The organism is Streptomyces sp. LHD-70, assembly GCF_031157275.1.
Taxonomy (GTDB): Bacteria; Actinomycetota; Actinomycetes; order Streptomycetales; family Streptomycetaceae; genus Streptomyces.
In genome coordinates, this window is record NZ_JAVIFW010000012.1 from 169,820 (window position 1) to 226,750 (window position 56,931).

At 71.3% G+C, this 56,931-nt stretch carries 50 protein-coding genes, 1 pseudogene and 2 riboswitches (2 of these 53 only partly in view); of the genes and pseudogenes, 23 read left to right on the plus strand and 28 right to left on the minus strand.

All coding sequences use genetic code 11. The features are described from left to right. From hydA to cycA, 3 genes are all read left to right on the plus strand, one after another. On the plus strand, positions 1-481 hold the 3' portion of the coding sequence (gene hydA / locus RCO28_RS24280; RefSeq protein WP_308943367.1) for a dihydropyrimidinase. It extends 926 nt beyond the left edge of the window; only the last 481 of its 1,407 coding nucleotides appear in the window; its start codon lies off the left edge, out of view; it ends in the stop codon at positions 479-481. Between the two features lie 10 nt (positions 482-491). Beyond that, entirely contained in the window at positions 492-1,514 is a 1,023-nt protein-coding gene (locus RCO28_RS24285) for a TIGR03842 family LLM class F420-dependent oxidoreductase (protein ID WP_308943368.1), read from the plus strand. 97 nt (positions 1,515-1,611) lie between these two features. Further along, a riboswitch (glycine riboswitch) is annotated at positions 1,612-1,709 on the plus strand. Continuing rightward, positions 1,710-1,799, plus strand: a riboswitch (glycine riboswitch). 274 nt (positions 1,800-2,073) lie between these two features. Beyond that, a complete protein-coding gene (gene cycA / locus RCO28_RS24290; protein WP_308943369.1) occupies positions 2,074-3,573 on the plus strand; it encodes a D-serine/D-alanine/glycine transporter in 1,500 nt (499 codons plus the stop codon). Between the two features lie 231 nt (positions 3,574-3,804). Here the strand turns inward: cycA and RCO28_RS24295 are convergent, their stop codons facing one another. The 6 genes from RCO28_RS24295 to RCO28_RS24320 all read right to left on the minus strand — a co-directional run bounded on the left by RCO28_RS24295 (position 3,805) and on the right by RCO28_RS24320 (position 12,162). Next, on the minus strand, positions 3,805-5,607 hold the full coding sequence (locus RCO28_RS24295; RefSeq protein WP_308943370.1) for a hypothetical protein: 1,803 nt from the start codon (positions 5,605-5,607) through the stop codon (positions 3,805-3,807). After that, positions 5,604-6,665 (minus strand): MoxR family ATPase, encoded by a 1,062-nt coding sequence (locus RCO28_RS24300; RefSeq protein WP_308943371.1) that lies wholly within the window; start codon positions 6,663-6,665, stop codon positions 5,604-5,606. The genes RCO28_RS24295 and RCO28_RS24300 overlap by 4 nt, the downstream gene beginning before the upstream one ends. A 342-nt stretch (positions 6,666-7,007) precedes the next feature. Continuing rightward, a complete protein-coding gene (locus tag RCO28_RS24305; protein WP_308943372.1) occupies positions 7,008-8,561 on the minus strand; it encodes an NCS1 family nucleobase:cation symporter-1 in 1,554 nt (517 codons plus the stop codon). A gap of 196 nt (positions 8,562-8,757) precedes the next feature. Beyond that, entirely contained in the window at positions 8,758-9,390 is a 633-nt protein-coding gene (locus RCO28_RS24310; RefSeq protein ID WP_308943373.1) for a hypothetical protein, read from the minus strand. 240 nt (positions 9,391-9,630) lie between these two features. Continuing rightward, entirely contained in the window at positions 9,631-10,686 is a 1,056-nt protein-coding gene (locus RCO28_RS24315) for a lipoate--protein ligase family protein (RefSeq protein WP_308943374.1), read from the minus strand. 189 nt (positions 10,687-10,875) lie between these two features. Then, complete coding sequence (locus RCO28_RS24320; protein ID WP_308943375.1) at positions 10,876-12,162, minus strand: TIGR02569 family protein; 1,287 nt, start codon at positions 12,160-12,162, stop codon at positions 10,876-10,878. Between the two features lie 232 nt (positions 12,163-12,394). On the opposite strand from RCO28_RS24320, the gene RCO28_RS24325 reads away from it, so the two are divergent. Continuing rightward, the gene (locus RCO28_RS24325; RefSeq protein WP_308943376.1) at positions 12,395-14,197 is read left to right on the plus strand and encodes a gamma-glutamyltransferase; all 1,803 of its coding nucleotides are present in this window, start codon (positions 12,395-12,397) and stop codon (positions 14,195-14,197) included. Positions 14,198-14,315: 118 nt separating this feature from the next. Further along, positions 14,316-15,152, plus strand: a complete 837-nt coding sequence (locus RCO28_RS24330) for an inositol monophosphatase family protein (protein ID WP_308943377.1) — start codon at positions 14,316-14,318, stop codon at positions 15,150-15,152. Here RCO28_RS24330 and RCO28_RS24335 read toward each other — a convergent pair. Continuing rightward, positions 15,088-15,777 (minus strand): hypothetical protein, encoded by a 690-nt coding sequence (locus tag RCO28_RS24335; RefSeq protein WP_308943378.1) that lies wholly within the window; start codon positions 15,775-15,777, stop codon positions 15,088-15,090. The genes RCO28_RS24330 and RCO28_RS24335 overlap by 65 nt on opposite strands. A 132-nt stretch (positions 15,778-15,909) precedes the next feature. Between RCO28_RS24335 and RCO28_RS24340 the strand changes: the two genes are divergently transcribed. Further along, positions 15,910-17,334 (plus strand): NAD(P)/FAD-dependent oxidoreductase, encoded by a 1,425-nt coding sequence (locus RCO28_RS24340; RefSeq protein ID WP_308943379.1) that lies wholly within the window; start codon positions 15,910-15,912, stop codon positions 17,332-17,334. Between the two features lie 37 nt (positions 17,335-17,371). Then, the gene (locus tag RCO28_RS24345) at positions 17,372-17,884 is read left to right on the plus strand and encodes an O-acetyl-ADP-ribose deacetylase (RefSeq protein WP_308943380.1); all 513 of its coding nucleotides are present in this window, start codon (positions 17,372-17,374) and stop codon (positions 17,882-17,884) included. Positions 17,885-17,952: 68 nt separating this feature from the next. On the opposite strand, the gene RCO28_RS24350 is transcribed toward RCO28_RS24345, so the two are convergent. Then, positions 17,953-18,627 (minus strand): helix-turn-helix transcriptional regulator, encoded by a 675-nt coding sequence (locus RCO28_RS24350; RefSeq protein ID WP_308943381.1) that lies wholly within the window; start codon positions 18,625-18,627, stop codon positions 17,953-17,955. A gap of 322 nt (positions 18,628-18,949) precedes the next feature. On the opposite strand from RCO28_RS24350, the gene RCO28_RS24355 reads away from it, so the two are divergent. The 4 genes from RCO28_RS24355 (at position 18,950) to RCO28_RS24370 (ending at position 23,260) form a co-directional block, all read left to right on the plus strand. Further along, positions 18,950-20,389 carry an NCS2 family permease gene (locus RCO28_RS24355; RefSeq protein ID WP_308943382.1) on the plus strand — a complete coding sequence of 480 codons (1,440 nt, stop codon included), beginning with the start codon at positions 18,950-18,952 and terminating at the stop codon, positions 20,387-20,389. Positions 20,390-20,502: 113 nt separating this feature from the next. Continuing rightward, complete coding sequence (locus RCO28_RS24360; RefSeq protein WP_308943383.1) at positions 20,503-21,981, plus strand: AlkA N-terminal domain-containing protein; 1,479 nt, start codon at positions 20,503-20,505, stop codon at positions 21,979-21,981. A 10-nt stretch (positions 21,982-21,991) separates the two neighbouring features. Further along, positions 21,992-22,495: a methylated-DNA--[protein]-cysteine S-methyltransferase gene (locus tag RCO28_RS24365; protein ID WP_308943384.1), complete on the plus strand. Its 504-nt coding sequence runs from the start codon at positions 21,992-21,994 to the stop codon at positions 22,493-22,495. 45 nt (positions 22,496-22,540) lie between these two features. Beyond that, the gene (locus RCO28_RS24370; RefSeq protein ID WP_308943385.1) at positions 22,541-23,260 is read left to right on the plus strand and encodes a hypothetical protein; all 720 of its coding nucleotides are present in this window, start codon (positions 22,541-22,543) and stop codon (positions 23,258-23,260) included. A 31-nt stretch (positions 23,261-23,291) separates the two neighbouring features. Here the strand turns inward: RCO28_RS24370 and RCO28_RS24375 are convergent, their stop codons facing one another. The 7 genes from RCO28_RS24375 to RCO28_RS24405 form a co-directional block, all read right to left on the minus strand. Next, positions 23,292-24,032, minus strand: a complete 741-nt coding sequence (locus RCO28_RS24375) for a Sir2 family NAD-dependent protein deacetylase (RefSeq protein WP_308943386.1) — start codon at positions 24,030-24,032, stop codon at positions 23,292-23,294. Positions 24,033-24,087: 55 nt separating this feature from the next. Beyond that, positions 24,088-24,516 (minus strand): NUDIX hydrolase, encoded by a 429-nt coding sequence (locus RCO28_RS24380; RefSeq protein WP_308943454.1) that lies wholly within the window; start codon positions 24,514-24,516, stop codon positions 24,088-24,090. A 211-nt stretch (positions 24,517-24,727) separates the two neighbouring features. Further along, positions 24,728-25,810, minus strand: coding sequence for an ADP-ribosylglycohydrolase family protein (locus RCO28_RS24385; protein ID WP_308943387.1), 1,083 nt, complete (start codon positions 25,808-25,810; stop codon positions 24,728-24,730). 197 nt (positions 25,811-26,007) lie between these two features. Beyond that, on the minus strand, positions 26,008-26,631 hold the full coding sequence (locus RCO28_RS24390; protein ID WP_308943388.1) for a hypothetical protein: 624 nt from the start codon (positions 26,629-26,631) through the stop codon (positions 26,008-26,010). A 189-nt stretch (positions 26,632-26,820) separates the two neighbouring features. Beyond that, a complete protein-coding gene (locus tag RCO28_RS24395; protein WP_374991235.1) occupies positions 26,821-27,645 on the minus strand; it encodes a rod shape-determining protein in 825 nt (274 codons plus the stop codon). Beyond that, a complete protein-coding gene (locus RCO28_RS24400) occupies positions 27,642-28,022 on the minus strand; it encodes a TraR/DksA C4-type zinc finger protein (protein WP_308943389.1) in 381 nt (126 codons plus the stop codon). Before RCO28_RS24400 ends, RCO28_RS24395 begins: the two co-directional genes overlap by 4 nt. Positions 28,023-28,074: 52 nt before the next feature. Beyond that, entirely contained in the window at positions 28,075-28,407 is a 333-nt protein-coding gene (locus RCO28_RS24405; RefSeq protein ID WP_308943390.1) for a TraR/DksA C4-type zinc finger protein, read from the minus strand. A gap of 335 nt (positions 28,408-28,742) precedes the next feature. Here RCO28_RS24405 and RCO28_RS24410 point away from each other — a divergent pair, with 335 nt between their 5' ends. Further along, positions 28,743-29,702, plus strand: coding sequence for a HAMP domain-containing sensor histidine kinase (locus RCO28_RS24410; RefSeq protein WP_308943391.1), 960 nt, complete (start codon positions 28,743-28,745; stop codon positions 29,700-29,702). Then, positions 29,699-30,352, plus strand: a complete 654-nt coding sequence (locus RCO28_RS24415) for a response regulator transcription factor (RefSeq protein WP_308943392.1) — start codon at positions 29,699-29,701, stop codon at positions 30,350-30,352. The genes RCO28_RS24410 and RCO28_RS24415 overlap by 4 nt, the downstream gene beginning before the upstream one ends. Before the next feature lie 11 nt (positions 30,353-30,363). On the opposite strand, the gene RCO28_RS24420 is transcribed toward RCO28_RS24415, so the two are convergent. Continuing rightward, the gene (locus RCO28_RS24420) at positions 30,364-30,519 is read right to left on the minus strand and encodes a hypothetical protein (RefSeq protein WP_308943459.1); all 156 of its coding nucleotides are present in this window, start codon (positions 30,517-30,519) and stop codon (positions 30,364-30,366) included. A gap of 74 nt (positions 30,520-30,593) precedes the next feature. Between RCO28_RS24420 and RCO28_RS39405 the strand changes: the two are divergent. After that, positions 30,594-31,206, plus strand: a pseudogene (locus RCO28_RS39405) (helix-turn-helix transcriptional regulator). 132 nt (positions 31,207-31,338) lie between these two features. Further along, positions 31,339-32,604, plus strand: coding sequence for a glycerate kinase (locus RCO28_RS24435; RefSeq protein ID WP_308943393.1), 1,266 nt, complete (start codon positions 31,339-31,341; stop codon positions 32,602-32,604). Between the two features lie 97 nt (positions 32,605-32,701). Here RCO28_RS24435 and pssA read toward each other — a convergent pair whose 3' ends face one another. The 9 genes from pssA to RCO28_RS24480 form a co-directional block, all read right to left on the minus strand. Then, positions 32,702-33,526: a CDP-diacylglycerol--serine O-phosphatidyltransferase gene (pssA, locus tag RCO28_RS24440; RefSeq protein WP_308943456.1), complete on the minus strand. Its 825-nt coding sequence runs from the start codon at positions 33,524-33,526 to the stop codon at positions 32,702-32,704. A 22-nt stretch (positions 33,527-33,548) separates the two neighbouring features. After that, a complete protein-coding gene (locus RCO28_RS24445) occupies positions 33,549-34,205 on the minus strand; it encodes a phosphatidylserine decarboxylase (RefSeq protein ID WP_282544925.1) in 657 nt (218 codons plus the stop codon). A gap of 172 nt (positions 34,206-34,377) precedes the next feature. After that, a complete protein-coding gene (locus tag RCO28_RS24450) occupies positions 34,378-35,583 on the minus strand; it encodes an acyl-CoA dehydrogenase family protein (RefSeq protein WP_308943394.1) in 1,206 nt (401 codons plus the stop codon). 3 nt (positions 35,584-35,586) lie between these two features. Further along, the gene (locus RCO28_RS24455) at positions 35,587-36,099 is read right to left on the minus strand and encodes a MaoC family dehydratase (protein ID WP_308943395.1); all 513 of its coding nucleotides are present in this window, start codon (positions 36,097-36,099) and stop codon (positions 35,587-35,589) included. Between the two features lie 5 nt (positions 36,100-36,104). After that, positions 36,105-37,070: a CoA ester lyase gene (locus RCO28_RS24460; RefSeq protein ID WP_308943396.1), complete on the minus strand. Its 966-nt coding sequence runs from the start codon at positions 37,068-37,070 to the stop codon at positions 36,105-36,107. Next, positions 37,067-39,115, minus strand: coding sequence for a methylmalonyl-CoA mutase family protein (locus RCO28_RS24465; RefSeq protein ID WP_308943397.1), 2,049 nt, complete (start codon positions 39,113-39,115; stop codon positions 37,067-37,069). The genes RCO28_RS24460 and RCO28_RS24465 overlap by 4 nt, the downstream gene beginning before the upstream one ends. A 34-nt stretch (positions 39,116-39,149) precedes the next feature. Continuing rightward, positions 39,150-40,487, minus strand: a complete 1,338-nt coding sequence (gene ccrA / locus RCO28_RS24470) for a crotonyl-CoA carboxylase/reductase (protein WP_308943398.1) — start codon at positions 40,485-40,487, stop codon at positions 39,150-39,152. A 439-nt stretch (positions 40,488-40,926) separates the two neighbouring features. Next, positions 40,927-41,772, minus strand: coding sequence for a TetR family transcriptional regulator (locus RCO28_RS24475; RefSeq protein WP_308943399.1), 846 nt, complete (start codon positions 41,770-41,772; stop codon positions 40,927-40,929). Between the two features lie 73 nt (positions 41,773-41,845). Then, entirely contained in the window at positions 41,846-43,630 is a 1,785-nt protein-coding gene (locus RCO28_RS24480; RefSeq protein ID WP_308943400.1) for a 3-hydroxyacyl-CoA dehydrogenase family protein, read from the minus strand. A 430-nt stretch (positions 43,631-44,060) separates the two neighbouring features. Here RCO28_RS24480 and RCO28_RS24485 point away from each other — a divergent pair, with 430 nt between their 5' ends. Beyond that, on the plus strand, positions 44,061-44,663 hold the full coding sequence (locus RCO28_RS24485; RefSeq protein ID WP_308943401.1) for an adenylosuccinate lyase: 603 nt from the start codon (positions 44,061-44,063) through the stop codon (positions 44,661-44,663). 115 nt (positions 44,664-44,778) lie between these two features. On the opposite strand, the gene RCO28_RS24490 is transcribed toward RCO28_RS24485, so the two are convergent. The 3 genes from RCO28_RS24490 to RCO28_RS24500 form a co-directional block, all read right to left on the minus strand. After that, entirely contained in the window at positions 44,779-45,363 is a 585-nt protein-coding gene (locus RCO28_RS24490) for a GNAT family N-acetyltransferase (protein WP_308943402.1), read from the minus strand. 14 nt (positions 45,364-45,377) lie between these two features. Next, positions 45,378-46,973 (minus strand): alpha/beta hydrolase, encoded by a 1,596-nt coding sequence (locus RCO28_RS24495; RefSeq protein ID WP_308943403.1) that lies wholly within the window; start codon positions 46,971-46,973, stop codon positions 45,378-45,380. Positions 46,974-47,114: 141 nt separating this feature from the next. Next, the gene (locus RCO28_RS24500) at positions 47,115-48,158 is read right to left on the minus strand and encodes an Rv2578c family radical SAM protein (protein ID WP_308943404.1); all 1,044 of its coding nucleotides are present in this window, start codon (positions 48,156-48,158) and stop codon (positions 47,115-47,117) included. A gap of 186 nt (positions 48,159-48,344) precedes the next feature. Here RCO28_RS24500 and RCO28_RS24505 point away from each other — a divergent pair, with 186 nt between their 5' ends. From RCO28_RS24505 to RCO28_RS24535, 7 genes are all read left to right on the plus strand, one after another. Continuing rightward, positions 48,345-48,944: a TetR/AcrR family transcriptional regulator gene (locus RCO28_RS24505; protein ID WP_308943405.1), complete on the plus strand. Its 600-nt coding sequence runs from the start codon at positions 48,345-48,347 to the stop codon at positions 48,942-48,944. Beyond that, positions 48,941-50,116, plus strand: a complete 1,176-nt coding sequence (locus RCO28_RS24510; RefSeq protein WP_308943406.1) for a GDSL-type esterase/lipase family protein — start codon at positions 48,941-48,943, stop codon at positions 50,114-50,116. Before RCO28_RS24505 ends, RCO28_RS24510 begins: the two co-directional genes overlap by 4 nt. Positions 50,117-50,273: 157 nt before the next feature. After that, the gene (locus RCO28_RS24515; protein ID WP_308943407.1) at positions 50,274-50,717 is read left to right on the plus strand and encodes an SRPBCC family protein; all 444 of its coding nucleotides are present in this window, start codon (positions 50,274-50,276) and stop codon (positions 50,715-50,717) included. A gap of 367 nt (positions 50,718-51,084) precedes the next feature. Next, entirely contained in the window at positions 51,085-53,502 is a 2,418-nt protein-coding gene (locus RCO28_RS24520; protein ID WP_308943408.1) for an MFS transporter, read from the plus strand. Positions 53,503-53,756: 254 nt separating this feature from the next. After that, positions 53,757-56,213: a SpoIIE family protein phosphatase gene (locus RCO28_RS24525; RefSeq protein WP_308943409.1), complete on the plus strand. Its 2,457-nt coding sequence runs from the start codon at positions 53,757-53,759 to the stop codon at positions 56,211-56,213. A 139-nt stretch (positions 56,214-56,352) separates the two neighbouring features. Further along, positions 56,353-56,871 carry a hypothetical protein gene (locus RCO28_RS24530; RefSeq protein ID WP_308943410.1) on the plus strand — a complete coding sequence of 173 codons (519 nt, stop codon included), beginning with the start codon at positions 56,353-56,355 and terminating at the stop codon, positions 56,869-56,871. Then, positions 56,871-56,931, plus strand: the 5' end (the start) of a protein-coding gene (locus tag RCO28_RS24535) for a hypothetical protein (protein WP_308943411.1). The gene runs 1,337 nt beyond the window's last position; 61 of the gene's 1,398 nt are visible here — the first part of the coding sequence; the start codon lies at positions 56,871-56,873; its stop codon lies beyond the right edge, outside the window. The genes RCO28_RS24530 and RCO28_RS24535 overlap by 1 nt, the downstream gene beginning before the upstream one ends.

Genomic DNA, 56,931 nt, shown 5'->3' on the forward strand with positions numbered 1-56,931 from the left:
GCTGCGCACCGACGACTTGCAGGTGGTGTCCACGGACCACTGCCCGTTCTGCTTCGTCGGCCAGAAGGAGCTGGGCCGCGGCGACTTCTCGAAGATCCCCAACGGCCTTCCCGGGGTGGAGAACCGCATGGACCTCCTCCACCAGGCCGTCGTCGACGGCCACATCACCCGCCGCCGCTGGATCGACATCGCCTGCGCGGCCCCGGCCCGGATGTTCGGCCTGTACGGCAAGAAGGGCACGCTCGCCCCGGGCGCCGACGCGGACGTGGTCGTCTACGACCCGCACGCCGAGCAGACCCTGTCCGCCGAGACGCACCACATGAACGTCGACTACTCCGCGTACGAGGGCAAGCGCGTCCGAGGCCAGGTGGAGACCGTCCTCTCGCGCGGCGAAGTGGTCGTCGACCAGCGGAAGTTCACAGGCCGAGCGGGGCACGGCGTCTACACGCCCCGCGGTACCTGCCAGTATCTGAACGACTAGGAGCCCGTGCATGGACTTTGGACTCGTCCTGCAGACCGACCCGCCGGCCGCGCAGGTCATCAGCCTCATGAAGCGCGCCGAGCGCAACGGCTTCCGCTACGGCTGGACGTTCGACTCCGCCGTGCTCTGGCAGGAGCCCTTCGTGATCTACAGCCAGATCCTGGCCAACACCCGGCGCCTGATCGTCGGCCCGATGGTCACCAACCCGGGCACCCGCACTTGGGAGGTGACCGCGTCCACCTTCGCCACGCTCAACGACATGTACGGCAACCGCACGGTCTGCGGGATCGGGCGCGGCGACAGCGCCATGCGGGTCGCAGGCCGGCCGCCGAACACCCTGGCCCGGGTCAGCGCCGCGATGAAGGTGATCCGCGCCCTCGCCTCGGGCCAGGAGGCGGACCTGGGCGACGGCACCACGGTCCGCTTCCCCTGGACCGGGGCGGACGCGCGGCTGCCCGTGTGGATGGCGGCGTACGGGCCCAAGGCGCTCAGGATGGCGGGGGAGGAGGCCGACGGGTTCATCCTGCAGCTCGCCGACCCGTATCTGACGGAGACCATGGTGAAGGCCGTGCGGGAGGCGGCGGCGGGCGCGGGGAGGGACCCCCGCGAGGTCAGCATCTGCGTCGCCGCCCCCGCCTACCTCACGGAGGACGACTCACCGGACGCCCTCGCGCACGCCCGCGAGCAGTGCCGCTGGTTCGGCGGCATGGTCGGCAACCACGTGGCCGACCTGGTCGCCAAGTACGGCGCCCACTCGGACCTGGTGCCCGAGGCGCTCACCGACTACATCAAGGCCCGCGAGGGGTACGACTACTCCCACCACGGGCGCGCCGACAACCCCGACACCGCCTTCGTACCGGACGAGATCGTGGACCGCTTCTGCGTGATCGGGACGGTGGAGCAGCAGGTCGCGAGGATGCGGGAGCTGCAGGCGCTCGGGGTCGACCAGTTCGCCGTCTACGCCATGCACGACGCCCGGGAGCGGGTCATCGACGGGTACGGCAGCGCGGTGATTCCCGCGCTGCGGGGCTGAGACCTGCAAGTATGCCCTCTACAGGTATTTCTCCGAACTCCCATGGACCCCTTGATTTCCGGGGTGGACTCAGCCTAGCCTCGCCGCAACTTGCCGTTTACCCCGCAGCGGGAGAGCACCGGGGCAGCCAGCCCCGGGCGCCGAAGGAGCAACACCTCCCCGGAAACTCTCAGGCATCCCTACCGCGCGGTCAGGCAACTCTGGAAAGCAGGCGCTGCGGCGTCTCGCCCACGGTGCAAGCGGTGTCGGAACCGCGAAGCTCTCAGGCCATATGACAGAGGGGGAGGCTCACTTCGCAGCACGGGTATCCGGCCCGTGCTCGACCTGCGAGGAGCCCTCTGATGGCTGTTCCCATGCCCGAGCCGTGGCCACCGCCTGCCCGCCCGGCGGCGGGCTGATCTCCTGCTTTCTCCCGGCCCCCTGACGGGCCTCGGCCCCCGTGCGGGGCTCGGCCCCCGTGTGGGTCTCAAGGCCTGCCCTGAGCGGGCCGAACTCCCCCTTGAAGCGAGTGTGTACGGTGCGCGCGCCCGCACGCGTGCGAGATCAGTGAGGTTCGTCCATGCACGACAGCAGCGAATCCGGCTCCACCGCCATGACGGCGGTGTCCGGCGGCAGTCCCGGAGCTCCCGGTACGAAGGGCGCCCCGCCGTCCTCCGGCGAAGGGCCGCAGCTCGACCGGCAGTTGTCCAACCGGCACATCCAGCTCATCGCGATCGGCGGTGCGATCGGTACCGGCCTGTTCATGGGCTCCGGCAAGACGATCGCGCTCGCCGGCCCCTCGGTGATCTTCGTCTACATGATCATCGGCGCGATGCTGTTCTTCGTCATGCGCGCCATGGGCGAACTGCTCCTGTCCGACCTGCGCTACAAGTCCTTCGCCGACTTCGCCTCCGACCTCCTCGGTCCCTGCGCGGGCTTCTTCACCGGCTGGACGTACTGGTTCTGCTGGATCGTCACCGGTATCGCCGACGTCGTCGCCATTTCCGGATATGTCGCGTTCTGGTGGGACGACGCCCCGCTGTGGATCCCCGCGCTCGCCGCGGTCGTGGTGCTCATCGGGCTCAACCTGCCCACGGTGAAGGCGTTCGGTGAGACCGAGTTCTGGTTCGCGCTGATCAAGATCGTCGCGATCGTCGCGCTGATCGTCGTCGGCCTCGTCATGGTGTTCAAGGGCTTCGAGTCCACCAGCGGCGCCACCGCGAGCTTCGCCAACCTCTGGAACGACGGCGGCTTCTTCCCGACCGGTCCCATGGGATTCGTGGCCGGCTTCCAGATCGCCACGTTCGCCTTCGTCGGCATCGAGCTCGTCGGCACCACCGCCGCCGAGACCAAGGACCCGGAGAAGAACCTCCCCAAGGCCATCAACTCGATCCCCGTGCGTGTGATGCTCTTCTACGTCGTCGCGCTCGTCGTGATCATCTCGGTCACGCCCTGGCGGCAGATCAGCGCCGACAAGAGCCCGTTCGTCGTGATGTTCACGCTCGCCGGGCTCGCCGTCGCCGCCTCGGTGATCAACTTCGTCGTCCTCACCTCCGCCACCTCGTCGGCCAACTCCGGCATCTACTCCACGTCCCGGATGGTCTACGGACTGGCCCGCGAGGGCGACGCACCCGCCTCGTTCGGCAGGCTGAGCTCAAGCCGGGTCCCGGTCAACGCGCTGCTGCTCTCCGGGGTGTTCCTGCTCGGCGGTGTCGTCATGGTCGCGATCGGCGGCTCGATCATCGAGGCGTTCACGCTGGTCACGACCATCTCGTCGGTGTGCTTCATGTTCATCTGGACGATGATCCTGATCAGCTACATCGTGTACCGCAAGCGCCGCCCGCACCTGCATGAGGCGTCGAAGTTCAAGATGCCCGGCGGCGTCGCGATGTGCTACGTCGTGTTCGCGTTCTTCGCGTTCCTGATCTGGGCGTTCACCCAGAAGTCGGACACTCTGCAGGCGCTGCTCGTGACCCCGGTCTGGTTCCTCGTCCTCGCCGTCGCGTGGCTGGCGATGGGCCGCAGCCGGGCACGGCGGGCCGCGGCCGAGTCGGCGGCTGCCGAGGTCGAGCAGGGCTGACGCAACACCGGTACGCGACAGTGCCGGTACGCGGAGACAGCGGCGGTCATCGGGCCGCCGCTGTCTGCCGCAGCGCCGGGATCAGGCCGTCTGCGGGGAAGACCGCCCCTGCGTGGCGTTCAACGCGCTGCGCATCGTCACCACGGGGGGGACGCCGAGACGTCCCGCACGGTCATCAACGCCCCACCCATACAAGGGAAATGCCCTCACCACGGCGTTCCGCAACACCCTTCAGTACATCTCGAAGACCGGTCCCCGCGGAGTGAACGGCAGACGAGCCCCGCGCGGCAGCAGGAAGGCGTGCTCACGTCGCACCCGCAGAACATCGCACGCCCCGTCGGTGATCAGCAGCACCGGAGCGCCCGGCGGGAAGTCCTCGGCGGCGAGCAACAGCTCCACTCCTGGTTGCAGCACGGTCCCGCCACGGCCCCGCACCCGCACCCGGTTCGCGATCTCGGTGGCCGGAAGGTAGCCCGCGTCGAAGGGCGCCGCGTCACAGAAGACCACCCGGGCCGCCGGCACGTCACGTGACTCGGCGTACGAGGCGATCGCGCCCAGTGCCTTGCCGAGAAGCCGCCGATCCATGGAGCCGGAGGTGTCCAGTACCACCCCGAAGGTGCAGCGCTCCTGCTCGTCGGGCGGGAAGTACCGTCCTGCACGCGGGATCTCGGGGGTGGACGCCTGTCGGCGGGCGGGGCGGGCGAAGCTGCGCAGCGGCTCCGGACGGGGCACGTACTCGTCGAACCAGCGGGCAAGCCGCACGTCCCAGGGCAGCGGAGGATGGGCCAGCGCCTGGATCTCCTCCACGAGTCCGGCCGGTAGCGTCCCGCGCCTGCGGTCGTGCAGGTCGAAGCCCTGGAGCAGACCGCGACGGTAGAACTCGTCCAGGTCGACGTAATCCGTCGGCGCGCCGGAGTGCGGCAGTGGCGCGCTCAGGATGTCACCCCGGCCCTTGCCACGCAGGGTGGCGAGCCTGCGCTTGCGGCGTGCGTCGGTGGTGATCCGGTCGTACACCTCCTCGGCGGACAGACCGGCCAGCTCGGGGTCGTAGAGCACACCCTCCGGCATCTCGCCGACGCTCATCTCCACCAACCAGCTGTTGATGACGTAGTCGCAGGCGACGTTGAAGAGGTACGGGTCGCGTGCGCCGCGACGGTCGGCGTGACGCAGGGCGGCGTGCAGCATCTCGTGCGCCAGGATGAACCGCCACTCCTCCTCGGTGTGCGTGCGCTGGGGGTTGATGTAGATCTCGCCGACGGCGGCGTTCACCGCGGCCACCGAGATCTGGTGGGTGCGGGCCAGGTCCGCGTCCGCGATCACAGTCATCCCCGAGGCGATGCCGCCCAGGAGCGGATACGAGGAGATGAACCAGTCGAGTGCCCGGTTCCATGGGCCCTTGGGGGAGTCGTCCGGTCCGCGGCCGGCGGAGTTCATCGCGGTCGAGATCCTGCGCGTCAGCGAACGGGCGAAGACCTCTTGCCAGTCCTCGGGGTCCCGGGTGTACGGCCAGGGCTCAAGGCGTTGGTCAGGCTCGGGCCCGCCTGCCCCGCAGTGCGCGTAACGCTCCGGGATGCCGTCCCGGCGGAAACGCTCAGCGAGCTGCTCCTCGTCCCCGCCCGGGAACGACTCCGGAAGCTCGAACGGCGGGCGGCCCACCGGGAACGACTGCTGGAAACGGTTCACCACCACGCAGCGGGCCGCCAGCTCGTAACGGTCCGGCTGCACCCGGGTGCCCCGGGCCGCCGGCACATGGCCGAAGCCCAGGTGCAGCAGACAGTGTGCAAGGACCCAGGCCCACTCGTTGGGTTCGGCCAGCCGCTTCGGATTCACGTGGACGCAGCCGTCCGACTCCACCAGAGCCCAGCCGTCCTTCGGGGCGACGCGGCAGAAGCTGCGGCAGAACTGCGCGCCCAGCGAGTTGAGGGCTGCGTCACGGCGGACGATGTCCAGGCCGCGCTGGTAGTTGGCCTCAATGAGGGGGTTGGGACGCGGCGGCTGCTGTCGTGGGCTCCTGCCGCGCGCGGGCCCGCTCACCGGCGGGCCTCCACCAGCCGGGGCATGTCCCGGGCGGCCTCAACCAGGAACCAGGCGGGCAGTACCGGGTTGCCGTCTGCGTCGTCCGCGATCACTGTCTGGGCGACCTCGACCGATATCTCGGCGAGCTGCACGAGCAGGGCTTGCGCCCGGTACGCGGTCTGCCGTACGGAAGGCGAGGCGTGCTCCTTGTTTGCCGGAAGCTCCTTGAGCAGCCGGCCACGGAAGGACTCGGCGAGGTAGTAGAGCAGGTCGCGGTCCTGCACTCGGTTCGGCCATCGGACGTCGCCCTTGATGATCGCGTCGACGCCGAACTCACTGCGCACGATCTTGACGTAACCGCAGAACGCCGAGGCATGGGAAGGGGTGAGCGTGCCATGGGCCAGCACCTTGAGCGTGTCCTCGTCCAACGCCGGGCCGAAGGACTGGATCGCGTCCGAGAGCATGTGCCAGGAGCGCGGGGTGGAGAACGGCTCCTCCGTCTTCGGCGGCTTGGACCACAGATGGTGCGGACGGTCGGTCAGGTAGTCCGTCACCCACGGGTGGATGCCGGCCCCGGCCGCCCAGCTCAGCCAGTCCTTGGGCGACGCCTGGAGATGGACGTGGGTGAGCCGGTTGACCAGAGCGGAGGCCAGTGGGCGGGCGAGGGCGTTGTCGGTGGAGCGGTTGCCGGCGCCGATGACGATGCTGCCCTTGGGGAGTTCGTAGTTCCCGATACGACGGTCCAGGATCAGCGAGTAGAACGCCTTCTGCACATCGGGCGTCGCCGCGTTCAGCTCGTCCAGGAACAGACAGTACGGCTCATCGCGGGCGATCACCTCGGGCGGACAGAACACCGAGCGGCCGTCCCGGATCTGCGGTACGCCGATGAGGTCCTCAGGGGCCAACTGGGTGCCGAGGAGGCTCACGCACTCCAGGCCGAGCGAATCGGCGAACTGCCGTACCAGCGAGGACTTCCCGATGCCGGGTGCGCCCCAGAGGAACACGGGGCGGACGGTGGCCAGGCCGAGCAACAGCTCTGGCACCTGGGCCGGGTTCACGGCGACGGCAGCCTGCACGGGCGGATCAGCTCCTGGAAGGGGTTGGGCGACGGTGGCCAAGAACAGCTCCAACTCGGGGAGCTGCGGGCGCTGTTCATGATCTACGACTGGAGTGGACGCCGCATCCGACTTTCGCGGTTCCGGGGGGCGGGGCTTGGGCCAGTACGGTTCCGTGGCGCGACAACCGAGCAGGCGGACCGTACTCCGAGAGTGACTCCCTCGGTCACGAAGATTCGCAGACCTCGCCTCGCGGTCTCGCACCCCGGAGCTGCGGGTGACGGTCAGTTCGGCGTGTGTCATGTGGGAGGCGAGGGGCATGCCGTGAGTTGTTGGCGGCCTACGAGGAGACGGCGGAGGTCATCACGACCGTCGCCGTCTGCCGTGCCTGGCCGGCCGTCGGCTGGTGGCGGCGTACAGCACGAGTGCCGTCACCAGGCCGACCGCCCACCCGTAGTCGGCCAGCGGCCGCAGCACCGGAATCAGGCCGTCCGCGGGGAACGGGCCCTTGCCGGGGGCGGAGTGCGAACCGCCCACGGCGAGGAGCCCGCCCACACCGAAGGCGAACAGCGCCCGCCAGTTCCAGCCGCCCGTGTACCAGTACGGGCCGTGCCGGTCGTAGAGCCCGGCCAGATCGAGGGCCGTACGGCGGACGATCCAGTAGTCCGCGATCATCACGCCCGCCACCGTGCCGAGCAGCCCGCCGACCACGCCGAGCCACGTGAAGATGTACAACTCGGGCGTCTCGGTCAGCTTCCACGGCATCACGAGGACCCCGACGACGCCCGTGACGACCGCCCCCGTACGGAAGTTCACGACCTTCGGCAGCAGATTCGACAGGTCGTACGCGGGTGACACCACGTTCGCCGCGATGTTCACGGAGATCGTCGCGATCAGGACCGTCACCAGGGCGAAGAGCAGCCCGAAGACGTTGTCGGTCTTCGCCGCGAGCTGCACCGGGTCCCAGACCGGCGCCCCGTACACGACCTGCGAGCCGGACGTGACGAGGACGGAGAGCAGCGCGAACGCCGTCATCGTCGTCGGCAGGCCGAGCGACTGGCCCCAGACCTGCGCCCGTTGGCCCTTGCCGAAGCGGGTGAAGTCGGGGATGTTCAGGGACAGCGTCGACCAGAAGCCGATCATCCCCATCAGAGCGGGAAAGAACACCGGCCAGAAGTCCGCGCCCCAGCCCAGCTTCGACGGCTGGTCGAGCAGCGGCCCGAAGCCGCCGGCCTTCACCGTGATCCACACGAGCAGCACCACGGCGCCGACCAGGACGAACGGCGCCGCCCAGTTCTCGAACCGCCGCAGGGTCTGCATCCCCCGGTAGATGATGGCCAGTTCGAGCACCCAGAAGATCACGAAGCAGAGCCACAGCGTCCACGGATGGCCGCCGATCTCCGTGGCCGTGGTCCAGCCGCCGAACACCTTGCCGAGCAGCAGGAAGATGCCCTGCCCGCCGATCCACGTCTGGATGCCGAACCAGCAGCAGGCCACGGCGGCGCGAAGCAGCGCGGGCAGATTGGCGCCCCGCAGCCCGAACGAGGCGCGCACGACGACCGGGAACGGAATGCCATACTTCGGTCCCGCGTGCCCGGTGAGCAGCATCGGCAGCAGCACGATCACGTTGGCGAGCGCGATGACGAGGACCGCCTGCTTCCAGTCCATGCCGAGCGCGACGAGCCCGGAGGCGAGCGTCCAGGACGGGATGTTGTGGGCCATGCCGATCCACAGCGCCGTGTAGTTGTAGACGCCCCAGGTGCGGCGCTCCATCGGCACCGGCAGCAGGTCGCTGTTGGCGAACCGCGGATCGTCCAGGGTCACCCCCTCGACGAGCGACACCCGCCCGTCGGGGTGCGTGCGTTGAGTGACCGGCGCCGCGCCCTGCCCCGGCGCGGAAGGAACCGTCGATGCCATCGTGCCCTCGCTCTGCTGAGTCCGTCGGGGAGGGGCGAAGCGGGTGCGTCGGTGCGGGTGCCGTCGGTGCGGTGGGGGAGGACTCTACAGATCCCGGGTGGCTTGCGGGAGAGGTCGGGAGAGGTTCGGCGTGCGAGGGGAATTCGGCGTACGAGGGGGATTCGGCGTACGAGGGGAACTAGCGGGTCCGGGCGTACTAGCGAGGGTCCGGGAGTGCGGCGAGGGCCGCGCGGGCCGCCTGTACCGCCCCGTCGCGGAGCGTGTCCGCCTTGGGTGCGGACTCCGATTGGAAATCCATGCCGTTGTACGTGACCGTCACGACGGCGTTTCCGGAGCGCGCGACCAGCTTGGCCTCGCGGCTCTGCTGGCCGTCCTTCTCGCTCAGCTTCATGACGACGGCGGCCTGTTCGCCCAGGCCGTCCACGGACTCGGCGGAGCCGCCGGTGCGCGCCGCGTACGCCGAGCGTGCTGCGGCCGTCGAGTCCCGCAGGTCGTAGCCGACGTCCAGCCAGCGGTAGTCGTACCCCTCCAGCGCGCTCCACGAGCAGGTTCGGCGGCGCTCCGGATCGGTCAGGCGCAGCTCCTTGCCGTCGCGGTCCGCGCCCGGCACGAGCTCCTCGACCGCCTGGGACTTCAGCACCCCGCAGGGCGAGGGCGGCTTGTCGTACGCGGCCTCCGCCTCGGTCACCGCGGCCGCCTTGGGCTCGGCGGCGACCGCCGGCCGGTCCTCCGCCGGTGCGTACGGGCCGCTGGTCCAGGCCCAGCCCGCCGTGGCCAGGGCGGCGACGGGCAGCATCCGTGCGGCGAGCAGCAGCGACAGGGAACGCACAGTCGGTCCTCCTCGTACGGCGGGACGCGGTCGGTCGGCGAGCCGTGGCCGTGGTCGGTCGGTGAGGTGTGAGGGACGAGAGTGCCATACGGGACGCGGTACGGGATAGGGGCGTCAGCCGGAACCTACGGACGGGTACGGGCCGCTCACCGGGGGTGCGGGACACCTGCCGGGCGGCACCACTCGGACTGTTCTCCGGGCCCCTCGGGGGAGGGGCCAGGGGAGGGGCCAGGGGAGGGGCTAAGGGACGCGGCCCGTCCACTCCGGGGTCGAGAACTTCGTCCGCGCGAGGTGCTGGGCCGTGGCCAGTTCGTCCTCCGTGACCTGGCCCGCCGTGAGGCCGTGCCGGGTGCGGAACGAGTCGATCATGCGCTCGATGACGGCCTCGCGCGGCAGTCCGGTCTGCCGGCGGAGCGGGTCGACGCGCTTCCTGGCGCTCTTCGTGCCCTTGTCGGAGAGCTTCTCGCGGCCGATCCGCAGCACGTCGACCATCTTGTCGGCGTCGATGTCGTACGCCATGGTCACGTGGTGCAGGACCGCGCCGTCCCCGCCGGTCACCCGCTTCTGGGCGGCGCCCGCGATCTTCCCGGCGTCCGTGGCGATGTCGTTCAGCGGCTGGTACCAGGCCTTGATGCCCATGTCGCCGAGCGCGCCGAGCACCCAGTCGTCGAGGTACGCGTAGCTGTCGGCGAAGGACAGGCCCTGCACGAGGGCCTCCGGCACGGACAGCGAGTACGTGATGGTGTTGCCCGGCTCGCAGAACATCGCGCCGCCGCCGCTGATCCGCCGCACCACCTCGACACCGTGGCGGCGCGCGCCCTCCGCGTCGACCTCGTTGCGCAGCGACTGGAAGCTGCCGATCACCACGGCGGGCGTCGCCCACTCCCAGACGCGCAGGGTCGGGGGCCGCAGACCGGCGGCCACCTCGGCGGTGATCACCTCGTCGAGCGCCATGTGCAGGGCGGGGGACTGCGGGCCCTCGTGGATCAACTGCCAGTCGTAGTCCGTCCAGTCCGTGGCGTGCGCGAGCGCCCGTCGTACGGCGACGCCGACGCCCTCCGCGGTCAGCCCGTACATCACCGTGCCCTCCGGCAGGGCCGCCTCGATCCGGGCGGCCAGGCCCGCCGCGTCCGTGTCGGAGGGCACGCCTTCGAGGGACTGGCTCAACGTGAGGAAGGCGTCGTCGGGTTCGAGGAAGAAGTCACCGGCGACCCGTACATGCCGCAGCGCGCCGTCCTCCACTTCGAGGTCCACGACGACGAGTTTGCCGCCCGGGATCTTGTACTCACCGTGCACTGCGCCATCCTCCAGCCGACTGGTCGTACGTGATACCTGGGGTGAACAGGTGCAAATCGTACTCCTCGTCGGGGAGGGGCGCGTCCCTGCTCGGGGCGGCGCAACGGCGCGCGAAAACCGGCTCTGTTGGGCCAAAACACGCCGCACGCGCGTGCCTGGGTCGAGGCCGGGCGCGCGCGTGCGGGTCCTTCATGACGGTGAGGAGTCCAGCGGGCCGGTGCGCTGCTCGGTGGACGGTTCGGCGGACGCTTCGGCGTGCGGTCCGGTGGACGGCTCGGCGTGCGGTCCGGTGGACGGCTCGGGGGCGGGCTCCTGCTGCTCCTCGGGGAGGGGAGCGCAGACGTCGAGCATCTCCTGCTGAGGCTCGGCCCGTTGGGGCTGGGGCTGGGGCTGGGGCTGGGTCGGGGTTTGGGGCTGGACCTCGGGCTCGCGCAGGGGCTCGGGCTCGGCGTGCGTCCGTTCCGGTTCCGGTTCCGGTTCCGGCGCCCGGACCGCGCGCAGTCCCGTCGGCTCGGGCCGCCGCTCGCCGCGGGGCTCGGCGCGCGGCGAGCGGCGCTGTGCGGTCCGGGACTCGGTGGCCTGCGGCCAGTGGCCGTCGAGCACCAGGTCGGCCACCGGCCGGTACGCCGCCGCCAGATCCGGGTCCAGACGCTCGTGCGTGGCGATGCGGAACAGCACGGCGCGGACAAGGAGTTGGCGCCAGCGCGGGACGTGCGCCCAGCGGTCGAGTACGCCGGGATCGGCCCCGTGCCAGCACAGCGCGTCCACGGCCGCTACAGCGGAGGCCCAGCCCGGCGGGCGCCAGTACGCGGGCCAGTCGATGATCGCGGGCGGCAGCCCGTCGGCGTCGGCGAACAGCACATTGCCGAGCAGATCGCCGTGGACGACCTGCGAGGCGCCCTCGGGCAGCGGGGTGCGGGCGGCGAGCAGCGGGGCGACGAGGTCGAACTCCCGGGCCGGTACGGCCTCTTCGGCGGCCCGTGCCTCGGCGGAGCCCGCCGCGTACCCCCAGGAGAACCGGTCGGCCCGCGACCACGGGTCGTCCCGCTCGTCCAGGAAGGCGGGGCGGGGGAGTTCGGCGAGGGCGGCGTGGAAGGCCCGGCCCACGCGCAGGACGTCGTCCACGCGCCGCTCGTCCGCGGTGCCCGGCACGAGCCGCCAGGCCTCCCAGCCGCCCGCCGTCCAGGTGCCGTCCATCGACCGCACCGGCGGCGCCACCCGGAACTCGTCGGTCTCCGGCAGGGCGTTGAGTGTGTGGGCGCGCCACGCGGTCTCGGTGCGCAGGCCGGTCCGCTTCAGGACGATGCCGTCCGCGCACCAGGTGCCTCCCTGACCGCCGGGCAGCGGCCGGGCCTCACCCTCGGTGACGCCGAACGCGGCGAGCACGGGCAGGCCGGGCGGCTCCTGCCGGGGCAGGGTCGAGATCGAGGTCACGTTATTGGCGGAATTGGGCTTATTTGGTCGGATCGCGAACATGGCGCGGAGCGTAGCGGCGATCATGGCCCGCCGCTTCCCGTTCCGCTTCGGCGTGGCGCAGGGCCCGCGCGCGGACGGCCGCCGTCCGGGTCCGCGCGGGAGCCGGTTAGCCTGCGGGAATGGTCGGTTCCGCAGTCGACGCACCGCGCGTGCGAGGGGAGTTGGAGCCGCCATGACCGCCCCGGGCAAACCGCACTCACGACCGTCGTACGAGCCGAAGGAGCCGAGCCGTATGTTCACCACCCGTCCCACCTTGCAGGGCACCTTCGGCATGGTGTCCTCCACCCACTGGCTCGCCTCGCAGAGCGCGATGGCCGTCCTTGAGGACGGCGGCAACGCCTATGACGCCGCCGTGGCCGCCGGGTTCGTGCTGCACATTGTCGAACCGCACCTCAACGGGCCTGCCGGAGAAGTGCCGATCATCCTCGCCCCGGCCGGCGGCGACGTGCGCGTGCTGTGCGGGCAGGGTCCCGCGCCGACCGGGGCGAGCGTCGACCACTACCGCTCCCTCGGCCTCGAACTCGTCCCCGGAACCGGCCCGTTGGCGGCCGCCGTGCCGGGCGCCTTCGACGCCTGGATGCTGCTGCTTCGCGACCACGGCACCAAGTCGCTGTCCGAGGTGCTGCGGTACGCGATCGGGTACGCCGAGGACGGGCACGCGCCCGTGGAGCGGATCGGCGCGACCGTCGACACCGTGCGGGCGCTCTTCGAGAACGAACCCGAATGGGCCTCGTCGGCCGAGGTGTACCTGCCCGGCGGCCGTTCCCCGCGCCCCGGCGAGCTGTTCCGCAACCCTGCGCTCGCCGCGACCTGGCGGCGCCTGCTCGCCGAGGCCGCGCACGACGACCGCGAGACCGAGATCGAGAACGCCCGCGAGATCTGGCGCACCGGCTTCATCGCCGAGGCCCTCCTGCGCCAGTCCGCCCGCCCCACCCTCGACACCAGCGGCGACCGCCACACCGGCACCCTCACCGCCGCGGACCTCGCCGCGTACAGCGCGTCCTACGAGGCGCCCACCACGTACGACTGGAACGGCTGGACCCTGTGCAAGGCGGGCGGCTGGAGTCAGGGGCCCGCGTTCCTGCAGCAGCTCGCCCTGCTGCCCGACGACCCGGACGAGCTGCCCGAGCCCGGCACCGCCGCCTACGTCCACCGCCTTGTGGAGGGCTGCAAGCTGGCGATGGCGGACCGGGAGGCCTGGTACGGGGACGCCGCCGAGGTGCCCCTCGAAGCGCTGCTCTCCGCCGCGTACAGCGCCGAGCGGCGGGCGCTCATAGGGGAGCGGGCCTCGTACGAACTCCGCCCCGGCAGCCCGGAGGGGCGCGCTCCGCGGCTTGCGGCGGCCGCCGAGACCGTGCTCGACGGGGAGTACGCGATGGGCACACCCGTCGCCGGGGCCGGTGAGCCGACCGTCGCGCGCAGCGGCGAGACGCGCGGCGACACCTGCCACCTCGACGTCGTCGACCGCTGGGGCAACATGGTCGCGGCCACGCCGAGCGGCGGCTGGCTGCAGTCCAACCCGGTCGTGCCCGAGCTCGGCTTCCCGCTCGGCACCCGGCTCCAGATGGCCTGGCTCGAACCCGGACTCCCCAACTCCCTCACCCCGGGCCGCCGTCCGCGCACCACGCTGACGCCGTCCCTCGCCCTGCGGGACGGCGAACCCGTGCTCGCCTTCGGGACGCCGGGCGGTGACCAGCAGGACCAGTGGCAGCTGCACTTCTTCCTCGCCGTCGCCCTGCGTGACCGGGTCCGCGGCGGCCTCGACCTGCAAGGCGCGATCGACGCCCCGAACTGGCACACCGACGCCTTCCCCGGCTCGTTCTTCCCGCGCGGCATGCGGCCCGGCAGCCTGACCGTCGAGTCGCGGCTCGGCGCCGACGTGATCGCCGAGCTGCGCGAGCGCGGCCATGACGTCACCGTGGGTGAGCCCTGGTCGGAGGGCCGCCTGTGCGCGGTCGCGCGCGACCCCAGGACCGGTGTGCTCTCGGCGGCCGCCAATGCGCGTGGGATGCAGGGGTACGCGGTGGGCCGGTGACCCTGAGCATGCCTCGGTGACCGTACGAAATGAGCCGAACCCCAGCGTTCACCGGGATTCGGGCCGTCGTCCATCTGCCGGGTGGGGGTTGTCAGTGGGGCGTGATGTGATGGGACACATGATCGAAGACCTCGAAGGCTTTCTCGACACCGGCCTGGCCGAAATCGAGGAGGCTGTCCGCAAGGCCGCCGCAGTTGAGGTGATGCCGCGCTTCCGCCAGCTCGCCGAGCACGAGATCGTCGAGAAGCAGGGCCCGCACGACCTCGTGACGGTCGCCGACCGCCGCGCCGAGGAACACCTCACGGCGTCGCTCACGGCCCTGCTTCCCGGCTCGGTCGTGGTCGGCGAGGAGGGCGTGCACGCCGACCCGTCGAAGCTGGACGCGCTGCACGGCGACGCGCCCGTGTGGATCGTCGACCCGGTCGACGGCACCCGGCAGTTCGTCCACGGCGACCCCGGTTTCTGCACGCTCGTCGCGCTCGCCCACCGCGGCGAGGTCCTCGCGTCGTGGACGTACGCACCGGCGCTCGAGGAGCTCGCCGTCGCCGTCCGCGGCCGGGGCGCGCGCCTCGGTGACCGGGTGCTGCGGCCGGGCGCGCCCGAGGCAGGGCATGTCCTCGAAGTGGCCATGTCCCACCCGGACTTCACGACCGACGAGCAGAAGCACGCACTCCTCGGGCTTGACGTGGACGGGGTGCACGGACGCCCCTGCGGCTCGGCCGGCCTGGAGTACCTGGCGATAGCCAAGGGCGAGGTGGACGCGGTCGCGTTCTCCTGGGAGAACTCCTGGGACCACGCGGCCGGGCTGCTCCTCGTCGCGGAGGCGGGCGGCACCAACCGCACGCTCGCGGGCGAGCCGTTCCGCATCGAGGGCGGCAACGCCCTGCCGTTCACGGCCGGCCGGGACGCGGGGACGGTGGAGCGGGTCCTGGAGCTGCTGCGGGCCGGGGCCTGAGCCTCACCTGCGGCTGACTCCGGCTCTCCGCCGAGCAGTTGAGCCGTACGCCGACCACCTCGAACTCGCCCACCGTGCCCACGGAGGGCCAGAGTTCGGGCTCGCCCGGCAGCTGGCCCATGTCCACGAACCCGAGCATGGGCAGGCCGAGTCCGACGAACAGGCCGGTGAAGCCCGCGCCCCACGGGATCAGCTCGACCGTTCCGCTCAGGCACAGACCGACCGGCAGCGGACCCGTGGTGATCGTGGTGAAGTCACGGTCCCGACGGGCCCGTCGCCAGGCGCGCTCGAACTCCGCAGCGGTGACGGGGCGGCCGTCGGGGGCGAGCGCTTCCGCGGGAATCCCGTACGTCGCCTCGTACACCTCGACGCAGAGCGGGCCGAACTCCTCGCGGAGCCAGGCCAGTTCGGAGCGGTCGGCGGCGGTGACGGCTGCGCCGTCCGAACCGGCGAAGGGCTCTTCGCGGGGAGTGTGTTCGGCCAGATACGGGGGCGGTTCGGTGCGTGCCGGGCCCGTCGCGAACGACGCGTGCCGCAGCACCGCACCCGAGTCGTCGCACTCGTACCAGTGGTGCGTGGCGGTGCCCGCGTCCCCGTGCTGAGTCCGCTGTGTCCAGTTCGGCATCGGGCGCAGGCTACCCCCGGCGGTGTTGTCAGTGCACCGGCATATCCTGGGCGGGACCGGCCACACGGGCCCCGGAGTCGACCGAGCCGGGGGAGCAGTGGTCCGACCACCGGCTGACAAAGGAGTCCGAAGGTGCCGTCGATGCTCGATGCCGTCGTCGTGGGTGCGGGGCCCAACGGCCTGACCGCCGCCGTCGAGCTGGCCCGCCGCGGCTTCTCGGTGGCCGTGTTCGAGGCCGAGGGAAAGGTCGGCGGGGGCGCCCGCACGGAAGAGCTCACCCTCCCCGGCTTCCGGCACGACCCGTGCTCCGCCGTGCACCCCCTGGGCATCGGCTCCCCCGCCTTCTCCCGCATGCCCTTGGAGCGGTACGGCCTTGAGTGGCTGCACCCCCCGCTGCCGATGGCGCACCCGTTCCTCGACGGTTCGGCGGCCGTCCTGTCCCGCTCCGTCGCCGAGACGGCCCTGTCGTTCGGCCCACGCGACGCGGGTGCGTACCGCCGCCTCGTCCAGCCCTTCATCGGCAAATGGGACACGCTCGTACGGGACTTCATGTCGCTGCCGTCCACCGCGCTGCCCCGTGACCCGGTCACCCTCGCGCGCTTCGGCCTCGCCGGACTCATGCCGTCGACCTGGCTCATGGCCCAGCGGTTCCGGGACGAGCGGGCGAAGGCCCTGTTCGCCGGGCTCGTCGCGCACGTCATCGCCCCGCTCGGCGGCCCCGCCACCGCGGCCGTCGGCCTGGTCTTCGCGCTCGCCGCCCACGAGCGCGGCTGGCCCATGGCGAAGGGCGGCTCGCAGTCCGTCTCCGACGCGCTCGCCGCGTATCTGCGCGATCTCGGCGGGGCGGTGCACACGGACTTCGAGGTCAAGCGCCTGGACGACCTGCCGCCTGCCCGTGCCTACGTCTTCGACACCGCCCCCACGGCCCTCGCGAGAATCGCGGGCCTGGGCCGGGTGTACGACGGATACCGGTACGGCGCAAGCGCGTTCAAGATCGACTACGCCCTGGACGGCCCGGTGCCCTGGACCGCCGAGGAGGCGCGCAGCGCGGGCACCGTGCAGGTCGGCGCGAGCAAGGCGGAGATCGGCGCCGCGCTCGACGCCGCGTCCCGTCAGCGGCGCGCCCCGGACCGGCCGTTCCTCATCACCGCGCAGCCCAGCCTCGCCGACCCGAGCCGCGCCCCCGAGGGCAAGCACGCGTTCTGGGCGTACGGACATGTGCCCAACGGCTGGGAGGGGGACCTCACCGACGCCGTGGAGCGGCAGTTGGAGCGGTTCGCGCCCGGCTTCCGCGACCGGGTCCTCGCCCGTGCCACGGCCGGCCCGCCCCAACTCGCCGCGCGCAACGCCAACTACATCGGCGGGGACATCGCCTGCGGCGCGGCCTCCGGACTCCAGCTGGTACTGCGCCCCAAGCTGTCGCTGTTCCCGTACAACACACCGCACCCGGCGGTGTTCCTCTGCTCCCAGGCGAGCCCGCCGGGGCCGGGGGTGCATGGGATGTCGGGGCACAATGCGGCGAAGGCGGTGTGGAGGCGGTTGCGGCAGGTGCGTTGAGGGGCGGTGCCCCTAAAAAAGGGGGCACCCTAGGTGCATGAACACCCGCCTCACCCTCGTCCAGGGCGACATCACCCAGCAGTCCGTCGACGCCATCGTCAACGCCGCCAACTCCTCGCTGCTCGGCGGGGGCGGGGTCGACGGGGCCATCCACCGGCGCGGTGGTCCCGAGATCCTCGACGCCTGCCGGGACCTGCGCGCCGCGCACTACGGCAAGGGCCTGCCGACCGGACAGGCCGTGGCCACGACCGCCGGGCGGCTCGACGCCCACTGGGTGATCCACACGGTGGGCCCGCGCTGGTCCGCGGACACGGACCGCTCCGAGCTCCTCGCCTCCTGCTACCGCGAATCGCTGCGCGTCGCCGACGAGTTGGGGGCACGTACGGTCGCCTTCCCGGCCGTCTCCGCCGGGATCTACGGCTGGCCGATGGACGACGCGGCGCGGATCGCCGTGGAGACGGTCCGGGCGACGGAGACAGCGGTCGAGGAGGTCCGCTTCGTGCTGTTCGACGAGCCGGCCTACGAGGCGTTCGCAGCTCGGGTGGGCTGACGCGCGCGTGGCCTGACGCGCAGGTGAGGTGACGCGCAGAGGGGGCCCGCCCCCTCCTCCTACGCCCCCTACCCCTCCAACCGGTCCCAGAAGTGGTCCACGATCTTGTCGAGGTAGACCTGGCCCGCCTCGCCCGCGGCCGAGTGGGAGCTGGCGCGCATCAGTGTCGCGGCCATCAGGGTCTGGTACTCGTCGTGCATCGCGCGCAGCGGTTCCTTCAGCTCGCGCCGGTCTCTGGAGAGCAGCTTGGCGATGTCCTTGATGTGGGCCTGCCAGCGGGTGGAGACCGCCTCGGTGAGCAGCCGCGCCAGCTCCTGCTCCAGTCCCGTGACGGCGACCAGGTCGCGGGGGGCCAGACCGAGGATGCCGCCCAGCTTGGCGGACTGCTGCGCGTCTCCGCTCCAGCGGCCACTGGCCTCCATCTGCTGGTAGGCCTCGCGCGTCAGGCCGGTGGCGTCGGCGATGTCGTCCGCGGCGATCCCGCGGGCGAGCCGGTGTTCGTGCAGCGTCCGCGGCCGGCCCATGAGCTCGCCGGGGGAGCACCACAGCGCACCGGCAAGGGCGTTCAGCTCATGCGCGGTCGGCGCCGCGACGCCCCGTTCCCACGCGGTGATGTGGTCGGGGGTGATGTGGGTCATTCCGTACGAAGCGCTCATGCCGTACGCGACGTGTCCGGGCGCCATCCCGAGTTTCTCGCGCAAGGTCCGGGCGGCGCGCGCGTTGAAGGGGATTGGTGGGTGCACGGACAGAGAGTAGGCAGGCACGGACCGCGACCGCAGGGCCGCTGTCGCGTGCGTCCGGTTTTGGTGGATTAGGTCCGTAGCGATTTTGTAGGAAAGAACATACTGATCACTAGTCGGGCGCCGGGCCCAAGTCCCGCTATTTCTCATCGGAATTGTGAACTCCGGCATGCCGCGTATGATCCACCCGCGAGGTGCCGCATGTGCGTTCGTACGACGCCCGTACATGTGTCTGCCGTGGCACCTGACAAGCCCTAAATCCCGCATTGAATACCGCTATTCCCCCCGAAATCCCCGCATCTTTGCAGGGCCAGGAGACGCAGTCATGCAGACCAGCACGGGGCCGGCAGCGCCGCCCGCCAGATCCGGTGGCCCCCTCGACCGGTTCTTCCAGATAAGCGAGCGCGGCTCGACGTACGCCCGGGAGATACGCGGCGGTGTCGCCACGTTCTTCACCATGGCCTACATCCTGGTGCTCAACCCGATCATCCTCGGCAGTGCCAAGGACAAGTTCGGCGACCAGCTCGACCCCACCCAACTGGCCACCGCCACCACGCTGGTGGCCGCGGTGATGACGATCATCATGGGCGTCGGCGGAAACCTGCCGCTGGCTCTCGCGGCGGGCCTCGGTCTCAACGCCGTCGTCGCCTTCCAGATCGCCCCGCTGATGAGCTGGGACGAGGCGATGGGCCTTGTCGTGCTCGAAGGTGTGCTGATCTGCATCCTCGTGCTCACCGGTCTGCGGCAGGCCGTCATGCACGCCATCCCGCAGGCGCTCAAGCAGGCCATCAGCGTCGGCATCGGTCTGTTCATCGCGTTCATCGGCTTCGTCGACGCCGGCTTCGTCACGCGTGTCCCGGACGCCGCGAACAGCACCGTCCCCGTCCAGCTCGGCTCCGGCACGCTCGTCGGCTGGCCGATGCTGGTGTTCTGCCTCGGCGTGCTCCTGACCGTCGTCCTGCTCGCCCGCAAGGTCACCGGCGCGATCCTCATCAGCATCGCCGTGATGACCGTGCTCTCGCTGATCATCAACTCGATCGCCGACGTCAAGTCCTGGGGCCTGATCTCCCCGTCCCTGCCGGACAACGCCGTCGCCGCCCCGGACTTCGGGCTGCTCGGACAGTTCGACGTCATCGGCGCCTTCGGCCAGGTCAGCGTCCTCACCGTGATCCTGCTGATCTTCACGCTGATCCTGTCCGACTTCTTCGACACGATGGGCACGGTCGTCGGCGTCACCGCAGAGGCCGGACTCCTCGACGAGCGCGGCCAGGTGCCCGAGCTCGGCCGCGTCCTGCTCATCGACGGTGCCGCCGCCGTCGCCGGTGGTGCGGCCTCGGCCTCCTCGGCGACCACGTACGTCGAGTCCGCCGCCGGTGTCGGTGAAGGCGCGCGCACCGGCCTCGCCAGCGTGATCACCGGTGGTCTGTTCGCCGCCGCGCTCTTCCTCACCCCGGTCCTGACGATCGTGCCGCTGCAGGCCGCGTCCCCGGCCCTCGTCGCCGTCGGCTTCCTGATGATGACCCAGGTCAAGCACATCGACTGGGAGCGGTACGAGCTCGCCATCCCGGCCTTCCTCACCATCGCCGTGATGCCGATGACGTACTCCATCACCAACGGCATCGGCGCCGGCTTCGTGTCGTACGTCGTGATCAAGGCCTGCCTCGGCAAGGCCCGCGAGGTGCACTGGCTGCTGTGGGGCACCGCCGCCCTGTTCACCGTGTACTTCGCGATCGACCCGCTGGAGCAGCTGCTCGGCCTGAAGTAGCACCGCAGGCAGCACCGCCCGCTCACGAACGGAGGCCGTCGGGGCCCTGGCAGTCCGATGTCGATGTCGGATTCTCGCCAGCCCCGGCGGCCTCGTTCGGTGAAGCTGGACGCATGCACACCGACACCGAGAGCTGTGTACGCGCGGTCCAGGCGAAGGACGCCCGCTTCGACGGGGTGTTCTTCACGGCCGTCCTGACGACCCGGATCTACTGCCGTCCGAGCTGCCCGGTCGTACCGCCCAAACCGCGCAACATGCGCTTCTACCCGAGCGCCGCCGCCTGCCAGCAGGCCGGCTACCGGGCCTGCAAGCGCTGCCGTCCCGACACCACACCCGGCTCACCGCAGTGGAACCACCGCGCCGACCTCGTGGCCCGCGCCATGCGGCTTGTCGCCGACGGCGTCGTCGACCGCGAGGGCGTCACCGGCCTCGCCGGCCGGCTCGGCTACAGCGCCCGGCAGGTGGAGCGGCAGCTCCTCGCCGAACTCGGCGCCGGACCGCTCGCCCTGGCCCGCGCGCAGCGCGCCCAGACCGCCCGCATCCTGATCGAGACCACCGAACTGCCCATGGCGGAGATCGCGTTCGCCGCCGGGTTCGCGTCGATCCGCACGTTCAACGACACCGTCCGCGAGGTGTACGCCCTCGCCCCCGGCGAACTCCGCACCCGGGCCACGGGCAGCCGAGGCCGCACCGAGCCCGGCACCCCCGGCGTCCTCTCGCTGCGGCTGCCGTTCCGCGCCCCGCTCAACCCGAGCAACCTCTTCGGCCACCTCGCCGCGACCGCCGTACCCGGAGTCGAGGAGTGGCGCGACGGCGCGTACCGCCGCACCCTGCGCCTGCCGCACGGCCCCGGCGTCGTCGCCCTCACGCCCGCGCCCGACCACATCGGCTGCCGGCTCACCCTCACCGACCAGCGCGACCTCACCGTCGCCATCAGCCGCTGCCGCCGCATGCTCGACCTCGACGCCGACCCGGTCGCCGTCGACGAGCAGCTGCGCACCGACGAACTCCTCGCCCCGCTGGTCGACAAGGCCCCGGGCCGCCGCGTCCCGCGCACCGTCGACGAACCGGAGTTCGCCGTACGCGCCGTCCTCGGCCAGCAGGTGTCCACGGCCGCCGCCCGCACCCACGCGGCCCGCCTCGTCCACGCCCACGGAGAGCCGGTCGACGACCCCGAGGGCGGCCTCACCCACCTCTTCCCGTCCCCCGAGGCGCTCGCCGCCCTCGACCCCGAGTCCCTCGCCCTGCCCCGCAGCCGCCGCACCACCCTCACCACACTCGTACGTCAACTCGTCGACGAAACCCTTAAGTTGGGCCCCGACAGCGACTGGGACGAGGCCCGCGCCCGGCTCACCGCGCTGCCCGGCTTCGGCCCCTGGACGGTCGAGATCATCGCGATGCGCGCACTCGGCGACCCGGACGCGTTCCTCCCCACCGACCTCGGCATCCGCCGCGCCGCCCAGGGCCTCGGCCTGCCCTCCACCCCGGCGGCCTTCACGGCACGTGCCGCGGCGTGGCGCCCCTGGCGGGCCTACGCGGTCCAGTACCTGTGGGCGACCGACGACCACCCCATCAACCACCTTCCGGCATAAGGACGTTGCCATGACGACCACGCACGCGCTTGTCGACAGCCCGTACGGCCCGCTCACCCTCGTCGCCGCGGACGGCGCACTGTCCGGCCTCTACATGACGGACCAGCGCCATCGCCCGCCCGAGGAGAACTTCGGCGTACGCGTCGCGCCCGACGAGGACCCCTTCGCCGAGACGGTCCGCCAGCTCACGGAGTACTTCGCGGGCGAGCGCCACAGCTTCGACCTTCCGCTCCGGCTGGCGGGCACCCCCTTCCAACGCCGTGTCTGGGAGGGCCTGTTGACCATCCCGTACGGCGAGACCCGTACATACGGCGAACTGGCCGCGGAGCTCGGGAAGCCGAACGCCTCCCGCGCGGTCGGCCTCGCCAACGGCAAGAACCCGGTCGGCATCGTCGTCCCCTGCCACCGGGTCGTCGGCGCCAACGGAAGCCTTACGGGGTACGGGGGCGGGCTCGACCGGAAGCGGGGGCTGTTGGACCTGGAGGGGCGGGGGCGGAGCTGTTCCGATCTGTAGGTAGGGTCCGCCGAGGAACAGGCCCAACTCGGCGGGGAAGCACGGATGATGACGACGAAGGCGTGGCTGCAGGAAGCGGCTGCGAAAAAGGCGAAGGAAGGATCCGACGAGCAGCGGGAGGGGGGTGTCCGCCGATGGATCTACCTCACCGACGGCACCCCTGAGGCTGCGGAGCAGGCCGAGCCGTACGCCTTCCCCGAAGTGGCGCAGCCGCCCGGCGGGGCCAAGGCGTACCGCGAGTCGCGCAAGGAAGGTGTGCGGTCCTTCACCCTGTGGGCCGACCGGTACCGGCAGCAAGTCCTCGCCTACGTGGTCACCAAGTCCGCGGCCAAGGGCCAGGCCTCGATGTACGAGATCCTCGGCGCGGCCGGTGAACCGCTGGCGCGGGTCATGCGCGAGCGCGCCCTCCAGAACGGGGCCAGGACCCGCTGGACCGTGGAGCAGATGGGCGGGCCGACGCTCGTCGGAGTCAAGGGGAACGCCTTCTGGTGGTTCGTGTGGTGGCTGATCCTGCCGCTGCAGATCGTCATGGCCGTGGCCGCCCTCATCGGCGGCGACGGCCTGGTCGCCCGGATGCCGTACCGCACGAAGTGGAAGCTGGACGGGCAGACCGTCCTGTACTTGAAGCGTGGCTCCCTGCGCGCGAAGGCCGACTGGTGGGACCCCCGCGTCACCGCCGGGCTCGTCGCCCTGCTCAAGAGCTACGACGGGTTCAGCGGCAAGTCCTGGGACGAGTGGGGCGACCCGCCCGAGAAGGCTGCGTAGTCTCGCCATGGGCCGTGCGGAGTACGGCAGTTCAGGAAGAAGCCGAATCCGCCACCCGCGCCAGCAGCGCCGGAAGCGCCGTGCCGATCGGCTCGCGGACGACCTCCGCGGCCAGTTCGTCGTACGGCGTAGCCTCCGCGTTGACGATGATCAGCCGCGCCCCGTGCTCCACCGCGAGCCCCACGAGCGACGCGGCGGGCTGCACCTGCAAGGTCGTGCCGACCGCGAGGAACAGGTCGCAGCCCTTCGCGACGGTCATCGCGGCGCCGAGCACCTCCGGGTCGAGCCGCTCGCCGAACATCACGGTCGCCGACTTCAGGATCCCGCCGCACACCAGGCACGCCGGGTCCGCCTCCCCGGCCTCCACGCGCGCCAGCGCCTCCGTCATCGACGAGCGCACCCCGCAGCCGACGCAGACCACCGACCGCGCGGTGCCGTGCAGTTCGAGCACCTTGCGCTCGGGCATGCCGGCCGCCTGGTGCAGCCCGTCGACGTTCTGCGTGATCACCCGCACCGGCACCCCGGACCGCTCCAGGTCGGTGATCGCGCGATGCGCCGCGTTGGGCTCGGCCTGCAGCGTCCGATTGGCCCGCCGCATCTGCCACGACCGCCGCCGGATCTCGGGGTCCGATACGTACGCCTCGAACTCGACGAGCCGCTGCGCCTGAGGATCCCGCCGCCAAAGCCCTTGCGGACCGCGGTAGTCCGGGATGCCGGAGTCGGTGGAGATCCCGGCCCCGCTCAGGACGGCGACGAGTGGCCTGGTGCTCATGCGGCGAGGGTACGCAGGCGGGTACGGCCGCCGCGAGCGGATTGTGCCCGGGGCTTCAGCGCGCGGGTTCGCCCTGCACCAGCTCCGCCGGGCCCGCCCCCGCTTCGAGCGCCGCCAGCGCGGCCCGTACCCGCAGGACCAGCCAGGGCGGGCCGTACGCGTCGAGCTCCGCGGCCGGCACCAGACGCCAGGAGTCGAGCTCCTCGTCCTGCAGCACGATCGCGTCGAGCTGGTCCTGGGTGAGGACGCCGCCGTCGTAGAGGTACGAGGCGATCGGCGGGCGGCCGGGGCCCGAGACCCAGTCGATGGCGAGGAGCGGGCCGGGGGAGACGTCGAGCCCGATCTCCTCGACCGTCTCGCGGCGGGCCGCGTCGCGCGGGGTCTCGCCGTCGTCCGACTCGATGGTGCCGCCGGGCAGGGCCCAGCCCTCGCGGTAGTTCGGCTCGAGGATCAGGACGCGGTCGTCGGCGTCCCGGAACAGCATGGCGGCCCCGGCGAGGATCTTGGGGAGGCCCGCGATGTAGGTGGCGAAGTCGGCAGTCACGCGATCGAGCGTATTCGGTGCGTGCTGGGCCCTGTCCTAGTAGGGGGCAGCTACGGGGAGTGGGGGCTTGGGCTCGTGGCCGACCGCGGGTCTCTCTCTGGTTGCTCGCGCAGTTCCCCGCGCCCCTGAGGTGCGCACTGCGTGCGGCACCTCAGGGGGCGCGATCGGCTCCCGACCGCGCCAACTCCAGCGCCTCCTCCGCCAGTTGACTGATCCGCGTCCCGTCCCGCCCGAACACCGCGCTCCGTACCCGGTCCGCCAGCGGTTCCGTCCACTGCGGGGGCAGTGCGGCCGCCCCGCAGCGCACGCCCGCCACCGCGCCTGCCGTGGCGCCGTTGGAGTCGGTGTCGAGGCCGCCCCGTACCGTGAGCGCGATCGTGCGCGTGAAGTCCCCGTCCCCGTAAAGCAGTCCGGCCGCGATGACCGCCGCGTTCGGGACCGTGTGGATCCAGCCGTACCGCGCCGTGTCGTGCCCGACCGCGTCCAGCGTGTCCGACCAGGCGAGGCCCGCCGTGTGCAGCGAGAGGACCCGGCGCACCGTACGGGCCAGGCGGCTGCTCGCCGGGATCACGGACTGGGCCGCCTCGAGCGCCGCACGCGGATCCGGTGCCGTGAACGCCGCAGCCACGAGCGCCGCCGCCCACATCGCCCCGTACACCCCGTTCCCGGTGTGCGAGAGCACCGCGTCCTTGCGGGCGAGCGCGGTGGCGCGGCTCGGCCGGCCCGGGCTTGTCAGGCCGAAGATGTCCGCGCGGATCAGCGCGCCGATCCACTCCTGGTACGGGTTGTCGCGCGTCGCGGTCAGCGGCGGCCGCAGCCCGTCGGCGAGATTGCGGTACGCGACCCGCTCGGCGGTGAACGTCTGCAGGTACGGGAGCCGCAGCAGCCACAACTCGCCCACCTGCTCGGTCGTGAAGCCGAAGCCGTGCTCGGTCAGCAGGTCGAGGCCGAGGATCGTGTAGTCCACGTCGTCGTCGCGGCAGCTGCCGTCGATGCGGCCGCGCACGCAGGAGCGCCACTCGGGCCGCAGGTCGGCCGCGTCGGCGGCGTCCACCGGCTCGGGCAGATAGTCGGTGAGCGGCAGGGCTTCGGCCCGCCGCAGATAGCGGTCGATGCGCGCCCGCGTCCACGTCTCACCCTGCTCGACCGGCTTGCCGAGCATGTTGCCCGCGATCCGGCCGAGCCAGCCGCCGTGGATCCGGTCGGCGAGGTCGGTGCCCGCGACAGGGGTCATGCCTCCGGTCTACCCAAGTTCGGGCGCGGCCGCGCGGCCAGGGAGGGGGTGTGCGGGATGCGGCGTCTGCGGGGTGGGGCCGACGGCGACGGACGGCGGGCCTCGAGGCGACCGTGTGGGAGAAGCCTTGCGAGGCGCGGTCCGTTCTTCGCGGTCTGTTCTTCGCGGTCCGGTCTTCGACGCCTGGCGGCAGCGGGTCAGGGGGCGGTCGGCCGGCGGGGCGCCGTCCTGGCCCAGGCCGCATCCCAGGCGGCGAGGTTGCGGCGCTGCAGGAGGCGGTGGGTGACGCCGTGGGCGAGGGCTCCGGTGAGGGGGACGGCCACGGCCGCGGCGACGGCCCACCAGGCGCTGCCGCTGCGGACCTGCCCGACGGTCATCGGCGGATCGGCGATCCGGCCGTCCGTACCGGCCCAGACCTGGATGCGGCTGCCCGCCGACAGCTGCGGCTGCGCGTCGGTCCGCCCCGTACGGACCCGGCCCTGCGGGTCGGTGAAGCGGACCTCGACCGGGTAGCGGGCCGCCTTGGCCTCGTCGGACCCCGGCTCGGGGTGGCTGGGCACGTCGTACAGGAGGACGGCGGTCGTCTGCTGCCGGGTCCGGGCCTCGTGCCGGGCTGCGTCCGTGTAGTGGCGGTGGGCGGTGTCGTGGGCCAGGAGCATCGCGGCGGGGGTGGCGGCCAGCACGGCGATCAGCAGGCCCAGGCTGATCCACGCCTGCACCAGGTCGCTCCGGCGGCGCAGCGGGTGGCGGCGCCAGCGCCACAGCGGTCCCCGGGGCGGCTGTTGCGGTGGGGGCTGTGCGAACGGGATGCCGCGGGCCATGGTTGGTCTCCTTCGATCGGCCGACGAGACGGTCGCGAGACGGTCGGAACCGGCCGGCCGGGCAGGGGCGGCGACGACCGGCGGGGGCGGTGGGCTGACGGGCGCGCTGGGCGACGGGTGCGTCCGTGGGTGCGTCTGCGTCTGCGTCTGCGTCTGCGGGTGCGGGCTGGTGCGCCGTGAGGCGACTTCCTACGGGGCCTCTCGCTCGCTCAGGAGCGCGGTGCTGCCCGGTGCGCCCGGACGCCCGCGGACGGCCCCCAGGTGTACGGCGGCGCCACGGACGGCGGCGGTGTGCGGCGTCGGCACCACCCGGAGCGGCATGTGCAGCCGTCCGGTGAGCTGGTACGTGATCTCGGGGCGCAGCACCCCGCCGCCTGCCAGGAGAGCCCCGCGGTGCAGGGCCTCGACCATGAGGCCGGTGCGGTCCTGGTGCAGCATCGCGGTCACCATGCCCGCCACCGCCTCGCCGAGCTGCGTCGGCGACGTGCTGTCGAGATCGGTGGTGCCGAGCGCGGTGCGGCGCGCGTCGACGACGTCGGAGTCGGCCAGGAGCACCACCTCGGTGAGGTGCGCGCCGATGTCCACGACCAGCACCGGCCCGGACAGGTCGGCGCCCGCCGCCAGAGCGACTGCCCGGGCGGCGGGAATGGTCAGCACCCGGTGCGGCCGCAGCACACTCACGGCCGTGCGGGCGGCACTGCGGTAGGCCGGTCCGTCCAGCACAGGGGTGGTGACGACGATCAGGGGGCGCAGCAGGCGCGGCATGCGGTGGGCGATCAGGCGCTGCAGCATCCGCGCACATCCGGCGGTGTCGATGATGGTGCCGCGCTGGATCGGGTAGAGGGTGTCGGTCCCGAAGGACACCGTGGGCACGTCGAGGATCAGCCCCCGCCCGGCGATCCAGACCCGGGTGCGGGCGCTGCCCATGTCCAGGGCGACGGCACAGCGGCGCCGGGACGACGGCCACGGCCGGTGCCGGGTGGTGTCGGTGCGGGGGTGGGTGGTCACGTTCACCGGCCGGCCTCCTTGACCTGTTGGCAGGGCCCGCAGTACCGGGCCTGGGGCACGATCATCAGCCGCTTGCGCGCGACGGGCCGCCGGCACAACTGGCAGATGCCGTACCGGCCTTCGCTCAGGCGTGTGAGGGCTGCTTCGACGTCGACGAGGACCATGCGGGCGCAGGCGGCGAGCCTGACGCCGACCTCGACCTGGCCGACGGCCCGCTGCCGCCCGGGGGCGTCGCCGCGCGCGGGGACCGCGACGGTGAGTTCCCTGAGCTGCTCCTGGCGGAACAGGCGCTGCTCGTCGAGGTTCTTGCGCAGCGCGACGAGGTCTGCGGCCGACAGATGCGCAGCATGCGTGCGGTCGGCGACGGTCTGGTGGTTCACCACTGCCCCCTCGGGCCGAGCGATGGACGGGTACGGCCAGGGGCCGGGGCGCCGGTCAGAGGACGGCGGAGCGGCCCTGGCAGCCAACGCAGTGCGGCGTGTAGGGGAGGATTTCCAGGCGCTCTGCGGGCACGGGCTTGCGGCAGCCCAGACAGATGCCGTAGGTGCCGTTGTCGACGCGCGTAAAGGCGCTTTCGATCTCTTTCAGAACGCCCTCGATGGCGCTCTTCTGCGTGGCCGCCAGGTGATCGTCGGCGCTCTGCCCGGTCTCCTGGAGGGCCTGCAGCTGCGTCAGCCGGCTGCTGCGGGCGTGCTCCAGGCGCTGCCGGACGTCGTGCGCGGTCGAGCGCTCGGGACGGGGGCCGGTGAGGGAAGCATCGACAGACACGGCACATCGCTCTCTCTGCATGAGGTACGGGGCGGGGGCGCGGCTCACGCCGGACGGGTGCCGGTCGGCTGCCGCGCCCTCCGTTCGGTCATGCCTCAACCATGGTCAACTTCCGCGCGGAACCCCATCGGTCGCGGGCCCCATTTATGGCGGGTCGCAGGGTGCACACCCCCAGGGCCTGGACATCCCACGGTGGCGGAAATGGGGGCTGGCACCCATCGACACACTCATGGAGCGGGGGCACTCTGGCCGGAGACCAAGCACGGCGGTTCGCCCGGGACACGTGAGGCCCGACACTGGAGGCAGCCGTGTCTCAGAGAGAGGCGTGACTCCCGGTGTCCCTGTTCTGGCGGATCTTCGCCCTCAACGCCGTCGTGCTCGGCGCGGCGACGGCACTGCTGCTGTGGGCGCCCGTGACCGTCTCGGTGCCGGTGCTGCTGACCGAAGCGGTGATTCTGGTGGGCGGCCTGGTGGTGATGCTGGTCGCCAACGCCGCGCTGCTGCGCTGGGGGCTGACCCCGCTGGACCAGCTGACCAGGCTGATGACCAAGGTGGACCTGCTGCGGCCCGGGCAGCGGCTGCCCGTGGACGGCCGTGGCGAGGTCGCGGAGGTGATCCGTACCTTCAACGCCATGCTGCAGCGGCTGGAGCAGGAACGGGCTGCCAGCAGCGGCCGGGTCCTGCTGGCGCAGGAGGCCGAACGCCGTCGCATCGCCCAGGAGTTGCACGACGAGGTCGGGCAGACCATGACGGCGATCCTGCTGGGCCTCAAACGCGCCGCGGACGACGCACCGGCGCCGCTCCGCGAGGATCTGCAGGAGGTGCAGGAGATCACCCGGGCGAGCCTGGACGAGGTGCGCCGCCTGGTGCGCCGCCTGCGGCCCGGCGTACTGGACGACCTGGGGCTGATCAGCGCGCTGACCTCGCTCACCGAGGACTTCGCGACCCACACCGGGCTGCAGGTCACTCGCCGCTTCGACGCCGATCTGCCCGCCCTGGAGCCGGAGACGGAACTCGTCCTCTACCGCGTCGCCCAGGAGTCGCTGACCAACGCGGCCCGGCACGCCGACGCCCGCCGCGTCACCGTCGCCCTGTTCCGCACCGACGCCGGAGTGGGCCTGGGCGTCACGGACGACGGCTGCGGCATCAAGGCGCCGCGCGAGGGCGCCGGCATCCTCGGCATGCGCGAGCGCGCCCTGCTCATCGGGGCCGACCTGGACATCACTTCGGCACCCCGGGCCGGCACCCAGGTCCGGCTCAGTGCCCCCGTCCCCGGGAAGCAGCCGACGGCATGACCGAGAAGGTCCGCATCCTGCTGGCCGACGACCACGCCCTGGTACGCCGTGGCGTGCGGCTCATCCTCGACCAGGAGCCCGACCTCGATGTGGTCGCCGAGGCCGGCGACGGGGCGGAGGCCGTCGAGCAGGCCCGCAGCCACGACGTCGACCTGGCCGTCCTTGACATCGCCATGCCCCGCATGACCGGCCTGCAGGCCGCCCGCGAACTGGCCGTCCTGAAGCCGGGCCTGCGCATCCTGATCCTCACCATGCACGACAACGAGCAGTACTTCTTCCAGGCCCTCAAGGCCGGGGCCAGCGGGTATGTGCTCAAGTCCGTCGCCGACCGGGACCTGGTCGCGGCCTGCCGGGCGGCGATGCGGGACGAGCCGTTCCTCTACCCGGGGGCGGTCACCGCGCTGATCCGGAACTATCTGGACCGGGCCCGCCACGGCGAGGAGACCTCCGACCAGATCCTCACCCCGCGTGAGGAGGAGGTCCTCAAGCTGGTGGCGGAGGGCCACTCCTCGCAGGAGATCGCGGACCTGCTGTTCATCAGCATCAAGACCGTCCAGCGACACCGCGCCAACCTGCTGCAGAAGCTGGGCCTGCGCGACCGCCTGGAACTCACGCGGTACGCCATCCGCGTCGGCCTGATCGAAGCCTGACGGTGCTTCTCTCAGCGGGAGATCGGCTCGCGGTGGCAGCGCTGGGCGAGCCGGGCCGGGGCGACTGCGCCGATGATCTCGATGACGCCGACGGCGTACCTGGCCGCCTGGGCGCTGCCGGGCACCAGGTCGTTGATCCACGGCGCGAGGTAGGTGGGCCGGTCCACGAGCAGGTTGGCGACTGTCCCTGGTAGCCGGGGTCGGTGCGGAGAGCCTCTCGCGGGGCGCGGATGTGCGGGCTGTGGACGCACCGAAGGGAGAGCCCGCCCCGACGTCTCCGCCGTGCCCCGCCGTGGCCGCCCTGGACGAGCCGACCCGCAGGAAGCTGTACGAGCACGTCGTGCGCCGCCCGCTGCCGGTCAGCCGTGACGAAGCCGCGGCCGCCCTCGGGCTCGCCCGGCAGACCGCGTCCTTCCACCTGGACCGGCTGGCGGCCGAGCCCCTCCTCGACGTCGCCCACGAGCGGCGCAGCGGCCGCACCAGCCCGGGAGCGAGCCGTCCCGCGAAGCTCTGCAAGCGCTCCGCCGGAAGGTTCGCCGTCAGCATCCCCGAGCAGCACTACCCTGGGCGCCCAGCTCCCCGACCGGCCCGGCGCGAGCGCCCTCGAGCTGCTGGAGAGGTACGGGTTCGAGCCCCGCTCCGAGGGCGACGCGATCGTGCTGGACAACTGCCCCTTCCACGCGCTCGCCCGCGAACACCCCCGTACCGTCTGCGAGATGCGCCTCCACCTGCCGCGCGGCGTCCTCGACGGGCTCGACGACAGCGGCGTCCAGGCGTGCCTCGAGCTGAGCCCCGGCCACTGCTGTGTCCGCCTCGAACCGAGCCCGTCCGCGTCTGCGCCGGAGCGTTCCTGAGCCGTCGCGGGACCGGTCCTCCGAGGGCTCGGCGGGGCGGCTGATCGATCACTTCGATGCACTACCACCCCGACATGGCCAGAAATAGCACCCTATTTCGGCCCGCCGTGCCGTCTCGTCGTACGAGCGGCCATGGGCAGCGAGCCCCACCTGGAGATAGGGTCTCAGCGGCGCGACTGCCTTGACGCGAGCAAGGCCCGGAAAGCAAGGGGATCCAAGGTGGCGGACGCTACAGTGACGGCGGAGTCGGAACGCGCGCAGGCGCGACGCGTGCTGATTGCCGCGGACAAGTTCAAGGGCTCGCTGACGGCCGTGCAGGTCGCGCAGCGGGTGACGGCGGGCCTGCGCCGGGTCGACCCCGAGGTGCGGGTCGAGGCCCTGCCCGTCGCCGACGGGGGCGACGGCACGGTCGCGGCGGCCGTCGCGGGCGGCTTCGAGCGCCGCGAGGTGACGGTGACCGGACCGCTCGGCACCGAGGTCACCGCGGCGTACGCGCTGCGCGGCGACACCGCCGTCGTGGAGATGGCCGAGGCGTCCGGCCTCCAGCTGCTCCCCGAGGGCGTCTTCGCCCCGCTCACGGCCACCACGTACGGCTCCGGCGAGCTGCTGCGCGCCGCGCTCGACGCCGGGGCCCGCACGATCGTCTTCGGCGTCGGCGGCAGCGCGACCACGGACGGCGGGGCCGGGATGCTGGCCGCGCTCGGCGCCAGGTTCCTCGACGAGGACGGCGAGCCCGTCGCCCCCGGCGGCGGCCCGCTGCGCGACCTCGCCTCGGCCGACCTCTCCGGCCTCGACCCGCGCTTCGCCGAGGTCGACCTGATCCTCGCCAGCGACGTCGACAACCCGCTGACGGGCCCGAAGGGCGCCCCGGCGGTGTACGGGCCGCAGAAGGGCGCGTCCCCCGAGGACGTGGAGACCCTGGACGCCGCCCTCGCGCACTTCGCCGTCGTCCTGGAGAAGTCCGTCGGTCCGCGCGCCGCCGAGCACGCGAAGGCGCCGGGTGCGGGCGCTGCGGGCGGCATCGGGTACGGGGCCCTGGTCGGGCTCGGCGCGCGGTTCCGGGCGGGCATCGACGTGATGCTGGACGTCCTGGGCTTCGGCCCGGCGCTCGACCGCGCCGACCTGGTGATCACCGGCGAGGGCTCACTCGACGAGCAGACCCTGCACGGGAAGGCTCCGGCGGGGGTTGCTGCGGCGGCGCGGGCGGCGGGTGTGGAGGTCTTGGCGGTCTGCGGCCGCCTCCAGCTGTCCGAGGAGGCTCTGGTGAACGCCGGGATCTCCAAGGCGTACCCGCTGAGCCTGGTGGAGTCGGACGTCGCCCGGTGCATGGCCGAGGCGGGGCCGATCCTGGAGCAGGTCGGTGAGCTGATCGGCCGGGAGCAGCTGGCAGCGGGCTGAGGGCTTTTCCCCAGTCCCGCCGCTTGAGGCGCAGGAAAGCAAAAGGGGCCGGAACCACAGAGGTTCCGGCCCCTTCGCGCGCCGCGAAGGCGAGAAGTTACGGCAGCTGCGACGCCGCCCGAGCCTCGCGGCGGTTGTCGCGGAAGTTGTTCACGCGGCGAGCCGTCGCGAACAACGGGATCACCGCTCCGAGCACCAGCTGCAGCGCACAGCCCGTCTGCAGCAGCAGCTGACCACCGGGAGCGTCGAACGCCCAGGCCGCGAGCAGGCCCATGCTCGCGACGATCCACGCCAGCATCGCGATGGCGAGGCGCCCCCGCGGCTTCGGGTACTCGACCCGGCTCACCATCAGCCAGGCGGTGCCGATGATCGCCAGGAGCGTCGCCACGAAGGGCAGCTCCAGGAGCACGATCGACACGACCGTCAGCGCACCGAACGGCGAGGGCATGCCCTGGAAGGTGCCGTCCTTCACCGTCACGCAGGAGAATCTCGCAAGCCTGAGCACCACCGCCAACAGCACCACGATCGCGCCCACCGCCGCGACCCGCTGATACACGCCGTTGTCGGAGACCATGCCGTACACGAGCACGAAGTACGCCGGCGCGAGGCCGAAGCTGATCAGGTCCGAGAGGTTGTCCAGCTCCGCGCCCATCGGCGACGAGCGCAGCTTGCGGGCCACGAGACCGTCGAAGAGGTCGAAGACCGCCGCGCACAGCATGAGGATCACCGCGGTGGCAGCGCTGTTACGGGCCATGCCCGTCTCGTCACTGCCGGTGAGGTGCGGAATCAGGATGCCGGTGGTGGTGAAGTACACCGCCATGAAGCCGCAGGTGGCGTTCCCGAGGGTGAGGGTGTCCGCTATCGAGAGCCGCAGTGAGAGCGGCATCTCTTCCTCGGAGTCCTCCTCGTCGGCCTCGGGCACCCACCCGGCCTGTGTCTCTGGATCAATCACGGTCAATGCGAGTCACCCCAGCCACGGTCTTCTGACCGACCTCGACATCCACGTCGACGCCCTCAGGGAGGTAGATGTCGACGCGCGAGCCGAAGCGGATCAGGCCGATCCGCTCGCCCTGCTCCACCTTCGTGCCCTGCGGGATGTAGGGCACGATGCGCCGGGCCACGGCGCCCGCGATCTGCACCATCTCGATGTCGCCGAGCTCGGTGTCGAAGTGCCAGACAACGCGCTCGTTGTTCTCGCTCTCCTTGTTGAACGCCGGGACGAACCCGCCGGGGATGTGCTCCACGGACGTCACCGTGCCCGCGAGGGGCGCGCGGTTGACGTGGACGTTCAGCGGGCTCATGAAGATCGCGACGCGGGTGCGCCCGTCCTTCCACGGCATGATGCTCTGCACGACGCCGTCGGCCGGGGAGATGACCCGGCCCTGGGCGATCTCGCGCTCCGGGTCGCGGAAGAACCACAGCATGCCCGCCGCGAGCGCGGTGGCGGGTACGGCGACGGCCTTGGCGGCGCCGGAGCGTCGCGCACGGGCCAGGCTGAGTGCCGCGGTGGCGACGGTCGGCAGGAGCCACGGCGATGCTCCGCGAGCAATGCGGCCGCCCAGGAGGCTGTCGCGTGGTGCAGAGGTTTGGCTGTGGGGCATGGATGACCTTCGTAGCGGATGATGCCGCGCAAGTGACGGGGGGACGGCGGCTTTTCCGGGGATGCTATCGGTTGCGAGCCGCAACTGGGCAAGCCAGGAAGCCGAGTCGGCCGCCGAAGAGTGTTGACGGGGTGTGATCTTCCTCCTGAAGGAAGCACCCCAAAAGGGACTTTCAGCCCTGGAATCGATACTCTTCGAGCAGTCGACGACCAATGATCATTTTCTGGATCTCGGCGGTACCTTCGCCGATCAGCAGCATCGGGGCCTCCCGGTAGAGACGCTCGATCTCGTACTCCTTCGAGAACCCGTATCCGCCATGGATACGGAACGCGTCCTCCACGACTTCTTTGCAGTATTCGGAGGCGAGGTACTTCGCCATCCCTGCCTCGAGGTCGTTTCGCTCCCCGGAGTCCTTTTTGCGTGCTGCGTTCACCATCATCGCATGCGCGGCCTCGACCTTGGTGGCCATCTCGGCCAGCTTGAACTGAATCGCCTGGTGCTGAGCGATCGGCTTTCCGAAAGTGTGGCGTTGTTGGGCGTATGAGACACCCAACTCAAATGCACGCTGCGCGACTCCACAACCACGGGCGGCGACATTCACACGGCCGACTTCGACGCCGTCCATCATTTGGTAAAACCCTCGGCCGGTGGTCCCACCGAGTACGCGATTGGCCGGAATACGCAGGTCCTGCATGACCAGTTCGGTGGTGTCCACCCCCTTGTATCCCATTTTGTCGATCTTGCCGGGAATGGTGAGTCCGGGGCGCACCTCGCCGAAGCCGGGTTCCTTCTCCACGAGGAAGGTCGTCATCGACTTGTGCGGGGCCGTGCCCTCCGGGTGGCCTTCGTCACTTCGGCAGAGAACGGCCACGAGCGTCGACGAACCGCCGTTCGTCAACCACATCTTCTGGCCGTTCAGGACGTACTCGTCGCCGTCCTGAACACCCTTGGACGTGATCGCCGACACGTCGGAGCCGAGCGCCGGCTCGGACATCGAGAACGCGCCGCGCACCTCGCCGAGCGCCATCCGCGGCAGGAAGTGGTCCTTCTGCTCCTGCGTGCCGTGCTGCTTGAGCATGTACGCCACGATGAAGTGGGTGTTGATGATCCCGGACACGGACATCCAGCCGCGCGCGATCTCCTCCACACACAGCGCGTACGTGAGCAGCGACTCGCCCAGACCGCCGTACTCCTCGGGGATCATCAGGCCGAACAGGCCCAACTCCTTGAGGCCGTCCACGATCTGCTGCGGGTACTCGTCCCGGTGCTCCAGCTCCGTCGCGACCGGAATGATCTCCTTGTCGACGAAGTCCCGGACGGTGGACAGGATCTCCTGCTGGACGTCCGTGAGACCAGCGGTCTGTGCGAGTCGGCTCATGGCTTACTTCTCCTGCGACTTGAGTTCGGGACGGCCGGGCTGTTCGCCGCCGCGCTCCTTGATGTACGTCTCGGTGGGAACCAGCACCTTGCGGCGGAAGACACAGACGAGCGTGCCGTCCTGCTTGTAGCCCTTGGTCTCGACGTAGACGATGCCGCGGTCGCTCTTCGACTTCGAGGGCGTCTTGTCGAGGACCGTGGTCTCGCCGTAGAGGGTGTCGCCGTGGAAGGTCGGCGCCACGTGCTTCAGCGACTCGATCTCCAGGTTGGCGATGGCCTTGCCGGAGACGTCCGGGACGGACATGCCGAGCAGCAGCGAGTAGATGTAGTTGCCGACGACGACGTTCTTGCCGAAGTCCGTCGTCTTCTCCGCATAGTTGGTGTCCATGTGGAGCGGGTGGTGGTTCATGGTGAGGAGGCAGAAGAGGTGGTCGTCGTACTCGGTGACCGTCTTCCCGGGCCAGTGCTTGTAGACCGCGCCGACCTCGAACTCCTCGTAGGTGCGTCCGAACTGCATGGTGCTCAGGCCTCCGGGATCTCGAACTTGGTGGTGCGCTGCATTCCGGCGGCCCGGCCCTTGCCGGAGATGACGAGGGCCATCTTGCGGCTGGCCTCGTCGATCATCTCGTCGCCGAGCATCGCGGAGCCCTTCTTGCCGCCGGCCTCGGACGTGCAGTAGTCGTACGCGTCCAGGATCAGCTCGGCGTGGTCGTAGTCCTCCTGCGACGGCGAGAAGATCTCGTTGGACGCCTCGACCTGGCCCGGGTGCAGCACCCACTTGCCGTCGAAGCCGAGGGCGGCGGCACGGCCCGCGACCTCGCGGTAGCCGTCGACGTTGCGGATCTGCAGGTAAGGGCCGTCGATCGCCTGGAGGTTGTTGGCGCGGGCGGCCATCAGGATCTTCATCAGGATGTAGTGGTAGGCGTCGGCGGTGTAGCCGGGCGGCTGCTCGCCGACGACCAGGGACTTCATGTTGATGGAGGCCATGAAGTCGGCCGGGCCGAAGATGATCGTCTCGGTGCGCGCGGAGGCCTGCGCGATCTCGTTGACGTTGTTGAGGCCCTGGGCGTTCTCGATCTGCGCCTCGATGCCGATCTTGCCGACCTCGAAGCCCATGGTCTTCTCGATCTGGGTGAGCAGCAGGTCGAGGGCGACGATCTGCTGGGCGTCCTGGACCTTCGGCAGCATGATGCAGTCGAGGTTCTGGCCCGCGCCCTCGACGACCGTGACGACGTCGCGGTAAGTCCACTCGGTGGTCCAGTCGTTGACGCGCACGACCCGCGTCTTGCCGGTCCAGTCGCCCTCGTTGAGGAACTTCACGATGGTGTGCCGGGCCCCGGGCTTGGCCAGCGGGGCGCAGGCGTCCTCCAGGTCCAGGAAGACCTGGTCGGCCGGGAGGCCCTGGGCCTTCTCCAGGAAGCGGGGGTTCGACCCCGGCACCGCGAGACAGGAGCGGCGCGGCCGAAGGCGGTTGATGGGCGCGGTCATGCGGGGACCTCCAGAGGGTCGAGCTTGTTCGCTAGCCGGATCTCGTCGACGATACGGCCGATGATCTCCGTGATGCCGAAGTCCTTCGGGGTGAAGACGGCGGCGACTCCCGCCCTCTTCAGGTCCTCGGCGTCGGCGTTGGGGATGATGCCTCCGACGATCACGGGGATGTCGGTGGCGCCCGCCTCGCGCAGCCGGTCGAGCACGTCCGGCACCAGCTCGGCGTGCGACCCGGACAGGATCGACAGGCCGACGCAGTGCACGTCCTCGGCGAGCGCGGCGGACACGATCTGCTCCGGGGTGAGCCGGATGCCCTGGTAGACCACCTCGAACCCGGCGTCGCGGGCCCGCACAGCGATCTGCTCGGCACCGTTGGAGTGCCCGTCCAGGCCCGGCTTGCCGACCAGCAGGCGGAGCTTGCCGCCGAGTTCGTCGCCGGTGCGCCGGACCTTGTCCCGTACGAGAGCGAGCTGCGAGCCCTTCTCGGCGGCCACCGCGACCGGCGCCGACGAGACTCCGGTCGGCGCGCGGAACTCGCCGAAGACCTCCCGGAGCGCGCCCGACCACTCGCCGGTCGTGACCCCGGCGCGGGCGCACTCCAGGGTGGCCTCCATCAGGTTCTCCGTACCGGCCGCCGCCTCCTTCAGGCGGTCCAACGCCTGCTGGGTGGTGGGCCAGTGGAACGGGTCGCCCATGCCCTGGCGGTCGCTGGACTCCTGACGCGTGGTGCGCCAGTCGCCGATGGCCCGGACGACCTTGGCCTCGACCTCGTGGTCGACGGTCATGATGGCCGCGTCCAGGTCGGCGGTGAGCGGGTTGGGCTCGGTCGACTCGTAGCAGTTGACGCCGACGATCTTGTCCTCGCCGGCCTCGATCTTGGCCCGGCGCTCGGCGTGCGAGGAGACCAGCTGCGACTTGAGGTAGCCGGACTCGACGGCCGCCATCGCGCCGCCCATCTCCTGGATCCGGTCGATCTCGGCGAGGGACTCGGCGACCAGCGCGTCGACCTTCTTCTCGATGACGTGCGACCCGGCGAAGATGTCCTCGTACTCCAACAGGTCGCTCTCATGCGCGAGAACCTGCTGGATACGGAGCGACCACTGCTGGTCCCACGGCCGCGGCAGCCCCAACGCCTCGTTCCAGGCGGGGAGTTGGACGGCGCGGGCGCGGGAGTCCTTGGAGAGGGTGACGGCCAGCATCTCCAGGACGATGCGCTGGACGTTGTTCTCCGGCTGGGCCTCGGTCAGGCCGAGGGAGTTGACCTGCACGCCGTAGCGGAAGCGGCGCTGCTTCGCGTTCTCGATGCCGTACCGCTCGCGCGTGATCTGGTCCCAGATCTGCCCGAACGCCCGCATCTTGCACATCTCCTCGATGAAGCGGACACCCGCGTTCACAAAGAAGGAGATACGGGCCACGACGTCCCCGAACTTCTCCTCGGGGACCTGCCCGGAGTCGCGTACGGCATCGAGAACCGCGATGGCGGTGGACATCGCGTACGCGATCTCCTGGACCGGCGTGGCCCCCGCCTCCTGGAGGTGGTAGCTGCAGATGTTGATCGGGTTCCACTTGGGGATGTGGGACACCGTGTAGGCGATCATGTCGGTCGTCAGGCGGAGGGAGGGGCCCGGGGGGAACACATGGGTGCCCCGGGACAGGTACTCCTTGACGATGTCGTTCTGCGTCGTGCCCTGGAGCGTCGCGATGTCCGCGCCCTGCTCCTCCGCGACGACCTGGTAGAGCGCCAGAAGCCACATGGCGGTGGCGTTGATGGTCATCGAGGTGTTCATCTGCTCCAGGGGGATGTCCTGGAACAGGCGTCGCATGTCACCGAGATGGGAGACGGGGACGCCGACCCGGCCGACCTCGCCGCGGGCGAGGATGTGGTCCGGGTCGTAGCCCGTCTGGGTCGGCAGGTCGAAGGCGACCGACAGACCCGTCTGGCCCTTGGCGAGGTTGCGCCGGTACAGCTCGTTGGACGCCTCCGCCGTGGAGTGACCGGCGTAGGTCCGCATGAGCCACGGCCGGTCCTTCTGACGCTCAGTCATCAGCTGCTTCTCCTCAGGGAGTTCAGACGGACGTTCAGACGTTCCGGAAGCGGTTGATGGCGTCGATGTGCTGCGCCCGCTTCTCGTGGTCGCGCACACCCAGGCCCTCCTCGGGCGCGAGCGCGAGGACGCCGACCTTGCCCTGGTGGAGGTTGCGGTGCACGTCGTACGCGGCCTGGCCGGTGTCCTCCAGCTTGTACGTCTTCGAGAGCGTGGGGTGGATCTTGCCCTTGGAGATCAGGCGGTTGGCCTCCCACGCCTCGCGGTAGTTGGCGAAGTGCGAGCCGATGATCCGCTTCAGAGACATCCACAGGTAGCGGTTGTCGTACTCGTGCATGTAGCCCGAGGTGGAGGCGCAGGTGGTGATGGTGCCGCCCTTGCGCGTGACGTAGACGCTGGCGCCGAAGGTCTCGCGGCCGGGGTGCTCGAAGACGATGTCGATGTCCTCGCCGCCGGTGAACTCGCGGATCCGCTTGCCGAAGCGCTTCCACTCCTTGGGGTCCTGGGTGCGCTCGTCCTTCCAGAACTTGTAGCCCTCGGCGCTGCGGTCGATGATCGCCTCGGCGCCCATCGCGCGGCAGATGTCCGCCTTCTGCTCGCTGGACACGACACAGATCGGGTTGGCCCCGCCCGCGAGCGCGAACTGCGTGGCGTACGAGCCGAGGCCGCCGGAGGCGCCCCAGATCAGGACGTTGTCGCCCTGCTTCATGCCGGCGCCGTTGCGGGAGACCAGCTGGCGGTACGCGGTGGAGTTGACCAGACCGGGCGCCGCCGCCTCCTCCCAGCTCAGGTGGTCCGGCTTCGGCATCAGCTGGTTGGACTTGACGAGCGCGATCTCGGCGAGGCCGCCGAAGTTGGTCTCGAAGCCCCAGATGCGCTGCTCGGGGTCGAGCATCGTGTCGTTGTGGCCGTCGCTGGACTCCAGCTCGACGGAGAGGCAGTGCGCGACGACCTCGTCACCGGCGTTCCAGGCGTTCACGCCGGGGCCGGTGCGCAGGACGACGCCCGCGAGGTCGGAGCCGATGATGTGGTACGGCAGGTCGTGGCGCTTGGTGAGCTCGCTGAGGCGGCCGTACCGCTCGAGGAAGCCGAAGGTCGACAGCGGCTCGAAGATCGAGGTCCAGACCGAGTTGTAGTTCACGGAGCTGGCCATCACGGCGACCAGGGCCTCGCCCGGGCCGAGTTCGGGCACCGGCACGTCGTCCAGGTGGATCGACTTGCGCGGGTCCTTGTCGCGGGTCTCGAGCCCGGCGAACATCTCCGTCTCGTCCTTGTGCACGGTGATCGCGCGGTACGAGTCGGGCAGGGGCAGCGCGGCGAAGTCGGCGGACGTGGCGGTCTGCGACTGGATCGCGTCGAGGATTTCCTTCATTGGGGTGCCTCCGGCGAAAAGCGAGTGAGGGGGACGCTTTTTGAGGGACGTCGGGGTGAAGCGGTGCTGAGAGTGGTGCCGTCGGTTCGGCGGAGGTGGTGGTGCTCGGCGAGCGCCTGGTGGGCGCGGAAGGTGCCTGTGACGCAGGCGTCCGGGCGGGAGCGAGACCCCGTGCGGGGCTTGCTGGGACAGCCGGCGTACGGAAGATCTCTGCACGCCGGCCGCCCGGACTGACTTCAACGTATGACACGGCGTGCCAGTGCACAAGGCACTCGGTGCCAGGACTTTCTCTCAGTTGTCAGCGAGCCGCTTCATTTGAGCGATGATCGATCATTGCAGGTCAGATGGGGTGCGGAAGGGGCGTACGACGAAGGCGCCGGCCGAACTGATCGATCAGTTCGGCCGGCGCCTTCGCGTCGCGGTGTCGTGAGAGGTGCGGTCAGCGGTCCCGCAGTGCCGTCTCGATGGTGCGCATGACCTCGTCGAGAGGAGCGTCCGTACGGGCCACGGTGACCAGTACCTCGCCGTGCGCGGAGGCGGTCGCCGCAGGGGCCGGAAGAGAGGTGCTCTCCCGGCCCGCGCCTATGCCAGAGCCGAACGTCTTGCGCACGATCGCGAACGCGTGGTCCAGCTGCGTCTCCACGTCGCCCTGTCCGCCGGCCCGCAGCCAGCGCCGCAGCACATGGTTGTGGGCGGTGACGACCGCCGAGGCCGCGACCTCGGCGAGCAGCGGGTCGTCGTTGCCGTCGTGGTGCGCGCTCTCGTCGAAGTGGCCGAGCAGATAGCGGGTGAACAGCCGCTCGTACCGGGCCACCGAGGCGATCTCGCGCTCGCGCAGCGTCGGCACCTCGCGCGTCAGGCGGTACCGCTCCACCGAGACCGTCGGCGCCGCCGCGTACATCTTCATGACTTCCTTGATGCCCCGGCACACCGTGTCGAGCGGGTGCTCGTGCGCCGGTGCGGCGTTCAGGACCGCCTCGGCGCGGGTCAGGGTGTCGTCGTGGTCCGGGAAGATCGCCTCTTCCTTGGAGCGGAAGTGGCGGAAGAAGGTGCGGCGGGCCACCCCGGCCGTCGCGGCGATCTCGTCGACGGTGGTCGCCTCGTACCCCTTCGTCGCGAAGAGCTCCATCGCGGCGGCCGCCAGCTCCCGGCGCATTTTCAGCCGCTGGGCCGCAGCACGGGAGCCCGCGGGCGTCGCGGGCGTCGCGGGCGCCTCCGGGGCATCGGCGGAGGCGGGCGTACGGGGGGACTTGGCGGCCTTGGACATGGACCGAACGTACTGCATGTCCGCAGCTGACCGCGCCTCAGGGAGCGGGCCGCCCGGCGTACCGAGCAGCCCTCCCCAGTCGGCGCGCGTCTCAGCGCCTGGCATATTCGCGGAAGCCGCGGCCCGTCTTGCGGCCGAGGCACCCCGCGGCGACCAGGTGCTCCAGGAGTGGTGCCGGCGCAAGGCCCGGGTCGCGGAACTCGCGGTGCAGAACCTTCTCGATGGCGAGGGAGACGTCCAGGCCGACGACGTCCAGGAGCTCGAACGGCCCCATCGGGTAGCCGCCGCCCAGCTTCATCGCGGTGTCGATGTCGTCGAGCGAGGCGTAGTGCTCCTCCACCATCTTGATCGCGTTGTTCAGGTACGGGAACAGCAGCGCGTTCACGATGAAGCCCGCGCGGTCCCCGCAGTCCACCGGGTGCTTGCGGATCTTCGTGCACACCTCGCGGACCGTGGCGTGCACGTCGTCCGCCGTCAGGACCGTGCGGACCACCTCGACCAGCTTCATGGCCGGGGCCGGGTTGAAGAAGTGCATGCCGATCACGTCCTGCGGGCGCGAGGTCGCGCGGGCGCAGGCGACGACGGGCAGCGAGGAGGTGGTGGTCGCGAGGACCGCACCCGGCTTGCAGACCTTGTCCAGGGTCTGGAACAGCTGCTGCTTGACGTCCAGGTCCTCCGCGACCGCCTCCACGGCCAGGTCGACCTCGGCGAACGCGTCCAGGGTGTCCGCCGGGGTGATCAGGGCGAGGGTCGCGTCGGCCTTCTCCTGGGGCATCCGGCCCTTGGCGACCGAGCGCGAAAGCGACTTGCCGATACGGGACTTGGCGGCGTCGGCCTTCTCCTGGCTGCGCGCCGCGAGCACCACCTCGTACCCCGCCTTGGCGAACACCTCGGCGATGCCGGACGCCATCGTGCCCGAGCCCGCCACACCCACCGAGCGCACCTCACGGCCCTGCGCCGCCTCCGACCCGGGCGCCGGGGTGAGCGCGTCCGGCACGACCTCGTCGCTGCCCGCCGCCGCGTACGTATAGAAGCCGCGGCCCGCCTTGCGGCCGGTCAGGCCCGCCTCGGCGAGCTGCTTCAGGATCGGCGCGGGGGCGTGCAGGCGGTCCCGGGAGTCCGCGTACATCGCGTCCAGAACGGTCCTGGCGGTGTCGACGCCGATCAGGTCGAGCAGCGCGAGCGGGCCCATCGGCAGTCCGCAGCCCAGCTTCATCGCGGCGTCGATGTCCTCACGCGAGGCGTACCTGGCCTCGTACATCGCGGCCGCCTGGTTGAGGTAGCCGAAGAGCAGGCCGTCCGCGACGAAGCCGGGGCGGTCGCCGACCGAGACCGGCTCCTTGCCGAGGTCCAGGGCGAGCGAGGTGACCGCCTCGACGGTCTGCGGGGCGGTGAGGACCGAGGAGACCACCTCGACCAGCTTCATGGCCGGGGCCGGGTTGAAGAAGTGCAGCCCGACGACCCGCTCCGGGTTGGCGGAGTCGGCCGCGAGCCGGGTCACGGAGAGTGCGTTGGTGCCGGTGGCGAGGATCGTCTCGGGGCGGACGACCGTGTCGAGCTCACGCAGGACCTGGCTCTTGATCTCGTACGACTCCGGCACCACCTCGATCACCAGGTCGGCCTCGGCCGCGGCCTGCAGGTCCGTGAACGTACGGAAGCGGGAGAGGGCGCCTTGCCGCTCCTGCTCGGTGAGGCGCTCGCGGCGCACGGCCCGGGCGGTCGAGGCTTCGAGGGCGCCGACGGCCTGTGCCGCGGCGACCTCGCTGATGTCGATGCCGATGACCTCGCGGCCCGCACGGGCGAGGACCTCGGCGATCCCGGTGCCCATGGTGCCGAGGCCGACGACGGCGACGGTGTGCAGAGGGGTACGGTCCATCGCGGACTCCAGAGGGTGTGAGTGACGACTGAGAGGGCGCACGGGCGCTCGCGGCCCCGCCGGAGGAGAGATCCGGCGTTCCTTGGGCGAACTGCTGCGCGGCGTGCGGGAGTTGGTGTCGTGGTCCGGGCCGCCGCGTGCGAGCGGCGGAACCGGCGGAGGTGAAGCGACGGGCCCTGTCCCGGGGCCACGTCGTGAAAACTGCACGGCGTGAAGCTCGTACAGCGTGAAGCTTGCACAGCGTGAAACTCGTGCAAAACCGAGCCGAACCGACTGTCCTCGGCGGCTGCGTCACCAGGCCGCCGAGCAATGCGGGGTGTGACCCGCTCTAATGAGCTTAACCAGCGGGTAACGAGCGCGCCAGTCCTGGAACAGTGTGACGTGGATCGCCCCCTCCTGGCGCGGCCCGCCGATCGCTACGCTGAGCTGCATGGACGACGAGTTGCGAGCGCTCACGGAACGCTTACGGAAAGAGGCCGCGCAGGACCCCGGCTCGTCGGGCCCGTCGGGGGCCACGCGCTTCGAGCGGCTGCGGTCGACGGACGATCTCGACGAGCTGGCCGAGGTCCTCACGGCGCCCCAGCAGCCGCTGTGGGCCAGGGAGCTGGCCGCGTTCCGGCTCGGCTGCGCGGGGGAGCGGCGGGCGTTCGAGTCGCTCGTGCTGCTGCTCAACCATCGCGACCCCGAGCGGTGCGCGAGCGCCGCGCAGGCGTTGGCCCGCTTGGGTGACCCGCGGACCGCCCGGGCCGCGGCGGCGCTCGCCACGAACGAACTCCGCGTCGCGTACGCCCTGCATCCGGTCCGGCTGCTCACGGCGCTGCGCGCGCCCGAGTCGGCGCCGGCGCTGATCACGGCCCTGAAGCGGCGGCTTTCCTCGCCTCACGATCCTTACTGGCGGATCGCGCTGGCGTGTGTGGAGGGGTTGGGGGCGTTGGCCGACAAGCGGGCGGTGGCCGTTCTGGATGCGGCGCGCACCCATCCCCGTCTTGCCGCGGCGGCGGTGGCGGCGCTGGCGCGGATCGGCGAGCGGTAGCTTTCCCCTACCCGCCCCTTCCCGGCTGTGTCGATATGCGGCTGGCGCCGCGTGGCTGCGGAGCTGTCGTTCGGCTTGCGCGCCGTCGTGGCTGGTCGCGCAGTTCCCCGCGCCCCTAAGAACCAGCCCCTCCGGCGTTTGAGGAGCGGGGGTCTGGGGGCTGGCCCCCAGCTCGGGAAGGGGCGGGGAGGGGAAGAGTCAGGCGGATCTCCGGCACAGGTACCCCCTCCACCTCGAAGAGTTCCTCCGCCCCGTCCGCGTGGAAGCCCGCGCACGCGTAGAAGCGGCGGGCGCGGGCGTTGTCCCGCAGGACCCAGAGGCGGACGCGCGGCTTCCCGGCGGCCGCGCAGTGGGCGAGGATCGACTGCATCAGGGCGCGCCCCGCACCCGTGCCGATGTGCTCGGGGTGGACGTACAGCGCGTACAACTCCGTTTCCGTGGGCGGGAGATCGCTGTCCCGGTACGGCCCGAAGCTGGCCCAGCCGACCGGCCGGCCGGCGCGTTCGGCGACCAGTCCGACGACGGCCGGATCGCCGCGCGCGTGCCGCTCGCGGCAGCGTTCGGTGTCCGCCGCGATGTCCATCATGTCCAGATACGACTGCGGAATCAGGCCCGCGTACGCGAACTGCCAGCCCCGGACACGTATTTCGGCCACCGCGGCACAGTCGGCGGCGGTCATCTGCCGTACGGATACGTCCATGGGCGCACCCTAGGTCAGCGGTGGCGGCCGATCAGGTCATGGAGCGTGGCGCCCTTGCGGGAGTCCGAAGTCCGCTTCTTTGTCGTGGGTTTGGGCTCGGGCTGGGCGTCGCAGGTCGCGTCGGCCGTGGTGTGGCCGCGGCCTCGCGGGACCTTTCCGGAGGCGAGGTAGTCCGCCAAGTGCCGGTCCAGGCAGGCGTTTCCGCTGAGCGTGACGCCGTGGTTGCCGCCGCCCACCTCCACGACGAGGCTCGAACGCCGCAGCTTGCCGCGGAGGGTGACGGCACCTTCGTACGGGGTCGCCGCGTCGTCCGTCGCCTGGAAGAGCAGGACCGGCGGGAGGTCTGCGTTGGTGACGTCCGGTGGGGTGAGGTGGGCGGTCGGCCAGAACGCGCACGGGGCGTTGTACCAGGCGTTGCTCCAGCTCATGAAGGGCGCCTTGGCGTACGAGCGCCAGGTGTCCGCGCGCCAGGTGTTCCAGCTGCGCGGCCAGGGCGCGTCCCGGCAGCCCACCGCCGCGTACATCGCGTATCCGTTGTCGCCCGCCTGGTCGACCGCGCCGAAGGTCTTGTACGCGGCGACGAGCGGGGCGGTCCTGTTCTCGTTCACGTACGCCGCGAACGCCTCGGCGAGTTTCGGCCAGTAGCCGTCGAAGTAGCCGCCGGGGATGAAGGTGTCCTCCAGTTCGCCCGCGCCGACCTTGCCGCCGGCGGGCCGCTCGGCGACGGCCGTGCGCATCGCGTACCACTTGCCCTCGACGACGGCCGGGTCGGTGCCGAGCCCGTACGTCTTGTCGTGGCGGGCGATCCAGGCGGCGAAGGCCTTGTGGCGGGCGTCGAAGGCGAGGTTCTGGTCGAGGTTGTCGCGGTACCAGACGCCCGTCGGGTCCACGACGGAGTCCAGGACGGCGCGGCGCACCCGCTTCGGGTGGAGCTTGGCGTAGACGGCTCCGAGGTAGGTGCCGTACGAGTAGCCGAAGTAGTTGATGCGCCGCGCGCCGAGGGCCTGGCGGATCAGGTCCATGTCCTGGGCGGCGCTGACCGTGTCGAGGTGCTTCAGGAGCGGCCCGTACTTCTTGTCGCAGGCTCGCGCGAAGGCGCGCACCCGGTCGAGGTTGGCCGCCTCGACGCCGCTGCCGATCGGGACCGGGTCGGGGCGTACGGGGTCGAAGTGGCCGGGGCGGCAGTCGACGGCGGGGCGGCTGGCGCCGACGCCGCGCGGGTCGAAGCCGATCACGTCGTACTGCGCGGCGACCTTGCGGGGCAGGGCGCCGGCGACGAATCCGGCGAGTGCCCGGCCGCTGCCGCCGGGACCGCCGGGGTTGACGAGGAGCGGGCCCTGGTGGCGGGCGCGGTCGGTGTGCGGGACCCGGGACAGGGCGAGGGTGATCTTCCTGCCGTCGGGTCTGTCGTGGTCGAGCGGGACGCGCAGGGACCCGCACTGCAGGGTCGGGTACTTCTTCGTGGCGCAGTCCGTCCACCGGAGGGTGGGGCGGGCTTTCGGGGCGCTCGCCCCGCGTGCGTCTGCGGCGTGCGCGGCGGACGGCCCTGCCGACAGCAGTCCGGCGGCTGTGGCGAGGGCGCCGAGCAGCGCGACGGCACGAGATCTCATCTGGACTCCCGAGGCGGAGGAGTTCGGACTGTGCGTGCCACAGCCCGCTGCCGCATGTTCTCGGAAATACCATCAGAAATCGCGCTTTGTACGGGAAGTTGACCCGAAGGGGCGCCGCCCGGCTGTCAGTGCGTCCGGGCGTCAGAGGAGGGTGAGTTGGGTGGCCTCCCCCCGGGGCCTCTCCTCATGGGCGCTCTCCTCGCGGGCGGTTTCCCGCGTCGCCGTGATCCGTCGCGCCGTCGCCGAGGACCGGGGCCCGATGCCGTACTCCTGCGCCAGCTCGTGGACGTATCGCGTGATCCGGCGCTGGTACCACTTCGGTGCGTACGCCCCGTCCGCGTACAGCCGTTCGTAGCGGCGTACGAGATGGGGGTGGTGCTCGGCGAGCCAGGACATGAACCACTCGCGGGCGCCGGGGCGCAGATGCAGGACGAGCGGGGTGACGGACGTGGCGCCGGAGGCGGCGATCGCGCGGACGGTGGCGCGGAGTTGCTCGGGGGAGTCGCCGAGGAAGGGGATCACCGGTGCCATCAGGACGCCGCAGCCGATGCCGTGCTCGGTGAGCGTGCGGACGACGTCGAGGCGGCGCTCCGGTGCCGGTGTGCCGGGCTCGACGGTGCGCCACAGCTCGGGGTCGGTGAAGCCGACGGAGACCGAGATGCCGACCTCGGTGACCTCGGCGGCCTGCACCAGGAGGTCGAGGTCGCGCAGGATCAGCGTGCCCTTGGTGAGGATGGAGAAGGGGTTCGCGCGATCGCGCAGGGCCGTGATGATGCCGGGCATCAGGCGGTACTTCCCCTCGGCCCGCTGGTAGCAGTCCACGTTGGTGCCCATCGCGATGTGCTCGCCGTGCCAGCGCGGGGACGCGAGCTGGCGGCGCAGCAGCTCGGGGGCGTTGATCTTCACCACGATCTGCGAGTCGAAGCCGAGCCCGGTGTCGAGGTCCAGATAGCTGTGCGTCTTGCGCGCGAAGCAGTACACGCACGCGTGCGTGCAGCCGCGATACGGGTTCACCGTCCACTCGAACGGCATGCGGGAGGCGCCGGGCACCCGGTTCACGATCGACCTCGCCCGGATCTCGTGGAAGGTCACGCCGCGGAACTCGGGGGTGTCGAAGGTGCGGGTGGTCACGGCGTCCGCGCCGAACAGCGCGGAGTCGTCGGCGGTCAGGTGGTCCCAGCGCATGGCGCCTCCTCGGTAGCACTGGGCACAGAATAGAACAGACGTTCCCATGATCGTGTGCGTACGGCCCTCCTTGTGGTTGTTCCTGTTTGCCTAAAGGTATTTGCCTAAAGGTCTTAGGCGGATGCACTATGTCTTTAGTTTGTGGCTGGAAGTGGCTGAGAAGTGACTGATTCACCTGGAGGAACCGTGGCCCCACGACCCGGTCTGACCGCGGAGCGCCTGGTCCGCGCCGGCGCCGAGCTCGCCGACGAGGTCGGCTTCGAGCACGTCACCGTCTCGGAGCTCGCCCGGCGGTTCGACGTGAAGGTCGCGAGCCTCTACTCGCACGTCAGGAACTCCCACGACCTCAAGACCCGCATCGCGCTGCTCGCCCTCGACGAAATGGCCGACCGCGCCTCCGACGCCGTCGCGGGACGGGCCGGCCGGGACGCCCTGACCGCGTTCGCCGAGGCCTACCGCGCGTACGCCGTCGAGCACCCCGGCCGCTACACCGCCGCCCGCTTCCCGCTCGACCCGCAGACCGCCGCCGCGAGCGCGGGACCCCGGCACGCCCGCCTGAGCCGGGCCATCCTGCGCGGCTACGACCTGCCGGAACCCGCCGAGACCCACGCCGTACGGCTGCTCGGCAGTGTCTTCCACGGCTTCGTGAGCCTGGAGACGGCGGGCGGATTCAGCCACAGCGCGCCGCCCGCCGAAGAGACCTGGCCGTGGATCCTCGACGCCCTCGACGCGCTGCTGCGTGACGCCCCCACCTCCCACCGACCGACCAAGGCAGACCCCTCATGAGCACCACGCACTCCTGGACCACCACCCCCATCACCGCCGAACTCGTGCGCGGCGCGCTGGAGTTGGAGCCCACCGCACACGGCCTGCTGCCGCACCGGCTGCCCGCGCGCGCCAGGCGGCAGATCTCCGACGGCATGACCGCCATGGCGGAGGCCCAGCCCTCCGGCGTACGCCTCGCGTTCCGTACCGCGGCCACCGCGATCGAGCTCGACACGCTGCCCACCAAGCGCGCCTACCAGGGTGTGCCGGGACCGGCCCCGGCCGACGGCGTGTACGACCTGCTCGTGGACGGCCGCCTCACCGCACAGACCACCGTGACCGGCGGCAACGTCCTGAGCGTCGACCTCGCCACCCAGTCCGCCGAGCTCACCGAGGGCGACCCCGGCACCGCCCGCTTCAGCGAACTCCCCGCGGGCGACAAGGACATCGCGATCTGGCTGCCCCACACCGAGCGGACCGAGCTGGTCGCCCTGCGCACCGACGCGCCGCTCGTCCCGCTGCCCGACCGCGGCCGCAAGGTGTGGCTGCACCACGGCAGCTCCATCAGCCACGGCTCCACCGCCACCCACCCGACCGGCACTTGGCCCGCCCTCGCCGCGTCCCGCGCGGGCGTCGAGCTGGTCAACCTGGGCCTCGGCGGCTCCGCGCTGCTCGACCCGTACACCGCGCGGGCGCTGCGCGACACCCCCGCCGACCTGATCAGCGTCAAGATCGGCATCAACATCGTCAACGCCGACGCGATGCGGCTGCGCACCTTCGGCCCCGCCGTGCACGGCTTCCTCGACACGATCCGCGAGGGGCATCCCACGACCCCGCTGCTCGTCGTCTCCGCCGTGCTCTGTCCCGTACAGGAGGACACCCCGGGCCCGCTCGCCCCCGACTTCGCCGACGGGACCGTGCGCTTCAAGGCGACCGGCGACCCGGCCGAGACCGCCGCGGGCCGCCTCACCCTGAACGTCGTACGTGAGGAGCTCGCCCGGATCGTGGGGGAGCGGGAGGCTGACGATCCGCATCTCTCGTACCTCGACGGCCGTCAGCTGTACGGCGAGGCCGACCACGCCGAACTCCCCCTCCCGGACGCGGTCCACCCGAGCCCGGAGGGGCATGTGCGGATCGCCGAGCGGTTCGGGGAGCGGGTCTTCGGGGCGGGCGGGGCGTTCGCGGGGCTGTGACATGTGCGGCTCTGCCGCGGGGCGTGACAAGCCACGACGGCGCCGCAGTCGAACAGACGGCAGGTAAGGGGGATGGGGAAGGGCTGCCCCGGCAACCCGTCACAATGGAGTACGCAGCACCCCGTACCCCCGAAAGCAACGCAGTGGAGGAAGTGCCATGGCACAGGTCGAAGCCGTGACCGAGAGGATCATCGCGGCCGCCCCGGACGATGTCTTCGACGCGCTCGCCGACTACAAGGGCACGCGTCCGAAGGTGCTGCCCGCGCACTTCAGCGAGTACGAGGTCCGCGAGGGCGGTGACGGCGAGGGCACCCTCGTCCACTGGAAGCTCCAGGCCACCAGCAAGCGCGTACGCGACTGCCTCCTCGAGGTCAGCGAGCCGACCGACGGCGAGCTCGTCGAGAAGGACCGCAACTCCTCGATGGCGACCACCTGGACCGTCACCCCCGCGGGCGAGGGCCGGGCCAAGGTCGTCGTGTCGAGCGTGTGGAACGGCGCGGGCGGCATCGGCGGCTTCTTCGAGAAGACCTTCGCGCCCAAGGGCCTCGGGCGGATCTACGACGAGCTGCTCACCAAGCTCGCCACCGAAGTGGAGAAGTGAGCCCGGCGCCGGGCCGCACCTGCTGAGCCCCGCCCTGCGGTGGGCCGACCGGGAGAGTTCCGGCCGGCCCACCGCCGTTTTCCGTCCCTTCTTTCCTCCCTCCCCCTCCCTCCTGCCCCTGGCCGCCGCGCCCGGCCTGTCGCTGGTTCGGGTGGTTTCCGGCGCGCTCCGGGCGCACCACCCGCGCGCGCCCCCGTACCCGCGTCGCGCGTCAAACCCCGAGGTCCGCCGGGTGCGTGCACCGCCCAACACCCTTGCGGCGAGCGGCCGTAGACCCTGTTTGCGGCGAACTTTTCGGTTGCCCGCAGTTGTCGCGTAATGCGAGAAATGGGCGGCGCGACCGGGCGCGAACGAGGGGAGCGGGTACGTGCGTGGGACGACTCTGGTGCAGGACGAGCAGGCCCCCGAGGCCGCACCGGCAGCGGAGCAGCCCCCACCGCCCGCCGGACCCGGACCCGACTCCGCGCAGGAGCTGAGCCCGCGCCGCGTCCGCCTGGTCTTCGCGGGACTGATGCTCGCCCTGCTGCTCGCCGCCCTCGAGCAGATGATCGTCGCCACCGCGCTGCCGAAGATCGTCGGCGAGCTGCACGGCCTCGACAAGATGTCCTGGGCGATCACCGCGTACCTCCTGACCGCCACCATCGGACTGCCGGTCTACGGCAAGCTCGGCGATCTCCTGGGCCGCAAGAGCGTCTTCCAGTTCGCGATCGTCGTCTTCATCATCGGCTCCGCACTCGCCGGCTGGTCGCGGACCATGGACGAGCTGATCGCCTTCCGCGCGATCCAGGGCGTCGGCGCCGGCGGGCTCATGATCGGCGTGCAGGCGATCATCGCCGACATCGTCCCGCCCCGCCAACGCGGCCGCTACATGGGCGTGATCGGCGCCGCGTACGGACTCGCCTCCGTCGCCGGACCGCTGCTCGGCGGCTTCTTCACGGACCACGCGAGCTGGCGCTGGTGCTTCTACATCAACGTGCCGTTCGGCCTGCTCACCCTCGCCGTGATCGCCGTCGTGCTGAAGCTGCCCAAGCCCACCGCCAAGCCTCGGTTCGACGTTCTCGGGGCCCTGCTCCTCGCCACCGCCTCAACCTGCCTCGTGCTGCTGACCAGTTGGGGCGGTACGGAGTACGAGTGGGGCGACCGCGTGATCATCGGGCTCGGCGTCGGCTCGGTGCTCTCGACCGTGCTGTTCCTCGTCGTCGAGCGGTTCGCAGCAGAACCGATCATTCCGCTACGCCTCTTCCGCGATCCGACGTTCAACATCACCGGGCTCGTCGGGGCGATCGTCGGCGTCGGCATGTTCGGCGCGGCCAGCTATCTGCCGACGTTTCTGCAGATGGTCGACGGGGCCACCGCCACCGAGTCCGGGCTCCTCATGCTGCCGATGATGTTCGGCATCGTCGCCGCCTCCATCGTCTCCGGCCAACTCATCAGCCACACCGGCCACTACCGCATCTACCCGATCATCGGCGGCGCCGCCTCCGCCGTCGGCATGTGGCTGCTCTCCCGCCTGGAGGCCGACACCTCGCGCCTCGCCTCCAGCATCTGGATGGGCGTGCTCGGCATCGGCATCGGCCTGATCATGCCCGTGCTCATCCTCGCCGTGCAGAACGCCGTACCGCCCGCCGACCTCGGCACCGCCACCAGCGCCAACAACTACTTCCGGCAGATCGGCGGCAGCGTCGGCGCCGCCGTCTTCGGCACCCTCTTCGCCGACCGGCTCGCCGACGCGCTCACCGACCGGCTGCCCACGGGCGCCGACCTGCCCGACCCCGAGTCGATCACGCCCCAACTCGTCCACCGGCTCCCCGAGCAGCTGCGCGAGGGCTACATCCAGGCGTACGCGGACGCCATGCCGCGGATCTTCCTGTACCTCGTGCCGGTCCTCGTACTCGGCCTCCTCATCGCCCTGTTCCTCAAGGAGACACCTCTGTTGTCCGCCAACGCCGCCGACGCCGCGCCCCAGAGCGCCCACCCGACCGAGCACATCGCCACCGTCCCGGCCGCCCGCAGCGCCGCGCACACCGCGGGCGTGCCCGTGTGCGGCAGCGTCCAGCACTCCGACGGGACCAGCGTGCCCCGCGCCGCGCTCACCCTGATCGACGTCACCGGGCAGCAGATCGGCCGCGGCGCGAGCGGCGACGACGGGCGGTACGCGCTGTCCACACCCGGAGCCGGTTCGTACGTCCTGATCGCCGCCGCGGGAGGGCACCAGCCGCAGGCCGTCTCCGTCACCGTCGGCGAACGGCCCGTCGAACTCGACGTCGTGCTCGGCGGCGCCGGACGCCTCGCCGGACTCGTCGTCACCGCCGACGGCAGCCCCGTACGGGACGCGGCCGTGACCCTGACCGACGTGCGCGGCGAGGTCGTGGCCAGCGCGCGCAGCGGACGCGAAGGCGGGTACGTCATCACCGAGTTGGTGGCCGGCGAGTACACCCTCGCCGCCAGCGCCCCCGCCTTCCGGCCGGCCGCCGTCCCGGTCAGCGTGCAGGCCGCGCGCGAGACCCGGCAGGACATCGAACTCGCCGGTGGCGCCGTCCTCCGCGGCACCGTGCGGGCCACCGGCGGACGGGCCGTCGAGGACGCGCGCGTCACCCTGCTCGACGCCGCGGGCAACGTGGTCGACACCCTCACCACCGGGCCGGACGGCACGTTCCGCTTCGTCGACCTGTCCTCCGGCGAGTACACCGTGATCGCCGCGGGCTACCCGCCGGTCGCCACCGTGCTGCAGGTCGCGGGCGGCGGGCGCACCGAGCGGGACCTCCAACTCGGCCACGAGGACTGACGATCCGGCCCCGCGCCACCCGCCGTCGCCCGTGCGCCGCCCGTCGTGGCCGGTGCACCGCACGTCGTGGCCGGTGCACCGCACGTCGTGGCCGGTGAGCGCGGGCCTCGCGCAACAGGGGGCGCACAGGGGGGCGCGTCGCCCACGCATCCTTAGGGTCCAATTTCCGAAGATGCCGCACACGGTGTGCCGCACGCGCCGTACCGTGGTCGTGGCGCAGATCTTCATCCGCGCCACGGGAAGGAGCCCAGACCATGGAGCGTGGCACTCCGGATGGGCCGGCGACGCAGTCCGCCGTCGCCGGTCGTATTCCGCTGGCCGTGGTCGTCGTGAACGGAGCGGGTCTCGTCTCGCACTGGAGCAGCGGCGCACGCCGCCTGTTCGGGTACGCGAAGGACGAGGCGGTGGGCCGTCGCGCCGTCGACCTGCTGCCCGTCTCCGGGGCCCTGCCCGAGGAAGCGACGACCCCCCTCGACCTGCCCGACGGGTACGAGGAGTTGGACTCCGGCCTGGAGGCGTCGCTCGGCGGGCACACGTCCTACCCGGCCGCGGGCCGCGCCCGTCTCTCCGAGCCCGGCCGCGACCGCGTGGACGTCCTGTGGTGGGCGTACCCACTGGTGGGTCCCGGACCCGAGCGGCTGCTCGTCCTCGCCGCCGACGCCGACCGGCTGCGCCGCGAGAACCCCGACGATCCCGTCGACCCGGAGGGCGCCACCGAACGCATCGCCCCCGGCTTCGGCCTGCACACCGAGTTCCCGGGGTACGAGGAGCTGGCGCGCCGGCTGCCCGAGATCCTGCCCAGCATGGGCGTGGCCGAGGGCTCCCGGATCGTTTCGCAGGTCCTCGAACTGGGCTATCCCGTCCTGGAGTTCAGCCAGCACGACCGCGTCCCGGTCACGCCGGACTGGGGCGTGCCCCGGCGCGCGGAGCGCAAGGCGCGCCGCGAGCGGGTGGCGCGCGCCGTGGCCGCGGGGCAGCCCGTGCCGCAGGACCTGGCGGACGAGGCGGAGGACCTCGAGTACCTCGCGGTGCGCGAGCGCCTGGAGTTCCTCAACGAGGTCAGCGGCAGGATCGGCACCTCGCTCGACCTGGCCAGGACCATCAACGAGGTCAGCCGCGCGATCGTGCCCCGCTTCGCCAACGTGGCCTGCACCTATCTGCGTGAACAGGTCGTCGCGGGCGAGGGGTTCGCCGAGGGCGTGCCCGACTCCACCACCATGTGGCACCGCGTCGCCCTGGAGCACACCGACGAGCCGGGCCGCTGGGACGACGTCGTGCCGGTCGGCGAGGCCATGCCGTTCCCGGCGGACACGCCGTTCTTCCAGTGCATGACGACCGGCGACCCCGTCCTGATCCCGCACATCAGCGAGGAGATGGGCCACGCCATCGCCTCGGAGCTGGACAAGCGGGACATCCGGCCGTTCATCGTCGACCGCTCGATGCTGATCGTGCCCCTCAAGGCACGCAACGTCGTCCTCGGCTTCAGCGTCCTCCTGCGCCACCCGGACCGCATCGTCTTCAACGACATGGACCGCGTCACCGGCGCCGAACTCGCCGCCCGCGCGGCCCTGGTGCTCGACAACGCGCGCATGTACACGTACCAGGAGAACGTCGCCGAGACGCTCCAGGACAGCATGCTTCCGCACATCGCGCCCCGCATGTCCGGCTGCGACATCGCCACCCGCTATCTGCCGGGCACCCTCCTCGGCCGGGTCGGCGGTGACTGGTTCGACTCCGTGAAGCTGCCCGGCTCCCGCACCGCCCTCGTCGTCGGGGACGTCATGGGGCACGGCCTCAACTCCGCCGCGATGATGGGCCAGTTGCGCACCGCCGTGCAGACCATGGCCGCCCTCGACCTGCCGCCCGCCCAGCTCCTGCGCAACCTCGACGACCTCGCGCAGCGCCTCGGCGAGCAGTATCTGGCCACCTGCCTGTACGCGGTGTACGACCCGATCGCGGGCGAGCTGCAGATCTCCAACGCCGGGCACATCCCGCCCGTCGTGGTCCGCGCCGAGGACGGCCGCAGCGACCTCCTCGACCTGCCCACGGGCGCCCCGATAGGCGTCGGCGGCGTGCCCTTCGAGACCGTACGCATCCCCGTCGCGCCCGGCGACCGCCTGGTGATGTGCACCGACGGCCTGGTCGAGGTGCGTGGCGAGGACATCGCCGTCGGCCTCGCCACGCTCTGCGAGTCGGCCGCCCACCCGGCGGCCTCCATGGACGATGCCTGCGACACCATCATCCGCGCCCTCGCCGTGACCTTCACCGAAGCGGGCCGCGGCGGCCGCAAGGACGACGTCGCCCTCCTGATGGCCCGGCTCAACGGCATCGCCGCCGAGGACGTCGCGGACTGGCAGCTCCAGGTGGACCCGCGCGAGGTCGGCCGCGCCCGCCGCCTGGTCCGCGCCCAGCTGCGCCGCTGGGGCCTCGAACAGCTCGTGGAGACCGCCGAGTTGCTGGTCAGCGAGGTCGTCACCAACGCGGTGCGGCACGCACACGGTGACCAGCTGGCGCTGCGCCTGGTCCGCTCGGACGTGGTGCAGTGCGAGGTCATCGACGACGAACACACCCTGCCCACGCTGCTCAGCACCGGCGCGGACGACGAGTTCGGCCGCGGCCTGGCCGTGGTGAGCGCCCTGGCACGGGAGTGGGGCTCGGCGCGCGCGGGCGACGGCAAGTCGGTGTGGTTCGAGCTGTCGTTGCCCCGGTAGGTGCCCCTGTAGGGGAACCCCCCAACCCTCAAGTACCGCTGTGACCAGCAGCTTTGGGCTGTCCAAGGTCGATTGTCAGTGGTCGCCAGTAGGTTCATTGATGTCCCCGCCGGTCCGGCGAGGGACAGTCCTCTGGTGCATGGGAGATGGTGCGTTGTCAGGGTGGGAGAGGTCGAGCACGGCACGGGTCATGGCGCCCGCACGGCCGCGGAAGCTCGCCAAGGTTCCGTTCGTCGAACTGGCCGACGGACGCATGCAGGGGGTCGTCTCCAGCGGCTCGGACATCGGCCGGGTGTATGTCTCGTCGGTGACGGCAGGGGCGTACGCATACGCCTGCAGCACGAACAACAACCGGCCGTGCGGAGGCGCCCGGGGTTCGTACTGCAACCACATCGCGGCACTGATCAAGGAAGCCGTGCTGCAGTACGGCGCCGTGCGCGTCGCCCGCTATCTGAAGTGCGACCTCGGGGACGTGGAGCCCGACGCGGCGAGCCTCACGCACGCCATGGCGGCCACGCGGCCCTCGCCGGGGGACAGTACGGCCGCGGCGACGGTCTTCAGCCGCTTCCTGCGTCACCTCGCCTACCTGGAGTTCGACCCGACCACGGCGCCCCTGCCCGAGATGCAGTGGTTCCCGCCGACAAGGGCGGTGGCCTGATGCGTACGGATCTGCTGGCCGAGCCCGTCGACGGGCTCGACGAGGCCCTCGCCGCCGTGG

What these genes read in the sequence shown, in the direction of transcription:
- RCO28_RS24285 (WP_308943368.1), top strand. Translation starts at nt 492, where the DNA reads ATGGACTTTGGACTCGTCCTGCAGACCGACCCGCCGGCCGCGCAGGTC.
- cycA (WP_308943369.1), top strand. Translation starts at nt 2,074, where the DNA reads ATGCACGACAGCAGCGAATCCGGCTCCACCGCCATGACGGCGGTGTCC.
- RCO28_RS24305 (WP_308943372.1), bottom strand. Translation starts at nt 8,561, where the DNA reads ATGGCATCGACGGTTCCTTCCGCGCCGGGGCAGGGCGCGGCGCCGGTC.
- RCO28_RS24320 (WP_308943375.1), bottom strand. Translation starts at nt 12,162, where the DNA reads ATGTTCGCGATCCGACCAAATAAGCCCAATTCCGCCAATAACGTGACC.
- RCO28_RS24325 (WP_308943376.1), top strand. Translation starts at nt 12,395, where the DNA reads ATGTTCACCACCCGTCCCACCTTGCAGGGCACCTTCGGCATGGTGTCC.
- RCO28_RS24330 (WP_308943377.1), top strand. Translation starts at nt 14,316, where the DNA reads ATGATCGAAGACCTCGAAGGCTTTCTCGACACCGGCCTGGCCGAAATC.
- RCO28_RS24335 (WP_308943378.1), bottom strand. Translation starts at nt 15,777, where the DNA reads ATGCCGAACTGGACACAGCGGACTCAGCACGGGGACGCGGGCACCGCC.
- RCO28_RS24345 (WP_308943380.1), top strand. Translation starts at nt 17,372, where the DNA reads ATGAACACCCGCCTCACCCTCGTCCAGGGCGACATCACCCAGCAGTCC.
- RCO28_RS24355 (WP_308943382.1), top strand. Translation starts at nt 18,950, where the DNA reads ATGCAGACCAGCACGGGGCCGGCAGCGCCGCCCGCCAGATCCGGTGGC.
- RCO28_RS24360 (WP_308943383.1), top strand. Translation starts at nt 20,503, where the DNA reads ATGCACACCGACACCGAGAGCTGTGTACGCGCGGTCCAGGCGAAGGAC.
- RCO28_RS24365 (WP_308943384.1), top strand. Translation starts at nt 21,992, where the DNA reads ATGACGACCACGCACGCGCTTGTCGACAGCCCGTACGGCCCGCTCACC.
- RCO28_RS24370 (WP_308943385.1), top strand. Translation starts at nt 22,541, where the DNA reads ATGATGACGACGAAGGCGTGGCTGCAGGAAGCGGCTGCGAAAAAGGCG.
- RCO28_RS24375 (WP_308943386.1), bottom strand. Translation starts at nt 24,032, where the DNA reads ATGAGCACCAGGCCACTCGTCGCCGTCCTGAGCGGGGCCGGGATCTCC.
- RCO28_RS24380 (WP_308943454.1), bottom strand. Translation starts at nt 24,516, where the DNA reads ATGCTGTTCCGGGACGCCGACGACCGCGTCCTGATCCTCGAGCCGAAC.
- RCO28_RS24385 (WP_308943387.1), bottom strand. Translation starts at nt 25,810, where the DNA reads ATGACCCCTGTCGCGGGCACCGACCTCGCCGACCGGATCCACGGCGGC.
- RCO28_RS24390 (WP_308943388.1), bottom strand. Translation starts at nt 26,631, where the DNA reads ATGGCCCGCGGCATCCCGTTCGCACAGCCCCCACCGCAACAGCCGCCC.
- RCO28_RS24415 (WP_308943392.1), top strand. Translation starts at nt 29,699, where the DNA reads ATGACCGAGAAGGTCCGCATCCTGCTGGCCGACGACCACGCCCTGGTA.
- RCO28_RS24435 (WP_308943393.1), top strand. Translation starts at nt 31,339, where the DNA reads ATGGGCAGCGAGCCCCACCTGGAGATAGGGTCTCAGCGGCGCGACTGC.
- RCO28_RS24445 (WP_282544925.1), bottom strand. Translation starts at nt 34,205, where the DNA reads ATGCCCCACAGCCAAACCTCTGCACCACGCGACAGCCTCCTGGGCGGC.
- RCO28_RS24450 (WP_308943394.1), bottom strand. Translation starts at nt 35,583, where the DNA reads ATGAGCCGACTCGCACAGACCGCTGGTCTCACGGACGTCCAGCAGGAG.
- RCO28_RS24455 (WP_308943395.1), bottom strand. Translation starts at nt 36,099, where the DNA reads ATGCAGTTCGGACGCACCTACGAGGAGTTCGAGGTCGGCGCGGTCTAC.
- RCO28_RS24460 (WP_308943396.1), bottom strand. Translation starts at nt 37,070, where the DNA reads ATGACCGCGCCCATCAACCGCCTTCGGCCGCGCCGCTCCTGTCTCGCG.
- RCO28_RS24465 (WP_308943397.1), bottom strand. Translation starts at nt 39,115, where the DNA reads ATGACTGAGCGTCAGAAGGACCGGCCGTGGCTCATGCGGACCTACGCC.
- ccrA (WP_308943398.1), bottom strand. Translation starts at nt 40,487, where the DNA reads ATGAAGGAAATCCTCGACGCGATCCAGTCGCAGACCGCCACGTCCGCC.
- RCO28_RS24475 (WP_308943399.1), bottom strand. Translation starts at nt 41,772, where the DNA reads ATGCAGTACGTTCGGTCCATGTCCAAGGCCGCCAAGTCCCCCCGTACG.
- RCO28_RS24480 (WP_308943400.1), bottom strand. Translation starts at nt 43,630, where the DNA reads ATGGACCGTACCCCTCTGCACACCGTCGCCGTCGTCGGCCTCGGCACC.
- RCO28_RS24485 (WP_308943401.1), top strand. Translation starts at nt 44,061, where the DNA reads ATGGACGACGAGTTGCGAGCGCTCACGGAACGCTTACGGAAAGAGGCC.
- RCO28_RS24490 (WP_308943402.1), bottom strand. Translation starts at nt 45,363, where the DNA reads ATGGACGTATCCGTACGGCAGATGACCGCCGCCGACTGTGCCGCGGTG.
- RCO28_RS24495 (WP_308943403.1), bottom strand. Translation starts at nt 46,973, where the DNA reads ATGAGATCTCGTGCCGTCGCGCTGCTCGGCGCCCTCGCCACAGCCGCC.
- RCO28_RS24500 (WP_308943404.1), bottom strand. Translation starts at nt 48,158, where the DNA reads ATGCGCTGGGACCACCTGACCGCCGACGACTCCGCGCTGTTCGGCGCG.
- RCO28_RS24510 (WP_308943406.1), top strand. Translation starts at nt 48,941, where the DNA reads ATGAGCACCACGCACTCCTGGACCACCACCCCCATCACCGCCGAACTC.
- RCO28_RS24515 (WP_308943407.1), top strand. Translation starts at nt 50,274, where the DNA reads ATGGCACAGGTCGAAGCCGTGACCGAGAGGATCATCGCGGCCGCCCCG.
- RCO28_RS24525 (WP_308943409.1), top strand. Translation starts at nt 53,757, where the DNA reads ATGGAGCGTGGCACTCCGGATGGGCCGGCGACGCAGTCCGCCGTCGCC.
- RCO28_RS24530 (WP_308943410.1), top strand. Translation starts at nt 56,353, where the DNA reads ATGGGAGATGGTGCGTTGTCAGGGTGGGAGAGGTCGAGCACGGCACGG.